General features: G+C 60.2%; 51 protein-coding genes and 1 tRNA gene (1 of these 52 running past the window's edge). 42 read left to right on the top strand and 10 right to left on the bottom strand.

What is annotated here, in order from left to right:
- The 8 genes from PQU96_RS13710 to PQU96_RS13675 all read left to right on the top strand — a co-directional run.
- Positions 1–1,142: the 3' portion of a nitrate/nitrite transporter gene (locus PQU96_RS13710; RefSeq protein WP_272772967.1), read on the top strand. It extends 70 nt beyond the left edge of the window; 1,142 of the gene's 1,212 nt are visible here — the last part of the coding sequence; its start codon lies beyond the left edge, outside the window; it ends in the stop codon at positions 1,140–1,142.
- Between the two features lie 93 nt (positions 1,143–1,235).
- Complete coding sequence (locus tag PQU96_RS13705; protein ID WP_272772966.1) at positions 1,236–2,900, top strand: bifunctional protein-serine/threonine kinase/phosphatase; 1,665 nt, start codon at positions 1,236–1,238, stop codon at positions 2,898–2,900.
- 303 nt (positions 2,901–3,203) lie between these two features.
- Positions 3,204–5,651, top strand: a complete 2,448-nt coding sequence (gene nirB / locus PQU96_RS13700; protein ID WP_272772965.1) for a nitrite reductase large subunit NirB — start codon at positions 3,204–3,206, stop codon at positions 5,649–5,651.
- A 67-nt stretch (positions 5,652–5,718) separates the two neighbouring features.
- Positions 5,719–6,036 (top strand): nitrite reductase small subunit NirD, encoded by a 318-nt coding sequence (gene nirD / locus PQU96_RS13695; RefSeq protein WP_272772964.1) that lies wholly within the window; start codon positions 5,719–5,721, stop codon positions 6,034–6,036.
- A gap of 39 nt (positions 6,037–6,075) precedes the next feature.
- Positions 6,076–8,760, top strand: a complete 2,685-nt coding sequence (locus PQU96_RS13690; protein WP_272772963.1) for a nitrate reductase — start codon at positions 6,076–6,078, stop codon at positions 8,758–8,760.
- Between the two features lie 109 nt (positions 8,761–8,869).
- Complete coding sequence (gene cobA / locus PQU96_RS13685; protein ID WP_272772962.1) at positions 8,870–9,622, top strand: uroporphyrinogen-III C-methyltransferase; 753 nt, start codon at positions 8,870–8,872, stop codon at positions 9,620–9,622.
- A gap of 165 nt (positions 9,623–9,787) precedes the next feature.
- Positions 9,788–10,984 (top strand): amino acid aminotransferase, encoded by a 1,197-nt coding sequence (locus PQU96_RS13680; protein WP_272772961.1) that lies wholly within the window; start codon positions 9,788–9,790, stop codon positions 10,982–10,984.
- Between the two features lie 201 nt (positions 10,985–11,185).
- Complete coding sequence (locus PQU96_RS13675; RefSeq protein ID WP_272772960.1) at positions 11,186–11,521, top strand: YegP family protein; 336 nt, start codon at positions 11,186–11,188, stop codon at positions 11,519–11,521.
- Between the two features lie 89 nt (positions 11,522–11,610).
- On the opposite strand, the gene PQU96_RS13670 is transcribed toward PQU96_RS13675, so the two are convergent.
- The 6 genes from PQU96_RS13670 to PQU96_RS13645 all read right to left on the bottom strand — a co-directional run bounded on the left by PQU96_RS13670 (position 11,611) and on the right by PQU96_RS13645 (position 20,589).
- Entirely contained in the window at positions 11,611–12,804 is a 1,194-nt protein-coding gene (locus PQU96_RS13670; protein WP_272772959.1) for a branched-chain amino acid ABC transporter substrate-binding protein, read from the bottom strand.
- Between the two features lie 281 nt (positions 12,805–13,085).
- Positions 13,086–14,279: a branched-chain amino acid ABC transporter substrate-binding protein gene (locus PQU96_RS13665; RefSeq protein ID WP_272772958.1), complete on the bottom strand. Its 1,194-nt coding sequence runs from the start codon at positions 14,277–14,279 to the stop codon at positions 13,086–13,088.
- 261 nt (positions 14,280–14,540) lie between these two features.
- Positions 14,541–15,626 carry a ferrochelatase gene (gene hemH, locus PQU96_RS13660; RefSeq protein ID WP_272772957.1) on the bottom strand — a complete coding sequence of 362 codons (1,086 nt, stop codon included), beginning with the start codon at positions 15,624–15,626 and terminating at the stop codon, positions 14,541–14,543.
- Positions 15,627–15,728: 102 nt separating this feature from the next.
- Positions 15,729–18,026 carry a DNA translocase FtsK gene (locus tag PQU96_RS13655; protein WP_272772956.1) on the bottom strand — a complete coding sequence of 766 codons (2,298 nt, stop codon included), beginning with the start codon at positions 18,024–18,026 and terminating at the stop codon, positions 15,729–15,731.
- Between the two features lie 79 nt (positions 18,027–18,105).
- Positions 18,106–19,206 (bottom strand): anhydro-N-acetylmuramic acid kinase, encoded by a 1,101-nt coding sequence (locus PQU96_RS13650; RefSeq protein ID WP_272772955.1) that lies wholly within the window; start codon positions 19,204–19,206, stop codon positions 18,106–18,108.
- Positions 19,207–19,257: 51 nt separating this feature from the next.
- Complete coding sequence (locus PQU96_RS13645; RefSeq protein WP_272772954.1) at positions 19,258–20,589, bottom strand: M23 family metallopeptidase; 1,332 nt, start codon at positions 20,587–20,589, stop codon at positions 19,258–19,260.
- A gap of 340 nt (positions 20,590–20,929) precedes the next feature.
- Here PQU96_RS13645 and PQU96_RS13640 point away from each other — a divergent pair, with 340 nt between their 5' ends.
- The 3 genes from PQU96_RS13640 to PQU96_RS13630 are packed head-to-tail and all read left to right on the top strand — an operon-like array spanning position 20,930 to position 25,230.
- Positions 20,930–21,934 carry a hypothetical protein gene (locus PQU96_RS13640; protein ID WP_272772953.1) on the top strand — a complete coding sequence of 335 codons (1,005 nt, stop codon included), beginning with the start codon at positions 20,930–20,932 and terminating at the stop codon, positions 21,932–21,934.
- Positions 21,931–23,622: a single-stranded-DNA-specific exonuclease RecJ gene (gene recJ, locus PQU96_RS13635; RefSeq protein WP_272772952.1), complete on the top strand. Its 1,692-nt coding sequence runs from the start codon at positions 21,931–21,933 to the stop codon at positions 23,620–23,622. Before PQU96_RS13640 ends, recJ begins: the two co-directional genes overlap by 4 nt.
- A 30-nt stretch (positions 23,623–23,652) precedes the next feature.
- Positions 23,653–25,230 carry a DNA recombination protein RmuC gene (locus PQU96_RS13630; RefSeq protein ID WP_272772951.1) on the top strand — a complete coding sequence of 526 codons (1,578 nt, stop codon included), beginning with the start codon at positions 23,653–23,655 and terminating at the stop codon, positions 25,228–25,230.
- A 661-nt stretch (positions 25,231–25,891) separates the two neighbouring features.
- Here the strand turns inward: PQU96_RS13630 and PQU96_RS13625 are convergent.
- Positions 25,892–26,275: a hypothetical protein gene (locus tag PQU96_RS13625; protein WP_272772950.1), complete on the bottom strand. Its 384-nt coding sequence runs from the start codon at positions 26,273–26,275 to the stop codon at positions 25,892–25,894.
- 149 nt (positions 26,276–26,424) lie between these two features.
- Between PQU96_RS13625 and PQU96_RS13620 the strand changes: the two genes are divergently transcribed.
- The 10 genes from PQU96_RS13620 (at position 26,425) to PQU96_RS13575 (ending at position 33,152) form a co-directional block, all read left to right on the top strand.
- Positions 26,425–26,667, top strand: a complete 243-nt coding sequence (locus tag PQU96_RS13620; protein ID WP_272772949.1) for a hypothetical protein — start codon at positions 26,425–26,427, stop codon at positions 26,665–26,667.
- A gap of 119 nt (positions 26,668–26,786) precedes the next feature.
- Positions 26,787–27,110 (top strand): single-stranded DNA-binding protein, encoded by a 324-nt coding sequence (locus tag PQU96_RS13615; protein ID WP_272772948.1) that lies wholly within the window; start codon positions 26,787–26,789, stop codon positions 27,108–27,110.
- Positions 27,111–27,112: 2 nt separating this feature from the next.
- The gene (locus tag PQU96_RS13610) at positions 27,113–27,328 is read left to right on the top strand and encodes a hypothetical protein (protein WP_272772947.1); all 216 of its coding nucleotides are present in this window, start codon (positions 27,113–27,115) and stop codon (positions 27,326–27,328) included.
- The gene (locus tag PQU96_RS13605) at positions 27,325–29,154 is read left to right on the top strand and encodes a replication endonuclease (RefSeq protein ID WP_272772946.1); all 1,830 of its coding nucleotides are present in this window, start codon (positions 27,325–27,327) and stop codon (positions 29,152–29,154) included. Before PQU96_RS13610 ends, PQU96_RS13605 begins: the two co-directional genes overlap by 4 nt.
- Positions 29,155–29,221: 67 nt before the next feature.
- The gene (locus PQU96_RS13600) at positions 29,222–29,437 is read left to right on the top strand and encodes a major capsid protein (protein ID WP_272772945.1); all 216 of its coding nucleotides are present in this window, start codon (positions 29,222–29,224) and stop codon (positions 29,435–29,437) included.
- Positions 29,437–29,754, top strand: coding sequence for a hypothetical protein (locus PQU96_RS13595; protein WP_272772944.1), 318 nt, complete (start codon positions 29,437–29,439; stop codon positions 29,752–29,754). The genes PQU96_RS13600 and PQU96_RS13595 overlap by 1 nt, the downstream gene beginning before the upstream one ends.
- A 64-nt stretch (positions 29,755–29,818) precedes the next feature.
- Positions 29,819–31,252, top strand: coding sequence for a virulence factor TspB C-terminal domain-related protein (locus PQU96_RS13590; RefSeq protein WP_272772943.1), 1,434 nt, complete (start codon positions 29,819–29,821; stop codon positions 31,250–31,252).
- A complete protein-coding gene (locus tag PQU96_RS13585) occupies positions 31,249–31,518 on the top strand; it encodes a DUF2523 domain-containing protein (RefSeq protein WP_272772942.1) in 270 nt (89 codons plus the stop codon). Before PQU96_RS13590 ends, PQU96_RS13585 begins: the two co-directional genes overlap by 4 nt.
- Complete coding sequence (locus PQU96_RS13580; RefSeq protein WP_272772941.1) at positions 31,515–32,654, top strand: zonular occludens toxin domain-containing protein; 1,140 nt, start codon at positions 31,515–31,517, stop codon at positions 32,652–32,654. Before PQU96_RS13585 ends, PQU96_RS13580 begins: the two co-directional genes overlap by 4 nt.
- Positions 32,655–32,711: 57 nt before the next feature.
- On the top strand, positions 32,712–33,152 hold the full coding sequence (locus PQU96_RS13575) for a hypothetical protein (RefSeq protein WP_272772940.1): 441 nt from the start codon (positions 32,712–32,714) through the stop codon (positions 33,150–33,152).
- A 259-nt stretch (positions 33,153–33,411) separates the two neighbouring features.
- Here PQU96_RS13575 and PQU96_RS13570 read toward each other — a convergent pair whose 3' ends face one another.
- Positions 33,412–33,864, bottom strand: a complete 453-nt coding sequence (locus PQU96_RS13570) for a hypothetical protein (protein WP_272772939.1) — start codon at positions 33,862–33,864, stop codon at positions 33,412–33,414.
- A 639-nt stretch (positions 33,865–34,503) separates the two neighbouring features.
- On the bottom strand, positions 34,504–35,457 hold the full coding sequence (locus PQU96_RS13565; protein ID WP_272772938.1) for a tRNA dihydrouridine synthase: 954 nt from the start codon (positions 35,455–35,457) through the stop codon (positions 34,504–34,506).
- 107 nt (positions 35,458–35,564) lie between these two features.
- Between PQU96_RS13565 and PQU96_RS13560 the strand changes: the two genes are divergently transcribed.
- From PQU96_RS13560 to PQU96_RS13460, 21 genes are all read left to right on the top strand, one after another.
- Positions 35,565–36,506 (top strand): nucleoside hydrolase, encoded by a 942-nt coding sequence (locus PQU96_RS13560; RefSeq protein ID WP_272772937.1) that lies wholly within the window; start codon positions 35,565–35,567, stop codon positions 36,504–36,506.
- A gap of 38 nt (positions 36,507–36,544) precedes the next feature.
- The gene (gene msrA / locus PQU96_RS13555; protein ID WP_272772935.1) at positions 36,545–37,090 is read left to right on the top strand and encodes a peptide-methionine (S)-S-oxide reductase MsrA; all 546 of its coding nucleotides are present in this window, start codon (positions 36,545–36,547) and stop codon (positions 37,088–37,090) included.
- Positions 37,009–39,285: an ATP-binding protein gene (locus tag PQU96_RS13550; RefSeq protein ID WP_272772934.1), complete on the top strand. Its 2,277-nt coding sequence runs from the start codon at positions 37,009–37,011 to the stop codon at positions 39,283–39,285. Before msrA ends, PQU96_RS13550 begins: the two co-directional genes overlap by 82 nt.
- On the top strand, positions 39,285–39,929 hold the full coding sequence (locus PQU96_RS13545) for a response regulator transcription factor (RefSeq protein WP_272772933.1): 645 nt from the start codon (positions 39,285–39,287) through the stop codon (positions 39,927–39,929). The genes PQU96_RS13550 and PQU96_RS13545 overlap by 1 nt, the downstream gene beginning before the upstream one ends.
- A complete protein-coding gene (locus tag PQU96_RS13540) occupies positions 39,926–40,810 on the top strand; it encodes an NAD kinase (RefSeq protein ID WP_272772932.1) in 885 nt (294 codons plus the stop codon). Before PQU96_RS13545 ends, PQU96_RS13540 begins: the two co-directional genes overlap by 4 nt.
- Before the next feature lie 14 nt (positions 40,811–40,824).
- Positions 40,825–42,489 carry a DNA repair protein RecN gene (gene recN, locus PQU96_RS13535; protein ID WP_272772931.1) on the top strand — a complete coding sequence of 555 codons (1,665 nt, stop codon included), beginning with the start codon at positions 40,825–40,827 and terminating at the stop codon, positions 42,487–42,489.
- A gap of 598 nt (positions 42,490–43,087) precedes the next feature.
- Positions 43,088–43,276 (top strand): Flp family type IVb pilin, encoded by a 189-nt coding sequence (locus PQU96_RS13530; protein ID WP_272772930.1) that lies wholly within the window; start codon positions 43,088–43,090, stop codon positions 43,274–43,276.
- 277 nt (positions 43,277–43,553) lie between these two features.
- Complete coding sequence (locus tag PQU96_RS13525) at positions 43,554–43,781, top strand: Flp family type IVb pilin (RefSeq protein ID WP_272772929.1); 228 nt, start codon at positions 43,554–43,556, stop codon at positions 43,779–43,781.
- A gap of 135 nt (positions 43,782–43,916) precedes the next feature.
- Positions 43,917–44,432, top strand: a complete 516-nt coding sequence (locus tag PQU96_RS13520) for an A24 family peptidase (protein ID WP_272772928.1) — start codon at positions 43,917–43,919, stop codon at positions 44,430–44,432.
- 186 nt (positions 44,433–44,618) lie between these two features.
- Positions 44,619–45,929: a DUF8689 domain-containing protein gene (locus PQU96_RS13515; RefSeq protein WP_272772927.1), complete on the top strand. Its 1,311-nt coding sequence runs from the start codon at positions 44,619–44,621 to the stop codon at positions 45,927–45,929.
- A 75-nt stretch (positions 45,930–46,004) separates the two neighbouring features.
- The gene (gene cpaB / locus PQU96_RS13510; protein ID WP_272772926.1) at positions 46,005–46,868 is read left to right on the top strand and encodes a Flp pilus assembly protein CpaB; all 864 of its coding nucleotides are present in this window, start codon (positions 46,005–46,007) and stop codon (positions 46,866–46,868) included.
- A 42-nt stretch (positions 46,869–46,910) separates the two neighbouring features.
- Entirely contained in the window at positions 46,911–48,479 is a 1,569-nt protein-coding gene (locus tag PQU96_RS13505) for a type II and III secretion system protein family protein (protein WP_272772925.1), read from the top strand.
- Positions 48,480–48,491: 12 nt separating this feature from the next.
- The gene (locus PQU96_RS13500) at positions 48,492–48,776 is read left to right on the top strand and encodes a hypothetical protein (RefSeq protein ID WP_272772924.1); all 285 of its coding nucleotides are present in this window, start codon (positions 48,492–48,494) and stop codon (positions 48,774–48,776) included.
- A 52-nt stretch (positions 48,777–48,828) separates the two neighbouring features.
- Positions 48,829–50,112, top strand: a complete 1,284-nt coding sequence (locus PQU96_RS13495) for a pilus assembly protein TadG-related protein (protein ID WP_272772923.1) — start codon at positions 48,829–48,831, stop codon at positions 50,110–50,112.
- Between the two features lie 9 nt (positions 50,113–50,121).
- The gene (locus PQU96_RS13490; RefSeq protein ID WP_272772922.1) at positions 50,122–50,571 is read left to right on the top strand and encodes a TadE/TadG family type IV pilus assembly protein; all 450 of its coding nucleotides are present in this window, start codon (positions 50,122–50,124) and stop codon (positions 50,569–50,571) included.
- Complete coding sequence (locus tag PQU96_RS13485) at positions 50,568–51,032, top strand: TadE/TadG family type IV pilus assembly protein (protein WP_272772921.1); 465 nt, start codon at positions 50,568–50,570, stop codon at positions 51,030–51,032. The genes PQU96_RS13490 and PQU96_RS13485 overlap by 4 nt, the downstream gene beginning before the upstream one ends.
- A gap of 51 nt (positions 51,033–51,083) precedes the next feature.
- The gene (locus tag PQU96_RS13480) at positions 51,084–52,319 is read left to right on the top strand and encodes a CpaE/TadZ family protein (RefSeq protein WP_272772920.1); all 1,236 of its coding nucleotides are present in this window, start codon (positions 51,084–51,086) and stop codon (positions 52,317–52,319) included.
- A gap of 126 nt (positions 52,320–52,445) precedes the next feature.
- Complete coding sequence (locus tag PQU96_RS13475) at positions 52,446–53,804, top strand: TadA family conjugal transfer-associated ATPase (RefSeq protein WP_272772919.1); 1,359 nt, start codon at positions 52,446–52,448, stop codon at positions 53,802–53,804.
- A gap of 8 nt (positions 53,805–53,812) precedes the next feature.
- Positions 53,813–54,787, top strand: a complete 975-nt coding sequence (locus tag PQU96_RS13470; protein WP_272772918.1) for a type II secretion system F family protein — start codon at positions 53,813–53,815, stop codon at positions 54,785–54,787.
- Between the two features lie 33 nt (positions 54,788–54,820).
- Positions 54,821–55,765, top strand: coding sequence for a type II secretion system F family protein (locus PQU96_RS13465; protein WP_272772917.1), 945 nt, complete (start codon positions 54,821–54,823; stop codon positions 55,763–55,765).
- Positions 55,766–55,795: 30 nt separating this feature from the next.
- Complete coding sequence (locus tag PQU96_RS13460) at positions 55,796–56,962, top strand: LytR C-terminal domain-containing protein (RefSeq protein WP_272772916.1); 1,167 nt, start codon at positions 55,796–55,798, stop codon at positions 56,960–56,962.
- A 97-nt stretch (positions 56,963–57,059) separates the two neighbouring features.
- Here the strand turns inward: PQU96_RS13460 and PQU96_RS13455 are convergent.
- Positions 57,060–57,149 (bottom strand) — tRNA-Ser (locus tag PQU96_RS13455).
- Positions 57,150–57,671: the final 522 nt, after the last annotated feature.

The raw sequence follows: 57,671 nt of genomic DNA, 5'->3' as shown, positions 1-57,671 counted from the left end.
GCTTCATGGTGTGGTATCTCCTCGGGCCGCTGGCGATCCAGATCGCCGAGGCATTGCAACTGTCGGCACAGCAGCGCGGGCTGATGGTGGCGACACCGATCCTGGCCGGCGCCATCCTGCGTCTGGGCATGGGGCTGATCGTCGATCGCGTGTCACCGAAATTCGCCGGCATCCTCGGCCAGGTGGTGGTGATGCTGGCACTGGGCTTTGCCTGGCTGCACGGCATCCAGTCGCTGACGCAGGCGCTGCTGCTGGGGGTGTTCCTCGGCGTGGCCGGCGCCGCCTTTGCTGTGTCGCTGCCGCTGGCGTCGCAGTGGTACCCGCCCGAGCACCAGGGCAAGGCGATGGGCATCGCCGGCGCCGGTAACTCCGGTACCGTGTTTGCCGCGCTGCTGGCGCCAACGTTGGCCGCAATCTATGGCTGGGAGAACGTGTTCGGCCTCGCGGTACTGCCGCTTGGCGTGGTATTCGTGCTGTTCTGCCTGTTTGCCAAGAACGCACCGCAACGCCCCAAGCCCAAGGCGATGGCCGACTACCTGCGCGTGCTGGGCGACAAGGACAGCTGGTGGTTCATGTTCTTCTACTGTGTGACCTTCGGCGGCTTTGCCGGCCTCGCCAGCGCGCTGCCTGGCTACTTCCATGACCAGTATGGTCTGGGCGCCGTCACCGCCGGCTACTACACCGCCGCCTGTGTGTTTGCCGGTTCGCTGATGCGGCCGCTGGGCGGCGCGCTGGCCGACCGTATCGGCGGCATCCGCACCCTGCTGGTGATGTATACCGTGGCTGCGCTGCTGATCGCGGTGGTCGGCTTCAACCTGCCACAGGTCAATGTGGCGCTGGCGCTGTTTGTCGGCGCGATGCTGGCACTGGGTAGCGGTAACGGCGCGGTGTTCCAGCTGGTGCCACAACGCTTCCGCAAGGAAATCGGGGTGATGACCGGGCTGATCGGCATGGCCGGCGGTATCGGTGGCTTCCTGCTTGCGGCCGGTCTCGGTCTCGTCAAGCAGCACACCGGCAACTACCAGCTCGGGCTGTGGCTGTTCGCCAGTCTCGGCGTGGTGGCCTGGATCGGTCTGCACGGCGTGAAGCTGCGCTGGCGTACCACCTGGGGCGCCAGCAATGTGACCGCGGCGCGGGTATAAGCGGCTGCGACTGCCCATCTGCGGGGCGGGATCGGTGATCCCGCACCGTTACGCCGTGGTGGCGTATCACCTCATCTTTAGCGGGAGCGCAGCATGAGCTTGCAACTTGCCGTCGGCCACGCCAGCGATGCCGGCCGCCGTGAACGCAACGAGGACGCGCTGGGCTGGAGCGTGCCGCAGGACGGGCTGTTGACCAGCAAGGGCGCGCTGTTCGCGCTGGCAGACGGCGTGTCCGGCTGTGCCGACGGCCGCCTGGCGGCGCAGTCCACCGTGCGCGCGGTATGCGCCGACTACTACGCCACGCCGGAAACGTGGGCGGTGTCGTCGGCGCTGGACCGGCTGCTGGCGGCGCACAACCGCTGGCTGCGTTCGCAGGGCAAGCCGCTGGTGGCGACGCTGTCGGCGCTGGTGTTGCGCGGTCACCGCTACACCGTCGCCCACGTCGGCGACTGCCGCGTCTACCGCCTGCGGGACGGGCGGCTGACGCAGCTGACCGTCGATCACGTGTGGGAGGAAGCGTCGCTGTCGCATGTGCTCAAGCGCGGCATGGGCCTGGACGAGCACGTGATGCCGGATTTCTGCGATGGCGACCTGCATGCCGGCGACGTGTTTGCGCTGCTGTGCGACGGCGTGTGGCAGGCGCTGGGCGACAAGCGCATCGACGAGATTCTGCACCTGCACCTCGACGTGCAGCGCGCTGCCAGCGTGCTGTGCGAGTCGGCATTGGCGGCCGGGGCGCAGGACAATCTGTCGGCGCTGGTGTTGCGGGTGGAGGCGCTGCCGGCGGGGGCGCTGGGCGACGAGCTGGCGCGTGGCGCCAGTCTGCCGTTGCCGCCACGCTTGCGCGACGGCCAGGTGTTCGAGGGGCTGACCGTGGTGGCGAACCTGCACGCCTCGCCCGGCGGGCTGGCCTATCGTGTCGCCGATGCCGCCGGCCGCCACTGGGTGCTGAAGACGCTGCCGCCGCTGCTGGCCGGCGACCAGGGGGCGGAGCAGGCGCTGCTGGTGGAGGAGTGGCTGCAGAAACGCATCAGCTCGCCGTATTTCGCCGAGGTCGCCACCGGCATGACGCGGCAGCACCTGTACTACCTGCAGCGCTGGCATGACGGCGAAACGTTGGCCGCAAGGATGGCGCAGCAGCGCTTCGGCATCAGCGAGGTGGTCGCCTGCGGCCTCGCGCTGTGTCGCGCGATGTCGGCCTTGCACCGCCTCGGCATCGTGCACCGCGACATCAAGCCGGACAACGTGCATCTGGGCCGCGACGGCCAGCTGCGCCTGCTTGATCTCGGCGTCGCCTATTGCGCCGGGCTGACGCCGGAACATGACGGCCCCGGGCCAGGCACTGCCAGCTACATGGCGCCGGAGCGTTTCGCCGGCGCCAGGGCCAGTAACAGCAGCGACCTGTACGCCGCCGGCGTCACCCTCTACCAGTTGCTGACCGGGCGCTACCCCTACGGCGAGATCGAGGCGTTCCAGACGCCGCATTTCGACGCGCCGCAGCCGGCGTCGCGCCAGCGCCCGGACGTGCCGCTGTGGCTGGACAACCTGCTGCTGAAAGCGGTGGCGCGCGAGCCGGCACAGCGCTTCGAGACCGCCGAGGAAATGCTGCTGGCGCTGGCGCGGGGCGACAGCGTACCGCAGCGCCGCCTGCAGCGCGTGCCGTGGACGGAGCGGGCGCCGCTGCGGCTGTGGCGCACGCTGGCGCTGGTTTCGCTGCTGCTGAATCTGCTGTTGCTGTACGCGCTGCTGCTGCGCTGAGCGCACGCTGCCTGTTTTTGGTGCTGCCTTGCACCATAGGCAGGCAGAAGCGGGTGGTAACCGCCGGGGTTGGCCGCAATAAAGGGGTTTTCCGGCTGGCACGGCCTTTGCATTAAGACAGGCACAATCAGATTGTCCGGGTCGCCAATGGCGGTGACCGGGACAGGGACAATGAGGTCCGTTCGGCGTGGCGCAAGCCACACCGGCGGACCTTTTTTCGTTTCGGCACCGCTACGGCAATGACGACGGGCGGCGCAGGTAGGACACCGCGCAATGCGTCGCAAATCAGACAAAGGAAACACCATGAAGAAGCTCAAATTGGTAATGGTCGGCAACGGCATGGCCGGGGTGCGCACGCTGGAAGAGCTGCTCAAGCTGACCCCGGAGCTGTACGACATCACCGTGTTCGGTGCCGAACCGCACGCCAACTACAACCGCATCCTGCTGTCGCCGGTGCTGACCGGCGAACAGACGCTGCCGGAGATCATGCTCAACGATGTCGACTGGTACGCCGAGCACGGCATCACCCTGCACCTGGGTAAGGAAGTGGTGGAGATCGACCGCGGCCGCCGCATCGTGCGTGCCGCCGATGGCACCGAGGCCGAATATGACCGCCTGCTGCTGGCCACCGGCTCCAACCCGTTCATCCTGCCGGTGCCGGGCAAGGAGCTGGACGGCGTGGTCACCTTCCGCGACATCCATGACGTCAACACCATGATTGACGCTGCGGCCAACCATCGTCACGCGGTGGTGATCGGTGGCGGCCTGCTGGGGCTGGAAGCCGCCAACGGCCTGTCGGTGCGCGGCATGAAGGTGACCGTGGTGCATCTGGGCGAATGGCTGCTTGACCGCCAGCTGGATCGCACCGCCGCCGCCATGCTGCAGGACACGCTGCAGGAGCGCGGCCTGAGCTTCCTGCTGCAGAAGCAGACCGCCGAGCTGGTGGCCGGCAGTAACGGCCGCGTCGCCAGCGTCCGTTTCAAGGACGGCGACGAGGTGCCGGCCGATCTGGTGGTGATGGCAGTCGGCATCCGCCCCAATTTCAACCTGGCGGAACAGAGTGGCATTTATTGCGACCGCGGCATCGTGGTCAACGATTTCATGCAGACCTTCGACCCGCGCGTCTATGCGGTGGGCGAATGCGTCAGCCATCGTGGCGTCAGCTACGGCCTGGTGGCGCCGCTGTTCGACATGGCGAAAGTGGTCGCCAACCACCTGGCCAACTTCGGCATCGCCCGCTACGTGCCGGCGGCGACCAGCACCAAGCTGAAAGTGACCGGGGTCGACCTGTTTTCGGCCGGCAACTTCATGGGTGGCGACGGCCACGAAGAAATCACGCTGTCCGATCCGGTCGGCGGCATCTACAAGAAGCTGATCGTCAAGGACGACAAGCTGGTCGGCGCCTGCCTGTACGGCGACACCGCCGACGGCGGCTGGTACTTCCGCCTGATCCGCGAAGGTCACGCCATCCACGAGATGCGCGAACAGCTGATGCTGGGCGAAGGCGCCATCGGCGACACCGGTCACCAAGGCCAGAACCGCGCGATGGGCATGAGCGACGATGCCGAGGTGTGCGGCTGCAACGGCGTGTGCAAGGGCAGCATCGTCAAGGCGATCCAGGAGAAGGGCCTGTTCACCGTCGACGAAGTGAAGAAGCACACCAAGGCGGCCAGCTCCTGCGGCTCCTGCACCGGCCTCGTGGAGCAGATCCTGATCAACTGCGTCGGCGGCGCCGCCGACGTGAAGCCGAAATCGGAAAAGGCGATCTGCGGCTGTACCGACCTCAACCACGGCCAGGTGCGCCAGGCAATCCGCGAGCGGCACCTGACCTCGCTGGCAGACACCTTCACCGCGCTGGACTGGCGCTCGGTGGACGGCTGCAGCAGCTGCCGTCCGGCCATCAACTACTACCTGATCTCCAGCTGGCCGGGCGAGGCGAAGGACGATCCGCAGTCGCGCTTCATCAACGAACGGGTACACGCCAACATCCAGAAGGACGGCACCTACTCGGTGATCCCGCGCATGTGGGGCGGCGTCACCAACCCGTCCGAGCTGCGCCGCATCGCCGACGTCGCCGACAAGTACGACATCCCGATGGTGAAGGTCACCGGCGGCCAGCGTATCGACCTGCTGGGCGTGAAGAAGGAAGACCTGCCGAAAGTGTGGGCCGACCTCAACATGCCGTCCGGCCACGCCTACGGCAAGAGCCTGCGCACGGTGAAAACCTGCGTCGGCAGCGAATTCTGCCGCTTCGGCACCCAGGACTCGACGCAGATGGGCATCGACCTGGAAAAAGACCTGTTCGGCATGTGGAGCCCGGCCAAGGTCAAACTGGCGGTGTCCGGCTGCCCGCGCAACTGCGCCGAATCCGGCATCAAGGACGTGGGCATCATCGGCGTCGATTCCGGCTGGGAGCTGTACATCGGCGGCAACGGCGGCATCAAGACCGAGGTGGCCGAGTTTCTGTGCAAGGTGAAGACGCACGACGAGGTGATGGTGTACAGCGGCGCCTTCCTGCAGCTGTACCGCGAGGAAGCGTTCTATCTGGAGCGCACCGTGCACTACCTGCACCGCGTCGGCATGGAGTACATCAAGCAGCGGGTGCTGGAAGACGAGGTTGGCCGCAACGAGCTGTACGCGCGGCTGAAGTTCGCGCTGTCCTTCGAGCAGGACCCGTGGGCGGAGCGCACCAAGGGCGGCGTCGCCCGTCACGAGTTCGCGCCATTGAGCATTGAAACGGTCACCGCCTGAGCCGGCGACTTGTCCATCGGCCACGGCAGCAGCGCGCCGCCGTGGCCACCACCGAAAGGATCACATCATGAGCCGCAACTGGAAAACCATCTGCCAGCTGAACGACATCCCGGCGCAGGGCGCCCGCGTGCTGAAGCGCGAGGACGGCGACGACATCGCCATCTTCCGCACCATCGACGACCAGGTGTTCGCGCTGGTCGACAAGTGCCCGCACAAGGGTGGGCCGCTGTCGCAGGGCATCGTCTCCGGCCGCACCGTGACCTGCCCGCTGCACAACTGGAACATCGACCTCGCCACCGGCGAGGCCTGCGCGCCGGACGAGGGCTGCAGCGGCCACATTCCGGTGAAGCTGGAAGCGGGCGCCATTTTTCTGGCGCTGGACTGAACATTGCATCAACAAGGTTGGCCGCAAGGAGACTAGAACATGACTGAAACAACGGGACACCACCACACCGTCTCCTCCATCTGCTGCTATTGCGGCACCGGCTGCGGCGTCGAGATCACCACCGACGGCAGCCGCGTGCTGGCGGTGACCGGCGACGGCGCCCATCCGGCCAACTTCGGCCGCCTGTGCAGCAAGGGCCGCACGCTGGGCGACACCACCGGCCGGCCGTCGGCGCGGCTGTTGCGGCCAACCTTGCGGCTGTCCAAGGATGAGCCGGCGCAGGAAGTCGGCTGGGATAGTGCACTGGACGCGGTCAGCGGCAAGCTGGCCGACGCCATCCGCCAGCACGGCCCGGATTCGGTCGGCTTTTATCTGTCCGGCCAGCTGCTGACCGAGGACTACTACCTGTTCAACAAGCTGGCGCGCGGCCTGGTCGGCACCAACAACGTCGATACCAACTCGCGGCTGTGCATGTCCAGCGCCGTCACCGGCTACAAGCTGACGCTGGGCGCCGATGCGCCGCCGGCCTGCTACGACGACTTCGATCACGCCGAGTGCGTGCTGATCGCCGGCTCCAACATGGCGTTCGCCCACCCGGTGCTGTTCCGCCGCCTGGAAGACGCCAAGGCCGCCAACCCGGCGATGAAGATCATCGTCGTCGATCCGCGCCGCACCGACACCGCCAGCATCGCCGACCTGTACCTGCCGGTGCTGCCCGGCACCGACGTGGCGCTGTTCCACGGCATGCTCAACGTGATGATTTGGGAAGAGCTGATCGACCGCGACTACATCGCGCAGCACACCGAAGGCTTTGCCGTGCTCAAGCGGCAGCTGCAGGAATTCACCCCGCGCGCCGCCGCCGAGCTGTGCGGCATCAGCGAGCAGGATCTGGTCACCGCCGCGCGCTGGTTTGCCAAAAGCGCGGCGACGCTGTCCTGTTACACCATGGGGCTGAACCAGTACAGCAATGGCAGCGACAAGAACGCGGCGTTGATCCACCTGCATCTGGCCACCGGCCACATTGGCCGTCCCGGCTGCGGCCCGTTTTCGCTGACCGGCCAGCCCAACGCGATGGGCGGGCGCGAGGTCGGCGGCCTCGCTACCGCGCTACCAGGCCACCGCGAGCCGGGCAATGCCGCGCACCGCGCCGAAGTGGCCGCGCTGTGGGGCGTGCCGGCACTGCCGGCCACGCCGGGGCTGGCGGCGGTGGAACTGTTCGAGGCCGCCGCGGCCGGCAAGATCAAGGTGCTGTGGATCGTGTGCACCAACCCGGCGCAGTCGATGCCGGAGCAGGCACTGGTGCGCGCCGCGCTGGAAAAGGTGGACTGCGTGATCGTGCAGGAAGCGTTCAGCAGCAGCGAGACGCTGGCCTACGCCGACATCGTGCTGCCGGCCGCCACCTGGCCGGAGAAGGACGGCACCGTCACCAACAGCGAACGCCGCATCAGCCGTGTGCGCGCCGCGCTGCCGGCACCGGGGCAGGCGCGCGAAGACTGGCGCATCGCTGACGACGTGGCGCAAAGGTTGGCTGCAAGCCTGGCGCCGGAGCGGCTGCCGGCGTTCGGTTTTGTCGATGCCGCCGCGGTGTTCGCCGAGCACGCCACCACCACCGCCGGCCGCGATCTGGACTACAGCGCGCTCAGCTACGCGCTGCTGGACGAGCGCGGGCCGCAGCAGTGGCCGTTCCGCGACGGCCACGGCACCGCCCGGCTGTACGGCGACGGCGTGTTCGCCACCGCATCTGGCCGCGCGCAGTTTGTCGATGTCGCCTGGCGCACGGTCAGCGACAAGGTGTCGGCGCATTTTCCGCTGCGCCTGACCACCGGCCGCCTGCGCGACCACTGGCACACCATGAGCCGCACCGCGCTGGTGCCGGCGCTGACCCGCCACGTGGAAGAGCCGCAGCTGGCGATGCACCCGCGCGACCTGCAGCGGCAGCGCCTGAACAGCGGCGACCTGGTCAAGATGCGCAACAAGCGCGGCGCGATCTACCTGCCGGTGGTGGCCGACGACAGCCTGCGCCCCGGCGTGGCTTTCATCGCTATGCACTGGGGTGGCGCCGCGCTGGGCGGGCAGGGTATCAACGCGCTGACCACCCGTGTCAGCGATCCGCTGTCGCGGCAGCCGGAGCTGAAACACGCCGCGGTGGCGGTGGAGCCGGCCAGGCTGCCGTGGCGCGCCACGCTGCTGCTCAAGGGCGATGCACTGGCGGCGCGGGCGCGGCTGGACGCATTGCGCGCACTGTTCCCGTACGCGGTGGCGGTGCCGGTGATGCTGGGCGGCGTGGAAGCGCTGCGGCTGCGGCTGGCAGCGGCTACTGCACCGGACGCCGCCGTGTTGCAACAGCTGGCCAGTGTGCTGGAGCCGGCCGGCAGCCTGTCGGCGGCGCTGGACGATCCGGCGCGCGGCATCCTGCGCCGGGTGTGGCTGCAGTCGAAACAGCCGCTGGGCTTCGTGCTGGCCGGCGACGTGCGCGCCGACGAGGCACTGAGCAGCTGGCTGGACGGCGGCGCGGCACCGGACAGCCTGTCGGCGCTGCTGACCGGGCAGGCGCGCGGCGCGGCGCGTTCACGCGTGGTGTGCTCCTGCGAAGGCGTGCGCGAGGACGCGATCTGTGCCGGCATCGCCAGAGGGCTGGACGTGGACGGGCTCAAGCGCGAGCTGCGCTGCGGCACCGGCTGTGGCTCCTGCGTGCCGGAGCTGGTGCGCATGGTGGCGGTGTAATCCCGCTGGTTTTGCGATATTTAGTTATAAAACATCGTTCTAATCGAACTTTTTGTTTCAGGTATGGTGGCCGGCAGGGCCAACAGGCCGCACACGCAAAGGAAATATCATGAACGGCAAGGTATGGTTGATCGGCGCAGGTCCCGGCGATGCGGAATTGCTGACCCTGAAGGCGCTGCGCGTGCTGCAGTCCTGTGACACCTGGCTAGTGGATGATCTGGTTGGCCGCGACATTCTCGATTTCGCCCGCCCCGGTACCCGCATCGTGCACGTCGGTAAGCGCGGCGGCTGCAAGTCGACGCCGCAGGCCTTCATCCTGCGCCTGATGGCGCGTTACGCGCGCCAGGGCAAGACCGTGGCGCGGGTGAAGGGCGGCGACCCGTTCATCTTCGGGCGCGGCGGCGAGGAGTGGGCGTGGCTGGCGGAGCGCGGCGTGGACGTAGAGGCAGTCGGCGGCATCACCGCCGGTCTCGCCGTCGGCCCGGCGCTGGGCTTGCCGCTGACGCACCGCAGCGTCGCCCGCGGCGTGGCGCTGGTCACCGCGCACACCGTTGACGGCTCGCGCCCGGACTGGCAGGCGCTGGCGGCCTCGCAATTGACCGTGGTCTGCTACATGGGCATGAGCGATGTCGAGGCGCTGACCGGCGAGCTGATGGCCGCCGGCTTTGCCGCCAGCCTGCCGGTGGCGGTGGTGCACCGTGCGGGCTGTGCCGAGCAGCGCCACATCGTCACCCGCTTGCAAACCTTGGCCGCCGATGTGGCGCAGAGCGGCCTGGCCAGCCCTGCGGTGATCGTGCTGGGCGAGGTGGCGGCGCTGGCGCAGGTAGAGGCAGCCGGGCAGGCGTGGCCCATTGCGGTGTAAGACTGCGCAAGTGGCGGGCAATTTAGTGGCGGGTAAATGTGGTTTTTGGCAATGTTGCTGCGGATTTGGCGGCTTGTCGGTGTCGATGCTGTGAAAAAGTAGGCTTTATGTTAGGTTTATCGCTTGTTTGCCACCCGATCCAGACAAGAGAGAAACAGGAAAACTATGTTCCAGCATGTCGAAGCCTACGCCGGCGACCCGATCCTGACCCTGGTTGAAACCTTCAACAAGGACACCCGCAATCCGAAAGTCAACCTCGGCATCGGCCTGTACTACGACGAGGAAGGCCGCATTCCGTTGCTGCCGTCGGTGCAGAAAGCCGAAGCCGCGCGCGTGGCCAGCGCCGGCGCGCGTTCCTACCAGCCGATGGAAGGTGCGGCCAACTATCGTGCCGCCGTGCAGGCCCTGCTGTGGGGCGCCGACCACGAGGCGGTGACCGCCGGCCGCATCGCCACCATCCAGACCATCGGGGGTTCCGGTGCGCTGAAGATCGGCGGCGACCTGCTCAAGCGCTACTTCCCGCAGAGCGAAGTGTGGGTCAGCGCGCCGACCTGGGACAACCACCGCGCGATGTTCGAAGGGGCCGGCTTCGTGGTGCACGACTACCCGTACTACGACGCCGCCACCGGCGGGGTGAAGTTCGACGAGATGATCGCCTGCTTCAAGGGGCTGCCGGCCAAGACCATCGTGTTGCTGCACCCGTGCTGCCACAACCCGACCGGCGTCGATCTCTCCAATGCGCAGTGGGAGCAGGTAATCGAGGTGGTGAAGCAGCGTGACCTGTTGCCGTTCATGGACATCGCCTACCAGGGCTTCGGCGACAGCCTGGAGGACGACGCTTTTGCTATCCGCGCGATGACCGCCGCCGGCGTCAGCTTCTTCGTCAGCAACTCCTTCTCCAAGAACCTGTCGTTCTACGGCGAGCGCTGCGGCGGCCTGTCGGTGGTGTGCCACGACGCCGAAGAGGCCGGCCGCGTGCTGGGCCAGCTGAAGGCCACCGTGCGTCGCAACTATTCCAGCCCGCCAACCCACGGCGGCCAGGTGACCGCGATGGTGATGACCGAGCCGGCACTACGCGCCGAGTGGGAGGACGAAGTGACCGAGATGCGCGAGCGCATCAAGGCGATGCGCCAGAAGTTGTACGCGGTGCTGTCGGCCAAGGTGCCGGGCCGCGATTTCAGCTACTTTATCAAGCAACGTGGCATGTTCAGCTACACCGGTCTGACGCCGGAGCAGGTGGATCGTTTACGTGAGGAGTTCGCGGTGTACCTGGTGCGCTCCGGCCGCATGTGCGTGGCCGGTCTCAACAGCCGCAACGTGGAATACGTCGCCGACGCGATGGCGGAAGTGCTGAAAGCCTGATTGCGGCCAACCCTGGTCTGCCGAAATGCCCCGTGCCGTCACGGGGCGTTTTTCATGTGGCATCCGGTTTGGTAACAAGGTTTCCTCCCTGCTAAGCTGTCCGGTAGGCACTATCGCCAAGTGGCAGTGTCGGGCGTGGTAGCCAATGGGTGTTTTGAGGTGTTTGCAAACGTTACAACTTCACAACCAAGGAGTCGTCACATGGCAGGCTGGTTCGAATTGAGCAAAAGCAGCGACGGGCAGTTCCGTTTCGTGCTGAAGGCGGGAAATGCGGAAACCATACTCGGCAGCGAGCTGTACCACACCCGCGCCGCCGCGGAAAACGGCATCGCCTCGGTGCAGGCCAACAGCCCGCTGGAGGAGCGCTACGAGCGCAAGACTGCGGCCAACGGCAAGGCGTATTTCAACCTCAAGGCCGGCAATCACCAGATCATCGGCAGCAGCCAGATGTACGGCACCGAAGCAGCGCGCGATAACGGCATCGAGAGTGTCAAGAGCAATGGCGCCTCGACCACGATCAAGGATCTGACCGGCTAAAGAAAATAGTGGTCAGCTGCTGCGCAGCGTGCATGAAAAAACGCCGTTCCCGCCACAGCGGGAACGGCGTTGTTGCGTCACGGTCAGGCTTATTGCGCGGCGGAGGCGTCACCGGCCGGCTTGGCCACACCGGCCCACTTGCCGCCTTCCAGGCGGTACAGGGTCACGGTGCCGTTCTTGATGTCGCCGTTGCTTTCAAAGGCGATCGGGCCGGTTACGCCCTGCAGCGAGGTCTTGCCGACTTCGGCCAGGTATTTCTTCGGGTCGGCAGAGTTGGCGCGTTTCATCGCGTCGATCACCACGCGGGTGGCGTCGTAGGTGTACGGGGCGTAGGCCTGGATCTCGCCGTTGAAGCGTGCCTTGTACTTGGTGTTGAACGCGGCATAGCCCGGCATCAGCTCTTTCGAGGCGCCGGCGCTGGACGCGTAGGCGCCTTCGCCATCCTTGCCCGACAGCTTGGCGAACTCGGCGGTGTTGACCCCGTCGGCACCCATGAATACCGCCTGGATGCCCAGCTTGCGCATCTGTTTCACCATCGGGCCGGCCTGTGCATCCATGCCGCCGTAGAAGATCAGTTCCGGCTTCTCGGCCTTGATCGAGGTTAGGATCGCCATAAAGTCGGTGGCGCTGTTGGTGGTGTATTCACGCTTGACGATGGTGCCGCCGGCTGCTTCGGTAGCCTTGGCAAAATCGTCGGCCAGACCCTGGCCGTAGGTGGTGCGGTCGTCGATGACGGCGATGCGCTTCGACTTCAGCTCGGTCACGGCGTACTTCGCCAGCGCCTGACCCTGTTGCAGGTCATTGGCGATGATGCGGAAGGTGTTGTTATAGCCTTGCTGGGTAAATTTCGGGCTGGTTACCGAGCCGGCGATCATGGCGATGCCGGCATCGTTGTACAGACGCGAGGCCGGAATGGCGGCGCCGGAGGTCAGGTGACCGATCACGGCGGCAACACCGGCGTCGACAAAGCGCTGGGCAACTTGGGTAGCGACTTTCGGGTCGGCCTGGTCGTCTTCGGAAACGACCTCAAAGCGAACCGGCTTGCCGTCCAGAGTCAGCTTTTCCGCGTTGGCTTCTTCGGCGGCCAGTTGTACGCCATTGTCGGCGTCACGGCCCCAGTGGGCGAACGGGCCGGTCAGCGGGTTGGCGGAACCGATCTTGACGACGTGCTCCTGCGCGGAAGCGGGGGCGCTGGCGGCGGCGTCTTTTTGTGGTTCGGCATTGTTGCAGGCGGCCAGCGTCAGTGCGGCCGCGGCGATGGCGGTGATGCGATATGGATTCATGGTGAAAACGGGTCCCTGTTCCTCATGGCGGGAACATTTTGTTTGTAAAATGCAGGTGGTTTTATGGTCAGCCGAACACGGCCCGGTCGGGCGCCTGTTGTCGTGACATTGTGTCCGGACCGCGCGGGGTGGTGGCAGTCGTGGAGACAAGGGGGAGCGGCGACTGGATACAATCGACGCGTACTGGATCGATCATAAATGGTGCACTGCGATATGGCAAGCATAAAAAATGGCGCCCCTTAGGGCGCCATTTTCACAGGCAGAAGCCTTGTCAGATCAGCTTACTTGGCTGGGCCGCCAACGGTGGAAACCACTTCCCACTTGCCGCCTTTAACCTGGTAAACAGTCACTGCGCCGTCCTTGATGTCGCCTTTTTCGTCAAAGGCGATCACGCCAGTCACGCCGGTCATCTTGGTTTTGCCCACTTCAGGCAGGTAGGCTTTAGGATCGGTCGAACCGGCACGCTTCATGGAGTCAACCAGTACTTTCACGGCATCGTACTCGTACGGAGCGTAGATCTGTACATCAGTGTTGAACTTGGCCTTGAAGCGGTCGTTGAACGCTGCGAAGCCTGGCATCTTGTCACGTGGCACGCCGCAGCTGGAGGAGTACTGACCTTCGGATGCTTCGCCTGCCAGCTTGATGAACTCCGGAGTCTGCCAGCCGTCGCCGCCCATCAGCTTGGCCTTGATGCCCAGACGCTGCATCTGCTTGGCCAGAGGTGCTGCCTGTGCGTCCATGCCGCCGTAGAAGATCACGTCCGGCTGTGCCGACTTGATCGAGGTCAGGATGGCGTTGAAGTCGGTGGCGGTGTTGGTGGTGAATTCGCGCTTGGCGATTTCGCCGCCCTTGGCCTTGATGGCTTTTTCGAATTCGTCAGCCAGACCCTGGCCGTAAGCGGTACGGTCGTCGATGATGGCGACTTTTTTCGCTTTCAGGGTGTCAACGGCAAACTCGCCCAGTGCCTTGCCTTGCTGTACGTCGTTGGCAATCACGCGGAAAGTGGTCTTGTAACCTTGCTTGGTGTAGTCAGGGTTGGTCGCGGAAGGGGAGATCTGCGGGATGCCGGCATCGGAGTAGATCTTGGATGCAGGGATGGTGGTGCCGGAGTTCAGGTGGCCCACAACACCGACTACGCCTGCGTCAACCAGACGCTGTGCAACCTGGGTACCGATTTTCGGGTCACCTTGGTCGTCTTCGGAGACCAGTTCAAATTTGACTTTCTTGCCACCGATCTCGACGCCTTCGGCGTTCAGGTCTTCAATGGCCAGGCGCGCGCCGAATTCGTTGTCTTTGCCCAGGTGAGCAATCGGGCCGGTCATTGGCGATACTTGACCGATCTTGACTACCACATCACCGCCGGCATCGGCAGCAGCAGCGGAAGCTTCGGCAGCTGGTTTTTCTTCTTTGTTGCCGCAGGCAGTCAGAGCAATGGCGGCTGCTGCAAAGAGGCTAAGGCGTGCGAATTTATTCATCTTGTGTTTCCCCTGATCTTAGTCATGTGACTTGTAAGATCTGCCCGGTTCTTTTGGAAAGAGCAGATGCGGACTGATTATGCGTAGCACCCTATGCAGTGTCAACGAAGTTTGATTTGGCCGATTTGGAGATTGTCAGACACGTCAAAGGCTATGACATATTTGTTGCACCGCACTGGTCAGATTGCCAGAGGGATAAAGTATAAAATGAACAATGGCGCACCATGATGGTGCGCCATTGGGGTGAAAAAATCGCTTTTGCTAGCGGTTTGCGCCTGAATCTTGCGCACGCTGAAAACGCTGCACCGGATCTTCCGGTGTTGTTATCCAGCCACCAAGATGCTGCTGTACCAGTGCTGACAGCGCATTCAGCCAGTTTGGATCTTCATTCAGGCAGGGAATGTAGTGGTATTCGCCACCGCCATTGGTCAGGAAAATTTCCTTCCCTTCCATCGCGATTTCTTCCAGCGTCTCCAGACAGTCGCCGACAAAGCCGGGGCACATTACGTCCAGTTTTTGCGTACCGGCTTTGGCCAGTGCCGTCAGGGTGTCGACGGTATAGGGCTTGATCCATTCCGCCTTGCCGAAGCGGCTCTGGAATGCCACCACATACTGGTCCTTGTCCAGCTGCAGGCGCTCCGCCAGCAGGCGGCCGGTCTTCAGGCATTCGCAGTGATAGGGGTCACCCTTGTCCAGCGTGAAACGCGGCACGCCGTGAAAGGACATCAGCAGCTTGTCGCCACGGCCGTTTGCCTGCCAGTGCGCCTCTACCTGTCGCGCCAGCGCCTCGATATAGGGTGGGAAATCGTGGAAATGCCGCACGGTGCGGATTTCCGGCATATTGCGCATGCGCAGCAGGCTGCGGAACACCTCGTCCAGCGCGGTCGCTACCGAAGAGCCGGCATACTGCGGGTACAGCGGCACCACCAGCAGGCGCTCGACACCCTGTTCGCGCATGCTGCGCAGCACGCTGTCGACCGACGGGTTGCCGTAGCGCATCGCGAAGTCGACCACCAGGTTTTCCAGTCCTGCCGCAGCCAGCTGCTCGGCCAGCAGTTGGCTCTGCTTGCGGGTGTGGATCAGCAGCGGCGAGCCTTCGCTGCTCCAGATGCTGGCGTACTTCTCGGCACTCTTACGCGGGCGCAGATTGAGGATGATGCCGTTGAGGATCAGCCACCACAGCGCCTTCGGGATTTCGATCACGCGTTGGTCGGACAGGAACTGCTTGAGGTAAGGGCGCAAGGCCTTGGCGGTGGGAGCGTCCGGAGTGCCGAGGTTGATCAGCAGCACGCCGGTCTTGGGGGTGTAGCTGTGGCGGAAAGCCGGTTCTGCGTGTGGTACGGCCATGTTTTGTCCAGTACAAATAATAAGGATGAAGCTTACCTTGCGCGCCTGAAAAAGCAATGGCCGCATTGCTGCGGCCAACCTTGCTCAATGAAATGGCACGGCTTATTCCTCTCGCGCCGGCACCAGCACGCTGCGGTTGCCGTTGGTTTCCATCGCCGAGACGATGCCGCTGGCTTCCATCTGTTCGATCAGTCGCGCGGCACGGTTGTAGCCGATGCGCAGATGACGTTGCACCGACGAAATCGACGCCTTGCGCGTTTTCAGCACAATGGCGACGGCATCGTCGTACAGCGGGTCGGCTTCGCTATCGCCGCTGCCGGACAGGCCGTCGCCGCCGTCACCTGCCTCGGTTTCGGTGCCGCCGGTGAGGATGCCCTCGATGTAGTCCGGCTCGCCGGTGGTCTTGAGGAATTCCACCACCTGATGCACCTCGTCGTCGGCGACGAAGGCGCCGTGCACGCGCAGCGGGTAGCCGGTGCCAGGCGGCAGGTACAGCATGTCGCCCTGGCCCAGCAGCGTCTCGGCGCCCATCTGGTCGAGGATGGTGCGGCTGTCGATCTTGCTGGATACCTGGAAGGCGATGCGGGTCGGGATATTGGCCTTGATCAGGCCGGTGATCACGTCCACCGACGGCCGCTGCGTGGCCAGAATCAGATGAATGCCGGCGGCGCGCGCCTTCTGCGCCAGGCGGGCGATTAGCTCCTCGATCTTCTTGCCGGCCACCATCATCAGGTCGGCCAGCTCGTCGATCACCACCACGATCATCGGCATGGTCTCCAGCGGCTCCGGCGTTTCCGGGGTCAGGCTGAACGGATTGGGCAGCTTTTCACCGGCCTTTTCCGCGTCGCGGATCTTCTGGTTGTAGCCGGCGAGGTTGCGCACGCCGAGCTTGGACATCAGTCGGTAGCGTTTTTCCATCTCGCCGACACACCAGTTCAGTGCGTTGGCGGCCTGCTTCATGTCGGTGACCACTGGTGCCAGTAGGTGCGGGATGCCTTCATATACCGACAATTCAAGCATTTTCGGATCGACCATGATCAGGCGGGCTTCTTTGGGCGTTGCCTTGTACAGCACCGACAGGATCATGGCGTTGATGGCCACCGATTTGCCGGAGCCGGTGGTGCCGGCCACCAGTACGTGCGGCATCTTGGCGAGGTCGGCGGACACCGGCTGGCCGGCAATGTCCTTGCCCAGCGCCATCGCCAGGCGCGAGCTCATGTTCTGGTAGCTGTCGGAGCCGACGATCTCGGACAGACGCACGATCTGGCGCTTCGGGTTAGGAAGCTCCAGGCCCATATAGGTCTTGCCGGGGATGGTTTCCACCACGCGGATCGACACCAGGGAGAGAGCGCGCGCGAGGTCGCGCATCAGGTTGACGATCTGCGCGCCCTTGACGCCGATGGCCGGCTCGATCTCGTAACGGGTGATTACCGGGCCGGGGTAGGCGGCGACCACTTTCACGTCGACGCCAAAGTCGGCCAGCTTGCGTTCGATCAGGCGCGAGGTGTATTCCACCGTCTCGGCGGACACCGGCTCGCCCTGTTCCTTCGGTGCGGCCAACAGTGGCAGGCCGGGCAGGGTGTCGTCGCCGGGCGCGGCAAACAGCGACTGTTGTACCGGCTTGGTCACCTTGGGCGACAGCGGGATGTCCAGCACCGGCGCCTCGATGCGTACCGGCGGCTTGTCTTCGATTTTCTTTTTCTCGGTGACGACTTTTTCCTCGCGCTGCTGTGCGACTTCGCGACCGATCTCGCGGTCCTGGCGTGCCTGCCACGCCTGCCAGATCTTCAGTACGCCATCCTCGATGCCGCCGCCGATGCGCTCCATCAGGTTCAGCCACGACAGGCCGGTAAACAGCGAGAAACCGATGGCGCCGCTCACCAGCAACAGCAGGCCGCCGCCGGTCAGACCGAATACGCGCGCGGCGATATCCCCGAGGAACTGGCCGAACAGGCCGCCGGCGACCAGCGGCAGGCTCAGCGTCTCGCCACGCCAGATCAGCGCTTCGAGGCTGGCAGAGCAAAGAATGAACAACAGGAAACCGAAGCTGGCCGCCCACGCCATCGGCCCTGGGCGGCGGATGCCTTCGCCCAGCTGGCGATAGCCCCAGGCGATGGCGGCGAGACAGAATGCCACGCTCAGCCACGCCGAGTAGCCGAACAGGTACAGCAGGATGTCGGACAGCCAGGCGCCAAAGGCGCCGCCATAGTTGCGCACCTGCGCATCGGCCGAGCTGTGCGACCAGGAAGAATCTGCGGGAGAAAACGACGCCAGCGTCAGAACGAGGTAAACGGCGGTCACGGCCATCAGCAACCACCACGCTTCGCGCAGCAGGCTGGAGAGCCGTGGCGGCAGCGGGTCGGTGTTGCGAACGGCGGCTTTACGCTTGAAGAGGCGCATTGATTATTCTGTTTGATTAGGGTGGTGGCTGATTATATCGGCAAACCGCACAAAATCCGCGTACCGGCACGTGAATTTGTCAGGCCGGATACAGCGCTCCCAGCACGCGCCGGCCGCTGGCGCCGGTCACCGCCGGCAGGTTGGCGCCCTGGCGCCGGCTGAAGCAATAGCCCAGCCAGGCAAAGGCGGTGGCTTCCACCTGGTGCAAGGGCAGTCCCAACTCGTCGGTCAGGTGCCAGCCGACCTGCGGCCAACGTTGCTGCAGCCGCTGGCGCAGGTCGCGGTTGCGCGCGCCGCCGCCGCACAGGTAGACCGCGCTGACGGCGGGCAGGAAACGCTGCGCGGCGTTGACGATGCTGTGTGCGACCAGTTCGGCCAGGGTAGCCTGCACGTCGGCCGGGCGCAGCACTTCGCCCAGCGCGTGCAGCTGCGCCTGCAGCCAGGCGAGATCGAACAGGTCGCGGCCGGTGCTCTTGGGGGGCGGCGCGTCAAAGTAGCTGGTGGCCAGCAGCTGCTGCAGCAGGCGTGGATGCACGTTGCCGGAGGCCGACCACGCGCCGTCGGCGTCATAAGGTTGGCCGCAATGCAGCTTGACCCAGGCGTCGAGCAGCATGTTGCCAGGGCCGCTGTCGAAGCCGGAGACCGCGCCGTCATGGCCGAGGTAAGTCAGGTTGGCGATGCCGCCGATGTTGACGATCAGGCGGTTCACGTTCTCGTCATGGAAAGCGTGCGCGTGGAAGGCGGGTACCAGTGGCGCCCCCTGGCCGCCGGCGGCAACGTCACGGCTGCGCAGGTCGCCGATCACGTCGATGCCGGTCAGCTCGGCCAGCAGTGCGAGGTTGCCCAGCTGCAGCGTGTAGCCGCGCTCCGGTGCGTGGCGGATAGTCTGGCCGTGGCAGGCGATGGCGCTCACGGCGCCGGCGTCGAGCCGGCAGCTGGCCAGCAGCTGCTGCACCACTTGCGCGTAGCGCTGAGCCAGCTGGTTGGCCAGCTGGGCGCTGCGGTCCAGCTCGTTGTGTGCCGGGGTCTGTAGCGCAAGGATGTCCTCGCGCAGCGTCGCCGGATAGTCAACGAAGGCCTCGCCGCAAACGCGGAAACGCGGGCCGGAAAAATCCACCAGAACCGCATCCACGCCGTCGAGGCTGGTGCCGGACATCAAACCGATAAAATACGCAGACATGAAAAAACCCTGACAGTAGTGCTGTCAGGGTTGAGGATTGCACGGGGGCGTTTACTCCAGCTGGGCAACGCTGACCGGAATCTCCCTGAGCAGCTTCAAATTAGCCGCCAGCTTAACGCTCTGCTGGCGGAAGGCCAAGCGTTGCTGCGTGCTCAGGCCCGGCACCGGCAGTGCGGTGGTCGACGGATCGACCGCCTGGCCGTTGACGCGCACCTCCATGTGCAGGTGCGGGCCGGTGGAGCGTCCGGTGCTGCCGACATAGCCGATTACCTGGCCGGCGGACACCTTGCTGCCACGTTTCAGCTTCGGCTCGAAGCGGCTCATGTGCGCGTACAGCGTCGACAGCTTGGCGTTGTGCTTGATGATCACCACGTTGCCGTAGCCGCTCTGGCTGGCGATGGTGTCGATCACGCCGTCGGAGGTGGCCATGATCGGTGTGCCGCTGCCGGCGGCATAGTCGATGCCCTCGTGCATGCGCAGGCTGCGCAGTATCGGGTGGAAGCGCATGCCGAAGCCGGAGCTGATGCGGGCATTGCTGACAGGTTGGTTGCTGAAGCCCTTGCGCAGCGACTGGCCAGCGGCGTCGTAGTAGGCGCCGGATTCACTGTCGTGGGCAAAGTAGAACGCCTGCCAGGTCTTGCCGCCGGACTGGATCTCGGCGGCCAGCACATTGCCGTTGGCAATCGGCGAGCCCTTGTACAGCAGCGTCTCGTACACCAGGTTGACACGATCGCCCGGCTGCAGGCGAGTGGTATCCAGCTGGTCGGAGAAAATCTCGCCCAGCTGGGTGCGGATTTCCACCGGTACGCCGGCCTGGGCCAGCGCGCCGCTAAGACTGGTGCGGACCTCGACGGAGCGTACCGCCTGGATCGTCTCGGTGCGCGGCGGTTCGGCGCTGGCTTGCCACTGTTCGCCGTGCTTCTCGATCACGACCAGCACTTTTTCGCCGTTCTCGTCGTCGTTGAGGAAGCGCAGGCCGAACAGCTCGCCCTGGTCGTTGATCTGTACCGACAGCGTCGCGCCGGCGTGCAGTTTCAGCAGGTCGCGCGACACCGGCGCGGTATGAATGAAGCGGTTGGCTTCGTCGCTGCCGACGCCGAGGCGGTTCAGCAGGCGGGCAATGGTATCGCCGCGCTGGATGCGCTCTTCGCGCCAGTAGCGCGAGCCGTCGGACTGGCCGGCCGGCAGTGCCGGCAGCGCCAGCAACTGGCTGACTTCGCGTACTTCGAGTGGTGCCGGCTCGGCCGCGCCGGGGGCGACGGCAACGGCGGTCAGCACGCCGAGAAAGGGCAGGGTGGCGGCGCCGATCAGCCAGCTGAAGCGATGTTTCATCAGGCGCTGGAGGCCTTGGAGACGGGATGGCAGCAGTGTCTGGTAGCTCATGGATCTCTATGGTCTTGTATGGCCCGGAGGGTGCCCGGGACAAGTACGTTTATCGAACAAGCTGCTTAATCAACAGCTATTGATAAAAATACAAAGGGGGCAGGTTAGCAAAAAAACGGAGACAGGCAAACAAATAATGTTTAATAATCAACAAACTAACTCAATGTCATCGTCCGTTTTACGACAGTTCCCGCTTTCACCGGCATTGGTGTCAAGCGGAGCCGACTGCAAAGACTGTTTTGTCTCTAAATAAGTTCAACGCCTGCCGCAATTGGTCAGCGCCGCTCGCAAACCGCTACAATGCCGGCCTGTCATCGCACCCACCGACGCCACACCCGCCATGAAATACACCCTGTTTGTTCCCGGCCTGACCTGGCTGGACAGCGCCGACGGCCCCGAGCTGTGCAAGGACCTGTCGCTGCCGGCGCTGTCGACGCTGCTGGGCCGCGGCCAGTGGCGCAGTGCGCCGCTGAGCGCGAGCGAGATGCTGTGCCGCACTTTCGGCCTGCCGCAGCCGGCTCTTGCGGCCAACCTTGCCCGCGCTGCCGGCCTGCCGCCGGCGACCAGCTGGCTGATTGCCGACCCGGTCAACCTGCGCGTCGATCGCGACCGCGCGCTGCTGGGCGACATTGGTATCATGAATCTCTCGCAGGACGAGGCCGCGGCGCTGCTGGCCAGCCTGAACGCCTTCTTCGCCGAGGACGGCCTGCTGTTTCACGCGCCGACACCAGCGCGCTGGTTCGTCGCCCTGCCGGAGGCGAGCGGTGCCGAGTTCTCTGCGCTGCCGGATGTGATCGGCGAGGACATCAACCACCACCTGCCCAAGGGCGCAAAAGGCATGCGCTGGAGCCGCTTTCTCAACGAGCTGCAGATGTTGCTATATACCCACCCGGTCAACGAGGCGCGCGAGGCGCGCGGCGAGCCGACGGTGAACAGCCTGTGGTTCTGGGGCGAGGCCAGCCAGCCGCAGTCACTGGCCAGCGCCTATCCGGCGGTGCACAGCCATGACCTGCTGTGGCAGCAGCTGGCGCAGCAGGCCGGTGTCGCCGGCGACAGCCCGGGCTATGCCTTTGCACTGGCGGAAGGGGGTGACGACGTGCTGATCCACCTCGACGCCGCCGAGGGCGCCGCGCAGTTCCGTGACGTGTGGGGCTGGCGCGAAGGGCTGCTGCGGCTGGAGCGCGACTGGTTTGCGCCAACGTTGGCCGCACTGCAGCAGGGCAAGCTCAGCGAAGTAGAGCTGTGCTGTCATGGCAGCGCCGGCCTGCACAGCCGCACCACGCGGCTGGATCTCTGGAAACTGTGGCGTCGTCCCTTGCCACTCAGCAAACTGTATCCGCAATGACCCGTATCGTTACCCGTCAAGTCCCGGCCGATCCCGCCCGGCAACTGCATCAACAGGGCATCGCGCCGCTGATGGCGCGCCTGTACGCCGCGCGCGGCATCGCCGACGCCGCCGAAGTGGATTACGGCCTCAAGGGCCTATTGCCCTATCACAGTCTGAAAAACATCCAGCCGATGGCCGCGCGACTGGCCGACGCCATCGCCGCCCGGCAACGGCTGCTGGTGGTCGCCGACTACGACGCCGACGGCGCCACCGCCTGCGCGGTGGCGGTGAAGGGGCTGGCGGCGCTGGGCGCGGTGATCGACTTCATCGTGCCCAACCGCTTCGAGTACGGCTACGGCCTGACGCCGGAAATCGTAGAACTGGCGGCGCAGAGCCGGCCGGACATCATCGTCACCGTCGATAACGGCATCGCCAGCGTCGCCGGGGTCGAGGCCGCCAACGCGCGCGGCATCGAGGTGCTGGTTACCGATCACCACCTGCCCGGCGACACCTTGCCCGCGGCGCTGATCGTCAACCCCAACCAGCCCGGCTGCGAGTTTCCGTCCAAGAACCTGGCCGGCGTCGGCGTGATGTTCTACGTGCTGATGGCGCTGCGCGCCGAGCTGCGTGCCCGTGGCGCGTTCCGGCAGCAGCCGGAGCCGAACCTGGGCGAGCTGCTGGATCTGGTAGCGCTGGGCACCGTGGCCGACGTGGTCAAGCTGGATCGCAACAACCGCATCCTGGTCGACAACGGCCTGCGCCGCATGCGAGCCGGGCGCATGGCGCCGGGCATCGCCGCACTGTTTCGTGTTGCCGGCCGCGCCGCGCACAAGGCCAACGCCTTCGACCTCGGTTTCACCGTCGGGCCGCGGCTGAACGCCGCCGGCCGGCTGGACGACATGAGCCTCGGCATCGCCTGCCTGCTGGCGGGCGACGAAGTGCAGGCGCTGACGCTGGCGCAGGAGCTGGACAGGCTCAACCGCGAGCGGCGCAGCATCGAGCACGGCATGCAGGATGAGGCATTGGCGGTGCTGTCCGGTATCGACGCCGAGCAGCGCTACACCTTGTCACTGTATCGCGACGACTGGCACCAGGGCGTGGTCGGCATCGTCGCGTCGCGGCTGAAGGAAAAGTATCACCGCCCGGCCATCGTGTTCGCGCCGGGTGACGAGGGCGAGATCAAGGGCTCCGGCCGTTCCATTCCCGGCTTCCACCTGCGCGACGCGCTGGATCTGGTGTACAAGCGCCACCCGCAGCTGATCCTCAAGTTCGGCGGCCACGCGATGGCGGCGGGGCTGACCATTGCCGAGGCCCGTTTCGACGAATTCGCCGCCGCCTTCGAGAGCGTGGCGCGCCAGCTGCTGGACAGCAACACGCTGACCCGCACGCTGGAAACCGACGGCCCGCTCAGCGGCCGCGAGCTGTCGCTGGCGGTGGCGGAAACGTTGGCCGCAGAAGTGTGGGGGCAGGGCTTTGCCGCGCCGACCTTCCATGACGACTTCCACATCGTCAGCCAGCGCGTGGTCGGCGACAAGCACCTGAAACTGCGCCTGGAAAAGGACGGCGTGCAGTGCGACGGCATGCTGTTCAACCAGGTGGAGTGGCTGCCGCAGACCATCAACGCGGTGTACCAGCTGGCGGCCAACGAGTGGCAGGGGCGCAAGGAGCTGCAGATCTACATCCAGCACTGGCGCCAGCCCGGCTGACAAAAGGTTGGCCGCAATCCGGAGGACACCATGATCGAACTACTGATGGGGCTGCTGACCGGTGCCGGCGCGGGCATCGCCGCTACCTGGCTGGTCGGCAAGCACCGTGCCGAGGCTGCCTACCAGCGCGGGCTAGGCGAGACGGCGGCGCAGCTGGCCGCGGCGCAGGCGCGGGGCGAATCCTTGCAGTGGCAGCTCGACGACAGCCAGGCGCGTGCGACCGCGCAGCAGCAACAGCTGGATAGCCTGCGCCAGCTGCTGTCCGAGGCACAGCAAAAACTGGCGGTGCTCGCCAATCGTGCACAGCGCCTGCCGGAGCTGGAAGGCCAGCTGCAACAGCAACAGCTGCAGCTGCGCGAGCAGGGCGAAAGGTTGGCCGCACGCGAAGAGCAGGGCAGGCAGCTGCCGTTGCTGCAGCAGGAGTTGCAGCAGCTGCGCGCCGCATGGCAGGCGCAGCAAAACGACCTGGCCCGGCTGGGCGCGCGCGAACAGGAGCTGTTGACCTTGCTGCAACAGGAACAGCGTCAGTCGGCGGAAAAGCTGCAGCTGCTACAGGAGGCACGGGAGGCGCTGTCCAACCAGTTCAAGGCGCTGGCTACCGACATCCTGGAAGAAAAGTCCAAGCGCTTCACCGAGCAGAACCGCGAAAACCTCGGCCTGTTGCTGGGCCCGCTGGGCGAGCGCATCCAGCATTTCGGCAAGCTGGTGCAGGACACCTACGACAAGGATTCCAAGGAGCGGCTGACACTGGAGCAGGAATTGCGCCGGCTGCAGGAGCTGAATACCCGGCTCAATCACGACGCGGTGGCGCTGACCCAGGCGCTGACCGGCAGCAACAACAAGACGCAGGGCAACTGGGGCGAGATGATTCTGGAGCGGGTGCTGGAAACCTCCGGCCTGACCCGCGACCGCGAATACCGTGTGCAGGTGTCGGATACGGTGGAAACAGGCGAGGGCGGCCAGAAACGCTACCAGCCGGACGTGGTGATCGACCTGCCGGAAGGCAAGCAGCTGGTGATCGACTCCAAGGTATCGCTCAATGCCTATGTCCGTTACAGCGCCAGCAGCGACGAAGCGGTGCGCGACAGCGAGCTGAAGGCGCACATCGCCGCCTTGCGGGCGCACATCCGCAGCCTGTCCGAGAAGCGCTACCAGGATCTGTACAAGCTCAACACCCTCGACTTCGTGTTCATGTTCGTGCCGGTGGAGCCGGCCTATCTGCTGGCGGTACAGCACGACATGGGCCTGTTCAACGAGGCCTTCGAGCGTCGCATCATGATCGTCGGCCCCAGCACCTTGCTGGCAACACTGCGCACCGTGGCCAGCATCTGGCGTTACGAACACCAGAACCAGAATGCGCAGGAAATCGCACGACAATCCGGCGCCATGTTCGACAAGCTGGCGGGGCTGGTGGATACACTGGAGAAGCTGGGCAAGCAGATCGGCACCGTGCAGGACAGCTACGGCACTGCGATGAAACAGCTCAGCACTGGCAGCGGCAATCTGCTGGGGCGCGCCGAGAAACTGCGCAAGCTGGGCGCCAAGACCAGCAAGCAGTTGCCGTCACATTTGCTGCTCGATTCGGATATCGCGGAAGAGGCCGAATAATTTCTTGGCGATTACCGCGCGATGAACTATAAAACAGTCAGACACTGGGAAGGAGGAGGGCTAGATGGTATCGCTGATAACCTTGTTGATGTTAGTACTGATCTTTGTTAAAGCGTTTTCCTCCAACCGTAAACGTGATGTTGTACGTGTTAAAGCTCCGGCATCGAGCCGGCAACGCTCTCACCTTCGTTAGTGTCTGGTGCAGTGAAAGGTAGTTATGTTGTAGCAGTAAAGCGACGTTGTACCATTCAACCACCCCCAGAAGCCGGCAGAAATGTCGGCTTCTTTCATTTTGTCGTTGGGTTCTTCAGCCTTGTTGGCATGGCCGGCTTGGCTAGCCAGTTCCTTGAAAGTGACTTGGGATGGTGAGCGGGCGCCACGGTTTGAACCGGCTCGTTAAAAATATTTGGTTATCACCAGCCGAGAGCCAAGGATGGCATATGTAGCTCAGCAAGACGTGGCTCCCCAGACTACAGCTAATTGCCTTCTGCAGGTGTACCTTGCATCGGTGTTTGCCTGTCGACTGATTGTTGCCGGCCAGACTGACGACGCACAGGCTCCGCGGTGCTGGCTTTTCGCCAGCCTACATGGAACGTATTTGTAAAAACTCCATAGTCAGGGCGTGAGGGGAGGATCTCTTGTGACAGATTCGTGTAGTTTATTAGACATAATAAACATTTGTCATAGGCGGTTTTAGCGGGTTGTTGCTACTCGCTTTTGCCTCCGGTGCCGCTGTCATTGTCATTGCTCCCAACGTCAGGCTTGCCACTACTTGAACGCCTAACGTTTTCCGAAAATCCTTCCAGAACTCCCGTCGTTCCTCGCTTTTCTCTCGTTCTTCTTGGCAGGCCGCGATGATCTCCATTGGGTCAAGACCGAGCACGCGCGCCACCATGATGCACGCGAAATCGTCCATTTTTCGTTCACCTGATCGGTAAAAGCTCATTGCTTGGGGGCTGAATTTCATTTGTCTGGCCTTCTCGGCATCAGAGCAGTCCCCAATTTTTGATAGTGCTTCTTCTAGGTAGTCCCTAGACGCCTTCATGACGTTCTCCTTGCCGCATACACGGCCGTGTACATATGATTCAGGCCATACACGGATGTGTACGTTTGTAATCACCTAATTCTAGCAGGGGGCAGGCCATGACGCGCAACGGACAACGCCACCCGCAGCCACGCAAAGGAACTGCCGTCATGCAACAACCGATGACTTTCAACGAGTGGGCCGAGGGCTTTGAACGCCTCAATGAGGCATGCAAGGACGCTCTTTTAAATCGAAATTTGGATGCGGGTGTTTTCGCTGATTTCTCGCTTGATCCGGATTGCCCGCCGCATCAGCTCCAGTTCGCTCTGGAGAAGTATGCCAAATCCCGTGAAGCCCACAGGGCCGCTTACGCTGCTTTTCGTGCTTATCCAGCTGCTCCGGCGCGGGACTGACCCATGACCCCCTTCTTGCTTGACCTCATTTCCCGCCTTTTTGTTTTTGTTTCGGCACTCGCTTTTGCGTCCGGTGCCGCCTTTTGCCTTGCTTACTACCACCTCCAAGGAGTCGCATCATGATCGTTATCGAAGTCGAAGATAAGCCAGTCACAGAAAAGCCGTGGCAGCGTGACGGCCGCTCCGGTATCAGCCGTTCGCAAACCGCCTACGCCGCCACCTACGACACTGAAACCGGCAAGCTCAAGCGCTACCCGGTTGAAACCCGCATTCGCCTTGGTCAAGATCAAGCGCCTTACGCTCCCGGCGTTTACATCCTGTCGCCAACCTCGATCTATGTCGGCGAGTTCGACGCTCTTGCTGTTTCGCCCAAGCTCATCGGCTTTGATGACTTCATGACGATGGTCGCTCCCGTGATCCAGCAGCAGAAAAAGGCTGGCTAATCATGTTCACCCCCAATCTGCCAGAACTCATCCCGCAGGATTTCAAGGGCTACCAGCGCGTCGCCTTTGATGACCTGACGCTGTCGGAACGCCATCACCTGCAACGGTTGGGGGCTGAACACCTGCCGCAGTACAGCCTGGACGAACTCGCCATCTATCGTTGTCCTGAAGGCATCACCTTTTTCGGGCCACTTGAATTCGTCCGGGGTGCCGCATGAAACGCCGCAACCTCACGCCGCCAACCCCTGAGCAGACCAAGCGCCAGCTCGTTGCCATGTCTGATCCGGCATGGGCAAAGCACACTATCGCTGCTGCTGGGTTGGCCGGTGATGTGGTTGCCCCCATTTTCAACAGCTGGTCACGAAAATATGGCAAAGGCTCCAATGAACAGCGCTCCGCTGCCAACGTCTGGCTGCGACGCTTCCTTAGCTCTAAAACTGTGGCCGGGTTGCCCCGTCGAGTACGCCTTGACGCTAGAGCAGACAGCGTCCTGCTTGATGAAGGCACAATCGACACGACCGCAAAAAAACTTGCTGCGCTTGCGCTGCATAGCGGCTGGCCCCGCAGCCAATGTCCTGAGCTTCAGGCGCTGGCCCGGCAGCTACTGGTTCATCTCCCCGAAGTCAAAAAAGACCGATCAAACCTCGAACCCTGCCGACTCCGCGCCGTCGATCCGGACTTCTGGAAACGTCAGATTCGGTCTGTTCATGGTCGTGCTTTCGAGTCTGTCGCTATCGCTGCCGGACTCGTTAACCGTCGTCGAGCGCTCTATGTCTCCGACGCCACCCAGTCCCGCGTAAACGGTCGCCGGCGCAAAAACCGCGACATCCTGTCCAGCCTCGTTGCCACCAATGAATTTGGTGACAGCTTCACCCTTCAAGAACTGGCCGACAAAGGCCCGTCCAACCCCGTTATCAAGCGCGCCGAACTCATGGTTCGCACGCGTGGCCTTGAGGACTACGCGAAAGAGCAGGGCGACATTGGCGTTTTCCTGACGCTGACCGCACCTGGACGAATGCACGCACGCCAAAGCAAGACCGGTGAGGAGAATCCGAACTTCTGCCACGTCACCCCGCGCCATGTTCACGATTACCTGAACACCGTCTGGGCGCGCACCCGCGCACAGTGGGCGCGTGACGGCATTCGCTGCTACGGCGTCCGCACCGTCGAGCCACACCACGACGGCACCCCGCACTGGCACCTGCTGCTGTTCGTCGCACCGGCAGACCGCAAGGCCATGCTCAAGACCTTCCGCGACTACGCCTTGCAGGACTCGCCAAGCGAGAAGGGCGCATGGCTGCGTCGTTTCACCTTCAAGACCATTGACCCGGAGAAGGGCAGTGCCGTCGGCTATCTCGCCAAATACATCAGCAAAAACATCGACGGCTTCAAGGCTGATGGCGCCCCGGTCGAGGATTACGACTTTGAAAGCTCCGACACCAAGCTGGCCAAGATTCACGAATCCGCCGTTCGTGTTGGCGCATGGGCGTCCAGTCACGGAATCCGCCAGTTCCAGTTCATCGGCACCACCAGCGTCACCGTCTGGCGAGAGCTGCGTCGCCTCAAGGCCGATCAGGTCGAGGAGGGCTTGCGCGCTTACGTGGAAGCCGCTGATGCCTCCAACTGGGGCGACTTCGTGCGCCTCTGCGGTGGACCTGCCGCACCGCGCAAAGACATCCCGGTGTGCACGCACCGCGAGGCACGCCAGAACCGCTACGCCGAATTCGTCAAGGTCACGAAAGGCATCACCTTCCGGCCAACCGGAGAAATCGTGGAAACCCGCATTCACGTGTGGACGGTCGGAAGCGCGAAGCACGGCGATATGCCGAGCGCAGCGAGGCAAGCGCCGCGCGTAGCGCCTTGGACCCGTGTAAATAACTGTACGGGCATCGCTCCCTCACTCGCTAAAACCCTGTCAGCAGAAATCATCCTGCATCAGCCCCCATTGCCAACCCTGCCTCCGTTAACAGTACCGCCTGGACGATTCTTCCCGGACTGGATTGGCATGCTCACGAATCAGGCTTCACCGCCGCTTACAAGTTAATTCCCTGCGGGGTGATTGCGGCCACCAGTCGCCCTGCATTTCATAGTCGTGGTCAGGAGAAATACTCATGAAATTCCGTTCCGTTGCTCTGCGCTTTGGCGCCAAAGTTTCCGCTGCTACTGCCGCCACCTTCGGTCTGATGGCTTCCGCTCAAGCTGCTGTGCCGGCTGCTGTGACCACCGCCATTACCGATGCCGGCACCGATGCCGCCACCGTTGGCGGCCTTGTTCTGGTCGTCATCGTGGGTATCGCCAGCTTCAAGTACCTGCGCAAGGCACTGTAATGGGCTTCGCCGTTGGTTCCCGCTGTCTGGAATCAGCGGCCGAGGCAGCAGACCTGTACTACAGCACTGTCCCGCCTCGGCTCACTGAAACCGGCTTTCAGACCTTCGAAAAGTCTGGGAATCAATGGCTACTCAACGCCTACAACTCGGAGCCAGCTGGCTCCGTTTTGGTTTCTAGCGTTGCAGTCAGCCAGCAGTTCCCGTTCTGTGACAACGCGCAAAACGCCATTGATGGTATTGCCCTTGGCTGGTTGACCATTACCCCGGCCATCCTCCTGTGGTGCGTTTTGTATCTGCGAAAGGCCTTTTTCACATGACCGAAAACATTTACTTCATCGCGGCATTCATCAGCGTTTTGTTGCTTGCATTGGGGCTACCAAAATGAGGAATCTCCGAAACCTGATTTACTTTGTCCTGGGCTTTTTTATTGCCTCTGCCTTTTTTGCCCCTGCCTATGCTGGGGCGGTCAAGGTGCAGCCAAAAGCTTGGTATGGTTCAAACTCCGGTGTCACCAAGGGTTTTACAGGGTCGAGTTCGCCCCCTGTTTGGTCGGCAAATGATGGTGTTTGGAATCCGCCAACATTTAAAAGTAATGGTTCATTTAAAAAGAATGGTTTTAATGTTCCATTTTCTGCCAATCAGGATTTTTATGCGCCAGACCTTTACCCTGCTCTGAAGCAAGGCCTGACATCTGGTTTTAAGGGACTCGCCAAGGGTGGTTTTGGCCTCGGTCCGATACTTGGCGGCTTGGCTTTGACCTGGGCTATACAGCAAGGTTATGTTTGGATGGATGAATTGAAGTGTCAAGCTCAGGTTTCTTGTTGGGGCAAGAGCTTATTTGGCGATGTTCCGTACGACCCGTTAAAAGATTATGTTCTTTATACCTTTTATTGTCCTGTTACTGCCTATTATTGTTATGACCCGCCGATGTTTTTAGAAAGGTGGTCAAATGTTTCTTCTTGTTGTACGGCATCGCAAAAAGACAGGATCAAGGAAATTTGTGCGCGTTTGGGTTTGGGGGTTATGTATTACGGCACCGCTTGTGCTTCTCCTGGAGGCAATGATCGAACTTTTTACATTAAAATTGAACCTTCTTTAAATGCCAATCAGCCAAGGCCTTCTACTCCAGTCTCCGATTCTGAAATTCAGCCTAAGCTTGAGCAAGCTGCTACCGCCAACTTCGGAACTTGGTTTAAAGCTGCTGTTGATGACGATACTATTATTGAGATTCCGCAAGATCGTCCTATAACGCTTGTCCCTGCTGCTCCTGTTGTTGCCCCTGCGACAGTTACTACCTCTATGCAAACGAATGCCGATGGTTCAACACAGGCTGTTACTCAAACGTCTGCTGAGACCTATTCCGTTCGGTGCATCCCCAATGGCATTCTTGGTTGTGACAATCTCGCCCCATACAGCATTTCCACCGGCACTACGACCACCACCCAGACCACGAATTGCACTCAGGGCGGCACTTGCACCACTGACGTTAAGACTGCCGAACAAACGCCGCCACAGCCCGAAAAGACTCCTAAGCAAGAGCTTTGCGAGGCCAATCCGAAGGCGCTGGAATGTCTCGATGTCGGTGATATTCCTAACGAAGAAATTCCGACTCAAACCAAAAACCTGAATTTCACCTGGACACCGTTTTCCGTGTCCGCCACCTGCCCTGCGCCTTACTCCATGACCATCAAGGGCAAAACCTACTTGTACCAGTGGACGTATTACTGCGACTTCGCCACCAAAACAAAGCCGTTCATCCTGATTCTGGCTTTCATCGGTGCTTACTTCATCATCATGGGGGCGCGTAAAGAATGAACTTGATTTCTGTCCTTCTTGACCTCGTTAAGCCTTTGCTGTCGCGTATTTTGGTGGCGCTGGGGATTTCGATTGTCAGTTACACCGGCATGACTGCCGTGCTTTCTGGCCTCAATACCGCCATTCAAAACAATTTTTCTGCTATGCCCTCCGTGGCCATGAATCTGGTTGGCCTCTCCGGCTTCGGCGAAGCCCTCGGCATTCTGGTCGGCGCCTTTGCCTTCCGCCTTTCGATGAACACGTTCAAGAGGTTCGAATTCAAATGATCACCGTCATTACCGGTCAACCAGGTGCAGGCAAAACCGCCTTGGCGGTTTCCATGCTGCTTGAGGAACAGGGCTCACGGCCGCTGTTTGTGATGGGCATTCCCGACTTGCTCATCCCCCATGAAAAAACGCCGCCCATTGCCGAATGGACGACGCATGTTGCATCCGAAGAAGACCCCACTATCACCCGACCGGTTTTTACCTTTCCGGATAACGCGATCATCCTTATTGATGAAGCGCAGAACGTCTACCGGCCTCGTGGCGCGACTTCCAAGGTTCCCGACCATGTTGCCGCCTTCGAGACCCACCGACACACTGGCGTCGATTTCTGGCTGATTACGCAGAACCCGTCCTTGCTCGACAACAACATCCGCAAGTTGGCCGGTCGCCACGTCGATATCAAGACCAACGCCTTGGGTATCCAGACTCTGTTCGAGTGGACCCAGTGTGTTGACCCGGATTCGTCGTCTGCGCTTCGTGTGGCGGTCACCCGCTCGTACAAGCCCCCCAAGAAGGTGTTCGGCCTCTACAAGTCCGCCACGCGCCATCTCAAGCACAAGCGCCGTATACCGAAGCAAATCTATGTGGTCGCGGCGGTCATCCTGACTTTGGTGGGTGGTGGCTGGTATCTCTACCGTAACGTCACCTCCCGTATTGATCCGCCGGTGTCTTCTGATGCTTCACAGCCATTGGCTCAAACTTCATTGAACTCTGCTCGATTTAAGGAGGGTGGGGGGCTTCAGCCGGTCGAAGGCTTCGCCACCCTTGTGCAGCCCTCGCTGCCGCGCATCGTGAATCAGCCGGAAACGGCGCCGATGTACGATGGCATGCGCTCAGTCACGAATGTGCCCCGTATTGCCGGTTGCATCGTCAATTCGACCAAGTGCACCTGCTTCACTGATCAGGCCACGGTCTACCCTGCTGACGACAAGACTTGCCGCGACTACATCAAGAACCCGCCGTTTGACCCGTACACTGTTCGCAGCGCCTCGCCGCCGCCAGTCGCTGCTGCTCTTGCACCTGATCGCAATCGTCCAGACCCTGCCGACGATGCGACCGCTGAAGTCGATAGCTACTCGGTGCCCGACACTACCGGCAAGCCGAATCTGATGGTGACGCCGGAGCGCATTTTTTAGCGCATCTGCATTTATCGCATTATCATGGGCGGATCATTGCTCGTGTGACGCTACGCTATGTTCAAGGTTTTCGGTGTTGCTGTATCCATCCTTATTTTTGTTGCCATGTATGCGGTTACGAATGACAACCTGATCGCCTTGTTGGCTGCACTTTGCTTCCTTGCCCTGGAACATTGGCAGCGGAAGACGAAAGAGTTCTATCGACGTTCAGCTGATGACAAGCCGTTTGTTTCTCGTGCGCTGCCCAATGTCGCGCGTAAGCCGCAGCAAGATCAGCAGTCGGAATTTACTGGTGGCTCAAAGGAGGGCGCACAAGCTGGCGGTGATTATCGCAGCACGCCAAGCTATCGGAAGCTCCTGACAGCTTGTGGTGGTGATCGCAGAACTGTTGAGCGACTGATTGATTACGAAATCAAGCAAGACCCGCGACTGACCCGTTCAGCGGCAACGGTGTCAGCGCTTGATCGTTTGTATGTTGATCGTCGTCATTTCACGTAGTTGAAGTAGGGCGCCTAAGCTTGCAACCCTCCTGCTGTCGGTGACTGGCGCAGGAGGTTTTTTTTTTCATGAGGGCACGCTTCGTGCGGTCAAGGGTCGTGGAATAAATCCGCACAGCTTTACCGTGCGGGTTTTATGCCGCGAAAGCCCTTGAGCCGCTGCCCACTCAAAGACGCTTCCGCCTGCTGGGCAGGTGGGGCTTTTTACACCTGCCCGGCTGGCCCTCGCCGAGAGCGGGGGTGGGGCAGCGCCCCACGGTCTATCCAAATAGCCTATTTAACATAAGCCCGAACCGCGCCTGCCGGTGGCAGTTTTCGCGGTAGAAGTCGCGTTCCATCATCAGTTTTTCCACCAAATCGGTCTGCATGGCATGCAAGTGGTATAGGCGGCGGTACTGGCTGAGGCGTTCGACCTCGGCATAGTCGAAGGTCAGTTCAGTGCCGTATGGGATTACCAGCTTTGAGCCTTCGGCGCGGGTGCCGTGCCAAACGCCAGGACAACGCAGCACGTTGTCGGCGTCCAGCAGCTCAAGGTGTTTGACGCACAGCAGCGGTACGGCCAAGGTGCCGGACTTCCAGCGCCGAATCGTTGCCACGTCGGTGTGTAGCACACTGGCAAGCTCGGTCTCGGTGCGGCCGAAATGAAAAAGCCGGATCAGGTGATCCGGCCTAATGTCTGGCGACGTGCAGTAGATTTTGAACTCTTTACGCATTTTGCAAATTTTTAGTGTATCTGAATTGCAACACTGAAAAACAGCTGCAAGCCACGCGAGAGGAGTGCAAAAAGTGGCGGAATCGGGTGCGTAATTTGACATAATAAACATTATGCGACACGAACGGCTAAACCCCTTGGGGGGCTTTTTCAGCATTAACTGGGCTCGCCAGCGTCGTCAGAATCACAAGACCGGCCACGGCCAATTGGCCGATCTTTTTGCGAAAATCCGCCCAAAAATCCCGTCTGGCTTGGGTTTTCTCGCATCATGCATGATCTTGGGTGGCTGGAATCAATCCTGGCGTACTCATTCCTGGATGAACGTTCATTTGCATGCAAGCTTGTGCACAAGCGTTAGTTCGTGTCGGGCTGGTTTTGACCGTGAGTAAGTCCAGGTTCGATCAGCCATGGACGGTTTGGCATTGCTGGGCTTGTCTAAGCGATGCCCGTCAGCAAACCAAACACCGAACGGCGGGCAAAAAAAGAACCTCCAGCATCAGTCACCGATGGCAGGAGGTTTTGGAAGCACGGATTTGATCTCCGTTACGCTTCAGATGAGGAACGCCATTCCATATCAGAAAGCATGGTTAATGATAAGGCTACCATCGGTGTAATGGCTATTCGTAAAAATACCTAGTCTTTAATGGGCTGCGTCTAGCTTGCTTTTTAGCTGCTCAGGTTCGCGTATTGACCTGATTTCATTGAAGAAATCGCCGGCTTCGATATAGGTCCGTTTCAGCTGGTTGAGCCATTGTTTGACCCTGCTGACGGCATAGCTGCTGTCACCGGCACGCAGCTGACATTGCGTGAACAAGTTGTCGACATGCGCCAGCACCTCGGGCCATGGCTTCGGTGGCAGTTTGGTGCCGGTTTGCTGCAGGTGTTTGATGCGCTTGGCAAAATCGGGGGCGGCAATCAGGCCGCGGCCGATCATGATCGTTTCGCACTGGCTGACCTCTCGAATGTTGCAATAGTCTTCCAGGGTCCAGACTTCGCCATTGGCAATCAGCGGGATGTCGATCACTTCCTTGATCCGGGCAAACCACTCCCAGTGTGCCGGCGGTTTGTAGCCTTCCACCTTGGTGCGGGCATGGACAGTCAGTTCCGCCGCGCCGGCGGCGTTGATGGCGCGGGCGCAATCCAGCGTCAGGCTGGTATCTTCATAGCCCAGTCGCATCTTCGCGGTGACCGGGATGTCGGCGGGTACCGCAGCGCGGACTGCGGTGACGATCTCGTAGAGCGTTTGCGGTTCTTTGAGCAACACGGCGCCGCCGCGATGGCGGTTAACGGTCGGCGCCGGGCAGCCAAAATTCAGGTCGATGACCGGCGCGCCCAGTTCCGCCGCCCTTGCCGCGTTATCGGCCAGGCAGGCCGGATCGGAGCCAAGCAATTGCAAGCGTACCGGTGTGCCCGCTCGTGTTTTTGACTGCTGCTGCAGTTCGGGTGCCAGGCGGTGAAAAGTCTTTACCGGCAGCAAGGCATTGGTGACGCGAATGAACTCGGTAACACACCAATCGATGCCGCCAATCTCGGTCAGCACATCCCGCATCACGTCATCTACAAGCCCTTCCATCGGGGCCAATACGATCTTCATACTATTTTCACCAAAACTGAGAAAGCTCCGCCTTGCGGCCAACGCTTGACTTTTAAACGGGGCATGGTAAATCTTGGCGCCTTTGCATCAAAGGCAAGCCATTCATCATGAGCAAGACCGCGATAATTATTGATACCGATCCGGGCCAGGACGATGCGGTCGCTATTTTGACAGCTTTAGGCTCGCCCCAGCTCGAAGTTGTCGGAATTTCGGTGGTGGCAGGCAATGTGCCGCTGGAGTTGACGGCAAAGAATGCTCGAATCATTTGCGAGTGGGCCGGGCGGCCGGAGGTGCCGGTTTATGCCGGCTGCGGGCGCCCTCTTCTGCGTCCGCTGGTCACCGCCGAGCACGTACACGGCAAGACCGGGCTGGATGGCGTGCCGCTGCATGAGCCAGTGATGCCGTTGCAGCAGGAGCACGCTGTCGATTTCATCATCCGTACCCTGCGCGAGCGCGAGGCCGGCACGGTCACGCTGTGCATGTTGGGGCCGTTGACCAACCTGGCGATGGCGATCGTACGGGCGCCGGACATCGTTGGCCGCATCCGCGAAATCGTGCTGATGGGTGGCGCCTACTTTGAAGGCGGCAACATCACGCCGTCGGCGGAGTTCAATATCTATGTCGACCCGGACGCAGCGGCTACGGTGCTGGCGTGCAGTGCCAGCATCACCATGCTGCCGCTGGATGTTACGCACAAGGCGACCGCGTCGCCGGCGCGCATCGGCTTGCTGCGCGCCCTGCCCAACCGCGCCGGCAATCTGGCGGCCGATATCCTGACCACGCTGGAGCGTTTCGATGTGCAGCGTTATGGCGCCGATGGCGCGCCGCTGCATGATCCGACCGTGATCGCCTACGTGCTGCAGCCGGGACTGTTTTCCGGACGCAGGGTGCATGTGGCGGTGGAGCAGAACAGCGAGCTGACGCTGGGCGCTACACCGGTAGACTGGTGGGGCGTTACCGGGAAACCCGCAAATGTGAACTATCTTACAACTGTTGATAGTGATGGCTTTTTCCGTTTGCTGGCAGATAATTTATCTACACTCCCCTGAAACGACAGCACGGGTCATGCCGGAACGAGGACTACATCATGTTGAACAAGGCAACATTCGCCGGAGGCTGCTTCTGGTGTACCGAGGCGGTTTTTCGCCAGGTGCCGGGCGTCAAGTCGGTAACACCCGGTTATACCGGTGGCGTGACCGCCAATCCCGCCTACGAACAGGTGTGTAGCGGCCGCACCGGCCATGCCGAAGCGGTCGAAATCGAATTCGATGATGAAGTTGTCAGCTACGAAAACCTGCTGCGGCTTTTTTTCGCCACTCACGACCCGACAACGCCAAACAGGCAAGGCCACGATGTCGGCACGCAATACCGCTCGGCGGTGTTCTGGCATTTTCCGGAGCAGGAAGCCGCGCTGGCGCGCATCATTGACGAGTTGCGGCCAACCTTGCCGCCTGACGTGCAGATCGTGACGCAGTCGCAGCCGGCCGCCACCTTTTACCCTGCCGAAACCGAGCATCACCGTTATTATGAGCTGAATCCTTATGCACCCTATTGCCGCGCGGTCATCGCCGGCAAGGTAATGAAAGGCGAGCAGGTATTGACCGCGCTGCAGCAGCGAGGCCTGACCGATTAGCCATTGAAAGTCCGGACTTGATCACAATAAAAACATTTCTGCAGGCGGTACGACAACACGGGGGGGCTAAGTGGCTGTCGGGTCTGCTTTGCCTGTTGTTGTGCTACGCGTTGGCGGTGCAGCTGGAGCGTGATAGGCAGCAAGCATTTGAGCAGGCCGTACGACTGAACCAGGCGCTGCTGCAGCGGCAACTGGATTACAGCGCACTAATGCTGCAGCAGCTGGCATCCGTGAATGCCGTCACCTCACAAAGTGGCACTGGAATACCCTCTTTCGTGGTGGCCGCAGGCTTCCAGCAGAAGGTCGATACCGGCAGTCGCGACGCTTTCGAGTTGCAGCAGAGCTACCGACGGCGCGCCCTGTTCATGATCCGGGAATATCGTGACCCGGGAAGCAATACCTGGGCGGAAAGCAGCGCCTGGTTCCCTGCTCCCGCGCGCAGCCATTACCTACCGTTGACCACCCTGCTCCCAGGCCCCACCAGCGGCCGTCTCGAGTATCTGCACGGACTGGATCTGGCGACTGACAGCTTTTTCGCAGCGGCGGTGACGGACGCCATCGACAGTGGCGAAATGAAGGTCAGCGAGCCGTTCACCTATCGTGACGGTGCTCCGGGTGTCGCCCTCGTCAAGGCGGCCTATGCCGGTGGCCTGTTGCCAGTTACGCCGGCGCAGCGACTGGAAAAGCTGAGTGGCGTGGCGGTCGTCTTTATCGACGTGCGCCAGCTGTTGCCGCAGCCTGGCAACAGTCCGTTGCAGCTGTCGATTCGTGCCGTAGCGGGAGGGGCACCGTTGGCCGGCAATGCCGCCGCGGACTGGTCCTTGCCGGCCTTGCCGGGGCCGCTGCAGCAAACGCTTGTCGTGCCGGGGCAGGCACTGCCGTATGTGCTGCAACTGAGTCAGCCAGCACCGGGCTGGCTGCCATGGCTGCTGCTTGCTGGCTGTGGTCTGCTGGGCGTCGGTATCTTGTCGCACAGCCTCTTCCGGCGCTCTGCCCCGCTGCCGGTACTGCCGTCACCGGTTGCCGCACCGCAGCCTCTGGCCACGCTGGAACATATCGCCTTGCAGGCGACGGATGATGCCGTGCTGTTACTGTCGACGCGCAACCAGGTGTTGTACGCCAATACCCGCGCCATGGTATTGACCGGGGATGCGGCCTTGCAGGGCAAACAGCTGGATGGAGCCCGCTTCAGCATCTGCTATCCGCGCAACCAGCGCCGTGTGCATGTCCTGCCCCGCCTGATTGAGAAAAAAGTACGAGCGATGCTGCCGCCAGGCAGCATCCTGATCGACGCCCAAGGGCAGGAGTGCGAGATCGAGGGCGAGTTCATTCCGCTGAACGATGCGGCCAACGTTGCGGTGCGTTATCTGCTCAGCTTCCGCCACGTCGGCAAGCTGCGCCAGGACATGGTCGCCGCCCTGAAAGCCAGCGAAATGCAGCTGAAAAAACACCAGGACGAACTGGCGCGCGTCGCCCGCATCAATACGCTGGGCGAAATGTCGTCCGGCGTGGCACACGAGATCAACCAGCCGCTGTCGGCGATCATGAGCTACAACGAGGCTTGCCTTGCGATGATGGACGACGCCAATCCTGATCCGGTATTGCTGCGTATCTCGCTGGTCTCCTCTGTACGACAGGCCAATCGAGCCGGCCAGATCATCCGCCGCCTGCGCGAGCTGGCCAGCCGCAAGCAGCCGGAGGTGGCGCCGCTCAATATCAACGACGCGCTGCGCAGCGCGCTGGACCTGACCAAGAGTGAACTGGCCGCGCGCGGGGTGATCGTCACCACCGATCTGGCTGAAGGTTTGCCGCAGGTGATGGCGGACAGCATCCAGCTGGAACAGGTGATCATCAACCTGATCAAGAATGCCGTCGATGCCATGACCGAGAAAAACCGCAGCGACGAAGCGATGCGGATCTTCGCCTACAGCGAACGCCGCGGTCGACATGTCCGGCTGGGCATCCGTGACAACGGCACCGGTATACCGGAAAATATCCTGCCACACGTCTTTGACCCGTTTTACAGTTCAAAGAGCGAGGGCATGGGGTTGGGGCTGACCATCAGCCAGACCATCATCGAAAGCATTGGCGGCCGTCTTGCCGCCCGTAATCTCGAGACCGGCGGCGCGGAGTTTTCGCTGACCTTGCCGGCACTCAAAAACAGCCATCCCGACGCAAAAGAGGAGCAGCAATAATGGCATCGATGACACCATCCGTGTATGTGGTGGACGACGACCCCGGGGTGCGCGACGCGCTTGCCATCCAGATCGGCACCCAGGGGCTGCACGTGTTGACCTTTGACAGTGCCACCTCTTTCCTGCAGGCCTACACGCCGGGCGATATCGGCTGCCTGGTGCTGGATATCCGCATGCCAGACATCAACGGGCTGGCGCTACAGGATATCCTCAGCATCAAGGAAAACAGGCTGCCGATCATCTTCATTACCGGCCATGGCGACCTGGAACAATGTACCCGTGCCTTCCGCGGCGGGGCGGTGGACTTCATCACCAAGCCGATCGATCGCAACCGGCTGCTGGAAAGCCTGCGCAAGGCGATCCGTAGCAGCATCCAGCTGCAGCAGCACGAGGCGGAAACCGCCGAGGTCAAGCAGCAGCTGGAAAAGGTGACCGAACGCGAGATGGTGATCCTGCGGCTGGTGGCCGACGGCCTGTCCAGCAAGGAAATCGCCAAGGAACTGGACGTGTCGCCGCGTACTATCGAGGCGCACCGCGCCAACCTGTTCAACAAGCTGGGCGTCAATTCGCTGGCGGAATTGATCCGCTTCTACCTGAAAGCCTTGCCGATTACCGGCAACGAAAGCATCACGCATCCATCATGACCAAAAACCTGTTCAGTGTGATCGGCCTGGTTGCCCGACACAGCAAACCGCACATTATCGAATCGCTGCTGACGTTGGCCGCACACCTGACCCAGCGCGGTGTTCGCGTGCTGATCGACGCGGAGAGCATGCCGCCGGCGGGTGACAATACTCCGGCCTACCCCGCCGTCGAGCGTGAGGACCTAGGCAAGCTCGCCGATCTGGTGATCGTGCTCGGTGGCGACGGCACCATGCTGTCGATCGCCCGAGTGCTGGCTGCCTATCGCGTGCCGCTGGTCGGCATCAATCAGGGCCGACTCGGCTTCATGACCGACATCCCGTTGCACGAAATGCTGGGGGCCATCGACCAGATCCTGGAAGGCCAGTTCGTGCCGGAAGAGCGCATCCTGCTGCAGGCGTCGGTGATCCGCGAAGAAGCGGAGATCACCAGCGCGTTGGCGCTCAACGACGTGGTGATCAGCCGCGGCGCCCTCGGCTCGATGATCGAGTTTGAAGTGTTCGTCGATAACCAGTTTGTCTACAGCCAGCGCTCCGACGGCCTGATCATCAGCACCCCGACCGGCTCTACCGCCTACTCGCTGGCCTCCGGCGGGCCGATCCTGCACCCTACCCTGCGCGCGATGGCGCTGGTGCCGATCTGCCCGCAGTCGCTCAGCAACCGCCCGATTGCGGTCAGCGACAATTGCGAAGTGGCCTTCATGCTTACCCGCGGGCTGGACACGCGCGTACACTTTGACGGCCAGTCGCACTGCGACCTGATGGAGATGGACCGGGTCATCGTGCGCAGCTACCGCAATACGCTGAAAATCCTGCATCCGATTGGCTACAACTACTACGACATGCTGCGCCACAAACTGCACTGGGGCGAGCGCCTGCTCTGAGAAATCAAAAGACCATGCTGTTGTCACTTAATGTCCGCGACTTTGTCATCGTCGATCAACTCGATCTCGATTTTCACGCCGGCTTTACCGTGCTCACCGGTGAGACCGGTGCCGGCAAGTCCATCATCCTCGATGCGCTTGGCCTGCTAATGGGTGACCGTGCCGATGTCGGCCAGATCCGTGACGGGGCCGAGCGTGCCGAAATCGCCGCGCAGTTCTCCATCCATAACAGCCCCGATCTGCGTGCCTGGCTGCAGGACAACGAGTTGAGCGGCGACGATGACGATCTGCTGATCCGCCGCTTGGTCGATCGCAATGGCCGCTCGCGCAGTTTCATCAACGGCCAGCAGGCAACCCAAAGCCAGCTCAAGGCCATCGGCGAGTATCTGGTCGACATCCACGGCCAGCACGCGCACCAGTCGCTGATGCGCGCCGACACCCAGCGCGCGCTGCTCGACGCCTACGCCGGCAGCACACAGCTGGCGCGCGACGTGCGCGAGGCATGGCAGGACTGGCAACAAGCGCGGCGCCAGCGCGAGGACGCCGAGCGGCTGTCGCGCGAATCGGAAGTCGAGCGCGAACGCCTGACCTGGCAGATCAACGAGTTGAGCGAGCTGAACCTGCAGGCTGACGAGTGGCCGCAGCTCAACCAGCAGCACTCGCGACTGGCCAATGCCGCCGAGCTGGCGCAAACCGCGCAGCTGGCGGTGGACGTGCTGTCCGACATGGACGGCAACTGTCTGTCACTGCTGTCGCAGGTGCAGAACCGCCTCGGCCGGCTGTCGGCGCTGGATACGCGGCTGGCGGAGTCGCTGGCACTGCTGGATTCGGTCGATGCCGAATTGCGCGAGGTGGTGTACAGCCTGCGCAGCTACGGCAGCGACTTTGACGACGACCCCAAACAGTTGCTGGATGTCGAGGCACGCCTCGACGTGCTGATGCGTATCGCCCGCAAGTACCGCTGCACGCCGGAAGAGCTGCCGAAAAAACTTGGCGACTGGCAGCAACAGTTGGCCGCACTGGAGGCGTCGACCGATCAGGAGGCGCTGGCCGTTGCCGAATCGGCGGCGCTGGCACGCTACCGTGCCCACGCTGAGGCACTGTCCGGCAAACGCCGCCAGGCCGCCAACGAGCTGTCGTCCCGCATCAGTACCGAGATGCAGCGGCTGGCGATGGAGGGCGCGCGTTTTGCCATCGAGCTGTCCGCGGCGGCGGAACCGACCGCCAACGGGCTGGAAGCCGTCGAGTATCTGGTGGCGGCCAATCAGGGCAGTACCCTGCGGCCGCTGGCCAAGGTGGCATCCGGTGGCGAGCTGTCGCGTATCAGCCTGGCGATGCAGGTGGTGATCAGCCAGGTCGCCAGCGTGCCGACGCTGATTTTCGACGAAGTGGACGTCGGCATTGGCGGTCGCGTCGCCGAGGTGGTCGGCAAGCTACTGCGGCAGCTGGGCGAACGCTACCAGGTGCTGTGCGTCACGCACCTGCCGCAGGTGGCGTCCTGCGCCAGCCAGCACTGGCAGGTCAGCAAGTCCGGTGTTGACGGCCGCACCGTCAGCCGCATCCAGCCACTGGACCAGATGCAGCGCATCGACGAACTGGCGCGGATGCTGGGTGGCGAGGACATCACCAGCACCACGCGGCAACACGCCAGCGAAATGCTGCTGGCGAACGCGGAATAAGGTTGGCCGCAAGACAAAGCCCTGATCGAATCGATCAGGGCTTTTTACCGACTTGTCGCATACATTACGTTTCCAGACATCAAGCAGACTCATCAGGACATGCCGTTTTCTGGGTACCTAGATGCATGAAGTGACTCTGGATTGCCAAGCAAATCAGAACACATCTATCTGCTGATCAAAGTCACTCCTCACGAGGTGGTTCACACATAAATTGAAGCAAGGCATCTTCAGTTCCGGCTGTGTGTTGTCGATGATATTCATTCCCCTTCTCACATAGATCTCGCCCGTAGAGAGCCCAAGTATATCTGCTTATTACGAACCTAACGGTCAGCATGTGCTATGAGCCAGCACTGCGTTGCAGGATTGTGGATGGAGAAAGATGCACAATGCGTACTCATGTAAATATTTGGTTGAGCGTGACAAAGTACACCTATCTAATTCGGCTTTGTGATTAATTTTTATATGCTGTTTTAAGGTTTTTATTGATAATTCTGATGGGTGATTTTTGACTTTATGCTGTTGGTGATCTAAAGCCATATGGATGGTGTTGTTGATCTGTTCTATTTTAAACAAAATCAGTGTTTATTTGGAGGTCATCATGAAGCGTTTAATTGGTTGTTTGCGTATGTTTTTTTCTGAAGAATGTGGTGTGACTGCAATTGAATATGCATTGTTAGGCGGCCTTATTGCCGTTGTCATTGTGTCGGCTGTTACAGGGGTTGGTGCAAGTGTTTTGACACTCTTCCTGAATGTAGCTGACCAAGTTGGAGCTGCAGTTGCTACTTAGTTGTAATTTGGTCAATTTTTTAGAACGCAGAATCACGTTTATGTTGTTTTTCAAAATAGCTCTTTGGTAGATAGTCTTTGGGAGCGGTGGGTGGCGTATGCTCAAGTGGAATGAAATTTTTCTTGCACCTTGCGTATGCTGTGCTAACGTGATGTTTAAGGTGTCATGTTTTGTTGTTTAATCCGTGGCATCAGAATTTGTTTTGAGCACTCGGATAAATTCTTACTATTCAAGTGCCTGAACAAATTATGTGCCAGATGTTGCTGGCGCACAATGAATGGTAACTGTTGTTGCCATGGATTCAATTTCAATGGAGGCGTTGAAAATGGACAATATTAGTGTTGTGTTCAAGAAATTTTTTAAAGAAGAAGATGGCGTTACTGCTATCGAGTATGGATTGATTGCAGCCCTTATTGCCGTTGTAATTATCGCCGCCGTTAGAACGGTTGGCACAAATCTGGTTACTGTATTTAATCAAATTGCCAGCGCCTTGGCCTCGGCTTAAAAATTAAGTTGTGGCAGCTTGTGGCTTGTGTTGAGTTTGGTTTTGTTTTTAATAAAAAACTTAAATTACATGTATATATATAAATTTTTTATTATAATTGCCACTGTCTTGGTTGCGTTTTTTTTCGGCGCGAGGTTGGGTCTTCTGACAGGCTTACTCCTCGCTGCCGTTTTTGCCGATATGGCGAGCAGAAAAATTCCAAACAGGCTGGTTTTTACCGGCATGATTATCGGTGTTTTGGTACAAGCCTTCTTGCCAAGTGGTGACGGTTTCATGCCCGCGTTCAAAGGGTTTTTGTTCGGTTTCGGTTTATTCTTTCCGCTTTATCTGTTACGCGTCATGGGGGCGGGGGATGTCAAGTTGATGGCCATGGTTGGCTGTTTTACAGGATCGCCCGCAATCTTTGGTGTGATGCTGTGTACTTTGCTAGCTGGTGGCGTACTCTCTCTGATCTTTTCCATAAAGATCAAGGCATTTCGCCAGATGCTGGATAACGTGAAGTTCATGATCTTTATGAAGTCTATCAAGACGATCGGTGGTGGACTTACTTCCTCTCATGACATGGCTGCTTCGGTGGGATCCCTGCCTTATGCCGTGGCAATTGCCATCGGCACGGCAGGTTATCTTGTTTGGCAAAGTATCAGATTTTAACAGTCGTTATTATTGAGATGTATTTTCATTAAAAATTCAATGCGCCAGTTGGCACTAGCGCTGTTTTTTTGTGCGCGTTTTTGTTAATTGGCGGTCAGAAATTATTCTTGGTTAATGGTTTTTGCTGGGCTATATCTCATTGCATAAATACCCGTTTCGGTTTTTGTGTGGGAGAGGAGGATGAAAATGTTCAATCCCGATGGCTTGGAATTGCAGGGCAGTACTCCTCCTCGTGACCTTTTGCCCCGTGCTCCACAAAATGTAAAAGAAACTGGTCTCGATTTCCTGTTTCTGGTGGAGCTGCTCTGCAAGACCCTCTTCTTTCACGGTCAGACCCGCCTAGTCGATTTGGTCAACCATACCAAGCTCCCCGTAAGCGTGTTGGAGCCGCTGCTAGCCTTCATGCGCAGCGAACAGCTGTGTGAAGTGTCCGGCCGTAACGAAACAGAAGCCACCATCGCCTACACGCTGACCGACGTTGGCCGCAACCGTACGCAGACCTTCCTTCAGAAAAGCCATTACGCTGGCCCTGCCCCGGTGACCTTGCAAGCGTATATCGATGCGGTGCACCGCCAGTCAGTCGCCAGCATGAAGGTCACCAAAGAGCTGGTAGCCGAAGGCTTCAAAGGGTTTGTCCTTCGCCAGAGCACCATGAACCAGCTTGGTGCTGCGATGAACTCTGGTCGCGCCATCCTGGTATACGGTCCTCCCGGGAGCGGCAAGACTTATGTCTCCGAGCACTTGGCTACTTTGCTGACCGGTAACTGTGCCATTCCTTATGCCGTACTGGTTGATAGTGAGGTAATCCAGCTGTTTGATCCGCTGGTGCATCGGCCAGTGGCCAGCAGTCACAGTGGCAGCTCACTGGACAAAGGGCCACTGCATGATGCGCGCTGGGTTGAGTGCCAGCGGCCGGTGGTGATGACCGGTGGGGAGTTGACACTGTCGATGCTGGATCTAGATTTCGACGAGAGCACCCGTTTTTACCAGGCACCACCACAAGTCAAGGCCAACAATGGCTTGCTGATCATTGATGATCTGGGGCGGCAGCTGGTTTCTCCCCAAATGCTGATGAATCGCTGGATTGTGCCGCTGGATCGTCGGGTGGACTATCTGGCGCTGCATACCGGTACCAAGTTCATGGTGCCATTCGACGTGATCGTGATTTTCTCCAGCAACATTCCACCAAGCACGCTGGCCGACGAGGCATTTCTACGCCGGCTTGGTTACAAGATCTACATCGGCAAGCTTGAGGAAGAAGACTACCGCGCGATTTTCGAGCAGAACTGCACCCGTTTGGGCATTCCTTTTACCGAACAAGGGCTCCGGTTTGTGATTGATGAGTTGCACGGCAAACACGACAAACCCCTCCTCGCCTGTATTCCACGCGATTTGCTGGAACAGATCCGCGATTTCACCTTTTACCAAGGGATTAAGCCGGAGCTGAGTGAGGAGTTGCTGACGTGGGCATGGGAAAACTACTACACCAAGGGATAGGTTGCGGTTGCGACCTGGCTTGAGCTGTTAATCAAGTGTGGGGAGAAGGCAGTGAAAAACCCAAGAGCCATAGCAATGATCGTGGTGTCCATCATCGTCGGCCTGGTGGCTGTGGTGATGGCGTCGCAATGGATCAACAAGCAGACAAGTGTTTCCGCCCAGAAAGTAGTCATCGCGGCGGTGGATGTCGACCTCGGTTCCAAGTTGACGCCAGAGATGTTGCGGCTGGTTGACTGGCCCAGTGGCAGCATTCCCGATGGCGCGATTGTAGATCCGCAGGCGCTGGACGGGCGGGTGCTGAAAACCAGCGTGCTACGCGGCGAGGCTATTCTGGAGTCGAAACTGGCGCCACTCGGCACCAAGGGTGGCCTGTCGGCGGTGGTGATGGAAGGCAAGCGTGCGATGACGGTGCGGGTTAACGACGTGATCGGCGTAGCGGGCTTTGCCTTGCCTGGCAACTATGTCGATATCCTCGTCAACACCACAGATGATGCCAAGGCGAATACCAAGGAAAAGGTCGATCTGAGCATCTCCAAGATCGTGCTGGAGCACATTCTGGTGCTGGCGGTGGCGCAGGAAGCCAGTCGCGACGATACCAAGCCCAAGGTGGTCAATGCCGTGACACTGGAGGTTACCCCGGAGCAGGCAGAGAAGCTGGATTTGGCGCGCAGTGTCGGTACTTTGTCTCTGGTGCTGCGTAATCAGGTTGACCCTAAACCGGTAGAAACCTCCGGCATTACCAAGCAGATTCTCCTGCGGGGCGAGGAAGAGCCGGCCCCGGTAGCCAAACCGGTGGTGGCCAGCAAACCGGTGGCCAAGCGGGTGGTGAAAAAGGTTGCCGCGAAACGGCCAGCTCCAGCCAAGTCTGCCTCAGTCGCAGCAACCCCGAACTGTGTAGAAATCGTCAGCGGCACGTCTCGACATATCGAGTGTTTCTAACTGTCAGACATCCAGCCCAATTCGTTAGGGAGTAAAGTCATAATGAAAAAGAAACCTGTCGAAGCACGCTTGCCCCGCCTGAATCTTGCTGCGATGGCAATTGCTACCTGCATGATGATGACCGCACAGGTCCAGGCGGCCACGCTTGCACCGAAAGCGGCAACCATTGCCCCGAAACCGGCGGCCACGACACCGTGTAATACCATCGAATCGGCACCGATGGTCAATGTCACCGTTGGCAAGTCATTCCGCCTGAAGACGACCTCTCCGGTCAGCCGCATCCTGCTTGGCAATCCGGCAGGTACGCAAGCGGCACAGCCGAAGGAAGGGGCGGAAGGCGACAGCAAGAAAGCACCAGAAGGCAAGGCTAACGCGGGGGTGGCCGGGCTGGACGTGATTCTGCTGAGCCCAAGCGAAATCTACCTGCTGGGCAAGAGTGTCGGGTCAACCAACATCATCCTGCTGAGCCGTACCGGGCAGTGCATGCTGGTCGATGTCACCGTCGGAGTGGATACAGCCTCGCTGCAAAGCTCACTCAACGACATGCTGGCCGGAGATGGCAGCCGTATCAAGGTCAGCGCCGCCTCTGATTCTTTGGTGCTGACGGGGAGCGTGGCAGACTCAACTCGGGTCGACAAGGCTCTAACGTTGGCCGCAGCCTATGCAGGCCAATCCAAAGTCATCAACATGCTGTCGGTGGATGCACCACAGCAGGTGATGCTGGAAGTCAAGGTTGCAGAAATCTCGAAGAAACTGCTGGATCAGGTTGGTATCAACCTGGCCGGGATACTAAACCATGGAGGCTGGAGCTATAACTGGAATACTAATTTCTCCGGTAGTACCTCCAATGCACTCGGACTGTTGTTAGGTGGTTCTAATAGCAGCACCTCCAATCCGCGCAGCTTCAAGATTGATGGCCAGCATGATGACGGTTTGGTCAAGGTTCTGGCCGAGCCAACCGTGATGGCGATCAGTGGCCAGGAAGGGAGCTTCCTCGCCGGTGGCAAGATATTTATCCCGGTGGCGCAGAACAGCAACAATGGCGGCCAAACCATTACCTTGGAAGAGAAAGAATTCGGTGTTGCCCTGCGCTTCACCCCGACCGTACTCGATGGAGGCCGGATCAACCTGAAAGTATCGCCGGAGGTATCCGAGCTGAACGCCAGTGGTGTCAATATCACCGGTCTCAACGGTACGGCCATCCTGCCGTCGTTCACCACCCGCCGCGCCGCGACAACCGTGCAACTGCGTGATGGCCAGAGCTTCGCCATCGGCGGCCTGATCAAGAACAATGTCACCACCAATATCAGCGCCTTCCCATTGCTGGGAGAAATCCCGATTCTGGGTGCCTTGTTCCGTAGCAGCAGTTTCCAAACCGACAAGAGTGAGCTGATCTTCGTGGTCACCCCGCGCCTGGTGAAACCGCTGCCACCAAACTATGCGTTGCCAACCGATAACTACACTCCACCAAACCGAGGTGAGTTCTTCCTCGGCGGGAAGATGGAAGGCAAACCACCCGCAGCCGAAGGTCCCACCAGCGCTGGCAGCAATGTGGCACAGCCAGCCCCGCCACAAGCCCCTCAAGCGCCATCCGGCTTTGAAGTGAAATAAGGAGGCCAAGTCATGCAAACTTACAAACAGGTGATGATTTTCCGCGCCATATTACTGGCGTCCCTGCTGACGGCCTGCTCTTCGACGCCGTATCTGGATAGCCGCTTCGGCGAGGCCGTCAACATGGCCAAGGCACAGCAAACCATCAATCCGGAGGCATCCCAGAATATGGACCCGGTTACCGGTATCGACGGTGTGGCAGCCAAAGACGGGATAGACCGCTACCACGAATCGTTCCAGAAACCGCCTTCCACGGCTGACATTCTCACCATTGATGTGTTGGGCGGCGACAAATAGCTCCGGCTTGTTTCCCCGCCTTGTTTCAGGGATAGATGCATGAGGTGGCGTTATGAAACGCACAGGCAAGCTACCGGGCCGGCAATACCAAAAAGGCGCGGTAGCCATCATCGTTGGGCTATGTATCGTTGTGCTGGTCGGTTTTCTGGGGCTGGTCGCTGACCTTGGGCGGCTGTTCATTACCAAGACCGAACTGAGCAACGCAGCAGACGCCTGCGCCCTGGCGGCGGCGGCAGAGCTGAAAGGCGATGCCGAATCGCTGGAGCGGGCGGAAAGTGCCGGCATTACCGTAGGGCAGCGAAACAATGTCAACTTCCAGGATAATGCCGTTTCGATTTTGGTTAATAGCGACGTCACTTTCAGTGATCACTTGGCCGGCACCTATTTCACCAAGAATGCGGTAGCGGCAGCCAGCATCCCAAACATGAAGTATGCCAAGTGCACCTTGCCGCAAACGGGCATTGTGCCTTGGTTCATGGGGATAATGGGCCAAGGTGCGCAGAGTGTTACGGCGCATGCGGTGGCTTCGTTGTCGCCGTCGCAGACCAACTGTGCTATTCCGGTGGGGATGTGCTCACAAACCCCGCCTTTTGTATCCCCCGCCCCGACTACTTGCCCCGATGGCGCTACGCCGGACAGCCACGGCTTTTGTATCGGCAAGTGGTACGGTAGCCGTTTCACTGCCGGTGGCGGTTTTACCGGTAACTTCAATCTGATCGACTACTCTCCACCGGCAGGTGGCGCCAGCGAGCTGTCTGCGCTGCTGACAGGTGCGGGACAGTGCAATTTGAATGTCACCACCCCTGTTGGACAAACAGGTATGCAGCAGTCCATTGCCCAGGCATGGAATACCCGATTGGGTCTGTATCAGGGTAGTGATAACGTTAACAATGCACCGCCGGATTTCACCGGCTTTGCTTATACCGATACATCCTGGGTAAGCCAGTTCAACGCCTACAACGGCACTTCTGGGGCAACCCCCAATTTTCTGGCCTCGCGCATTGCCCACACCATTTACCAGGGGGATGCGGCCGCAGGTCTTAACCTGAACGGCAACCCGCGCAGCGCTACTGCGGCACAACTGGCAGCCAATGGCGCAGACCGGCGCTTGGCACTGATGCCGATTGTTAACTGTGACGGTTGGAGCAGCTCGCAGACCGTTCCCATTCAGAAGTTTGCCTGTGTACTGTTGTTGCAGCCGATGCAGGGGCCTGGGGATGAGACCTTTGTCGAGTATCGTGGACAGGCAGATTTGCCGGGCAACCCGTGTGCCACGCTGGGTCTGCCCGGTGCCGGTGGCGGTGTCGGCCCCAAAGTGCCGGCGTTGGTGAGATAGGAGACGGCCATGCAACTGCGCTCTCGCCAACAAGGTGTTGCCGCCGTCGAAATGGCGATCTTGTTGATGCCGCTGATCTTCATCGTGTTCGGTATCACCGAGTTCGGCCGGGCGTTTTACCAATACAACACAGTGGTCAAGGCCACGCGCGATGCGGCCCGTTATCTTTCGGCACAACAGCCGGGCACAAAAGATACCGAGGCAATTTGTCTTGTACGTTATGGCAACACGACATGCTCTGGCCCGTTACTGGCGCCATACTTGGGAAGTGCCACGGTGGCGATTTGTGACTGGCAGCGTTGTGCTAATCATCTTGCGCAGGGTGCGGCTCCGGTTGTGAATTTGGTGTCGGTGACAGTCAGTAATTACCAGTTTGTCTCAGTGGTACCGTTTGTTACCGCGAATCTGTCGACTATTACTTTTGATCCGATTCGCACTGTAATGAAGGCAAACCTATGAAAACCTCACTTCGACATCTCCTGCCATCCAGCAGGCAGGCGCAGCATGGTGCCGCTGCGGTGGAGTTTGCTCTGGTCGCCATGATCCTGTTTTCCCTGTTACTTGGCATCATGGAGTTTGGGCGGCTAATGTTTACCTGGAATTCGGCGGTGGAGGCAACGCGACGCGGAGCCCGTTTGGCGGTGGTTTGTGACATGAATGTCGCCAAGATAAGAACCTCGATGCAAAAATTTGTGCCTATGATTAGCACTAATGACATCACAGTTAACTATGCACCGAGTGGCTGCACTGGTGCTGCAAACTGCCAGAGCGTAACCGTCTCCATCTCATCTAATGCGCCGGCATTTCGTTACGCTTTACCGTTTATTAATCAGTCGTGGCGAATACCCGCATTCAGCACTACTTTGACACGTGAAAGCCTTACGACCGGCATCGGTACAGACGCCAATCCAGATTGTTAGCCGTTATTTCTTCAGGCTCGATCATTAAATTATTTTAGTTGGGGCGCAATCATGAGAATCTCGATTATTTCGCACAACACCAAGAACCTGGACGAACTGCGCCGCTTCGTCGAGACGGACAACAGTCGCGATGTTAAGGTGTTTACTGGTGGGGCGGAGATGCTTGCACCGGTTGCCGACCAGTTGCGGCCGGACATCATCATTCTTGAGTGTGCGACCGACGAAGCATTGGCGGACTTTTCTCCATTGGCGCAGCTGAACCTGCGCCATCCGGACATCACCCTGATTCTGCTATCGAGCAACCAGACGCCGGAAGTGTTGTTGCGGGCGATGCGTGCCGGTGTGCGTGAGGTACTGCCCTCCCCCGTTGGCCGTGATGCGCTGCATGTGGCACTGGTACGGGTCGAGGAAAAACGCAATCTGCAGAATACCTCGCGCCAGAAAGGCAAGGTATTTGCCTTTATCCCGTGCAAGGGAGGCAGCGGTTCGACCTTCCTGTCGACCAATCTTGCTTACAACCTGGCGTCGCAGGAAGGCAAGAACGTGATCGTAATCGATGTCAACCTGCAGTTTGGTGATGCCTCGCTGTTCATCTCCGATCACAAGCCGTCGACCAATCTGGCCGAGGTGGCACGCCAGATCATGCGCATGGATGCGTCGTTTCTTGCTGCCAGCCTGCTGAACGTGCTGCCCAACCTGGGCATCCTGTCGGCTCCGGAAGACCCGGTGCAGGCGATGGAGGTCAGCCCTAGCCACATCGACACCCTGATCAACCTGGCGCGCAATCACTATGACGTGATTATCTTGGATGTTGGCCGCGCGCTGGATCCGGTCAGCATCAAGGCACTGGATCACGCTGATGTGGTGTTCCCTGTGCTACAGATCACGTTGCCGTTCATTCGAGATGCCCGCCGGTTGCTGGATGTGCTGCGCTCACTGGGCTACTCGCAAGAGAAGATCAAGCTTCTGGTCAATCGCTACGAAAAAGGAGGTGACATCCGGTTGGAGGATGTCGAACGCACGCTGGGGATGACGGTGTACAAGACCATCCCCAACAGTTTCAAAGCGGTGGCGACATCAGTGAACCAGGGGATCCCGATCAGCAAGCTGTCGCCCAACAACCCGGTGGCGCGCACGTTGCAGGAGCTGGGGCGTGAGTTGGTGCAGGGTGGCAATGGAGAAACATCTTGGTGGGGTAACTTGCTGCAGCACATTCAAGGCGGAGTGCAGCCCACTCGAACTGGTGGAGTGCTGGGGAATGCCTCTGCACCACAAACGCCCGATTAACGGTTGGCACATGTAACTGAATGGAATGCTTGTTAACGATAAATCTCTCGGCAACTAACGCATCAGCCTGATAACCCGCCACTTCGGGGCCCGAGCAGACTGATCATCGGCAAAGGGGTAGCTATCATGTCATTGCGCGATCGGCTCGAATCAATCCAGCCCAGCACCGAAACCCTGCAGGCTATAGTCAAGTCGGCTACGTCGACCAACTACGAGTCTTACCACGACCTGAAGTCTCGTATTCACCAGAAACTGCTAGAGCGGGTTGATTTGGCAGTGATGGAAAGCCTCACTCCCGACCGTTTGAAAGACGAGCTCAAGATCCTGGTGGAGCGGCTGCTGGCCGAAGAAAACGCAGCCCTCAACGATAACGAACGGCGTAGCCTGGTCAAGGACATCCAGCATGAAATGCTGGGTCTTGGCCCGCTGGAGCCATTGCTGGCAGATTCGACCATCTCCGATATTCTGGTCAACACTTTCCAGCAGGTCTATGTTGAACGCCGAGGCAAGCTGGAACAGACCGATGTGCGTTTTACCGACGACGCGCACCTGATGAAGATCATCGACAAGATCGTGTCGCGTGTCGGGCGACGTGTCGATGAGTCCAGCCCGATGGTCGATGCCCGCCTGCCGGACGGTTCTCGCGTCAACGCCATCATCCCGCCACTGGCGATTGACGGGCCGATGCTGTCGATCCGCCGTTTTGCCGCGACCCCGCTGCGTCTGAACGACATCATCGAGTTGAAAAGCCTGACGCCGGACATGGGCATCGTGGTTCGTGGCTTGGCCAAGGCTAAGGTCAACATGCTGATTTCCGGCGGTACCGGTAGCGGCAAGACTACCTTGCTTAACATCTTGTCCGGTTTCATTCCCGATACAGAGCGAATCATCACCATTGAAGATGCAGCCGAACTGCAACTGCAGCAGCCGCATGTCATCCGGCTGGAGACCAGACCGCCCAATATCGAAGGTCGCGGAGAAGTGTCGCAACGGGCCCTGGTGCGCAACAGTCTGCGTATGCGGCCGGATCGCATCATTCTTGGCGAGGTGCGCGGCGCGGAGGCGGTCGACATGCTGCAGGCAATGAACACCGGTCACGAAGGTTCGATGGCGACCATCCACGCCAACACTCCGCGCGACGCTATTACGCGTATGGAAAATATGGTGGGTATGGCCGGGATGAACCTGCCACCCAAGGTGATCCGCCAACAGATCAGTTCCGCACTGAGTGTGGTGATCCAGGTGGCGCGTTTGACTGATGGCAAGCGCAAAGTTACCAGCATCATGGAAATCACCGGTACCGAAGGCGATGTGATCACCATGCAGGAAATTTTCCATTTTGTACAAACCGGCATTGGTGTGGATGGTGCGGTACAGGGCTACTTCTGTGCCACCGGTGTGCGGCCGAAGTTCATCGAGCGTCTGAAAACCCACGGCGTGGAGATTCCGGATGCGCTGTTCGACCCCAGCAAAAGATTCGAGTAGGTGCCATCATGGACACGACCTATGTCATTCTCATTCTGCTGATCTTTGTCGCGGTGGTCTTCCTGCTCGAAGGCGCGTTCTTGACCTGGAATTCGTACAAAGGTCCGGAAGCCAGTCGCATCGAGCGGCGCTTGCAGGCGATGTCTGCCGGCGCCCACCACGGCGAAGCCATGCAGCTGATGAAAGAACGCCTGCTTAGCGAAACCCGGGTAGTACAGCGCTTGCTGCTGGCGTTCCCGCGTGTGCACGCATTGGATCGCATCCTGCTGCAGTCCGGGTTGAAGCTGAATGTCGGGGCGTTTCTCGGCTTCAGTGTGGCGCTAGGATTGGCCACATTTGTTGTCAGCCGGTTTTTTCCGCTGCCACTGCTGCTATCGCTGTTGATTGGGTCGGCAGCAGCCTGTATCCCGTGGATGCTCGTCATGAGAGCCCGCCACAAGCGACTAGTGCTGTTCGAGGCACAATTGCCTGATGCGCTGGATCTGATGTGCCGGGCTTTGCGTTCTGGTCATGCCTTGCCGCAATCGCTGAAGATGATTGGTGATGAAATGCAGGATCCGATCGCGGGGGAATTTCGTATTGCCTTCGACGAGGTCAACTACGGCTTCTCGATGCAGGAAGCGCTGATGAACCTGGCTACGCGCATCCCCAGTACCGACCTGCGCTATATGGTGATCGCGGTGCTGATCCAGCGCGAAACAGGGGGCAATCTGGCCGAGCTGCTTGGCAATATCAGCGCGTTGATCCGGGCTCGGCTGAAACTGTACGGCACCATCCGGGTGCTGTCGGCCGAGGGCAAGCTGTCGGCGTGGATCCTGACCCTGCTGCCTTTTGCGGTGGGGGTAGTGATTCAGCTGATTAATCCGGGCTTCATGACAGTGCTATGGGAAGACCCCAGCGGCTTCATTATGGTCGCCCTGATAGGCTGTATGATGATCATCGGTATTTTCTGGATGCGGCAGATCATCAAGATCAAGGTCTGACTGCTGCCTACTTGTCATGGCGAGGAAACAGTCATGAATACCTCTCAATGGATCTACTTGGCGATTATCTTCCTGGTGGTGTTTGGCGTTGCGCTGACCATCTCGATGCAGGTTGCCCCCAACCGGGTAAAGGCACGTCTGGAAAAGGTGGTGCAGGCGGATACACCACTGGATAGCGACAATGCCTCTGCTTGGGTGGCCAAGGCCATCAAGATCGCGACGCCTTTGGCTAAACTATCGGTGCCGACCGATGGCTGGGAAAGCTCGCCGATCCGTATTCGCTTTATGAATGCGGGTTACCGTGGCACTTCGGCGATACCACTGTACTTCGGAGCCAAGACCCTTTTGGCACTGGCATTCCCGGGTGTGCTATTTCTGTATATCGGCCTGACTGGCGAACATATGGAGGGCAATAATTTACTGATATCGATGCTGTTTGCCGCTGCTGTAGGCTACTACCTACCCAACATCATCCTGGCTCGGCGCATCGAGCAGCGGCAACAGGAAATATTCAACAACTTCCCCGATGCCATTGATCTGCTGCTGGTCTGTGTCGAAGCTGGGTTGGGGCTGGATGCCGCGTTGCTGAAAGTTGGTGAGGAAATTCGCATCAAGAGCACCATCCTGGCCGACGAACTTCATCTGGTGAACCTGGAGTTGCGTGCCGGCAGCACCAAGGAGCGTGCGCTGCGTAATCTGGCGATGCGTACCGGTGTGCAAGAGGTGGATACCTTGGTAGCGATGCTGATTCAGGCTGATCGCTTCGGTACCAGTATCGGTGAATCTTTAAGAGTGCATGCTGATGATCTGCGTACCAAGCGTCGCTTGCGTGCGGAAGAAGCTGCCGCCAAGATTCCGCTTAAGCTGCTATTTCCGCTGATCTTCTGCATCTTTCCTGCCCTATTGCTGGTGCTGCTGGGACCTGCCTTCATCCAGATCTACCGCGTACTGTTGCCAACGCTTAGTGGTGGCATCTAGTCGGCTTTAAGCGTCATGGGAGAAAACGCCATGAAAAACACCCCGCTACTATTGTCGTTGCTGTGCTGTGTTCCTATGCTGCAAAGCTGCGAGTCGGTACCTCCATCGAAGCAGGCATGGGGCCTCCAGCCACTACTGAAAGTGCAGCATGCCAATGCAAGCCCGGCGGCGTACTATCAGCTGGGTCGCTACTACCAAGGTCAGAACCGGAGCGATCTCGCCATACCCGCATTCCAGCAGGCTCTTGTGCTGGACAAGAACTACGCCGAAGCCCATAACGCGCTCGGCAGCCTCTATGCTGGTCAGCGCCAGTTCGATCTGGCGATCATGGAGTTTCAGCTTGCACTGGAGGCCGCGCCGGAGACCGCACATTTCTACAACAACCTTGGCTATGCCTACTATCTGCAAGGCCGCCCGGTTGAGGCCGCCTCTGCATTGGAGAAAGCTGCCGCGCTGAAGCCCGGTGATGCCAAGATCACAACCAACCTCAATCTGGCATTGGTACAGAAGTCAAAGGCTGAACTGGTGCAGCATGCGTTTGCTCCGGCTCCGGTCAAATCGCCGACAGCTGTCGCTGGCAATGTTGCGGCATCGCCGGTGATTGAAACCACAGTGGCTGCACCTGTGGTGGCACCAGCCAAGCAGCCGGCTACAGTCGAAGCGGTCGCACCCTCGCCGACCTTGGCAGTTCCTGTCCCGCTAGTGGCAAAGCCGGCTCCCGTTATAGTCCCGCCACAGCCTACCCCTGCACCAGTCGAACCACAGCAAGTGGTAGAGCCGGTAGCCCCTACCATGTTGGCCGCAGCCCCGTCTTTCTTGCCGAAAGAGGAGCCGTCATCGGTGCGCCCTGCCCGTTATGAAGTGTCCAATGGAAACGGCGTTACCGGCATGGCCAAGCGCGTAAACCGTGGCTTGCTCGCTCAAGGCTACCCGGCGGCACACCTCACTAATAGCAAACCGTTCCGTCAGCCGGTGACCGTGGTGGAGTATCGCCCAGGTTATGCCGGCGTGGCGGCCAGACTGAGTGCCAGCTTGCCTTTGAAACCTGCCATTGCGGAAACGGTTGGCCTGCGCCAGAGTATCGATGTCCGATTGGTGCTAGGCCGCGACGTGATGACTCACCTTACACTGGTTATGCCAAGGGCGCGCGAAACCCAGCTGGCGCTCGGCATGCCGCAGCGGCTGGTGAAGCCTTGAATATGAAGTTTCGGCTGATTGTTTGTCGACAATGAGGGAAGGCTCTTCATACAGGCAACAAAAAAGCCCTGAGAATTCAGGGCTTTTTTACATGTACTGGCGGAAGCGGTGAGATTCGAACTCACGGAAGGCTCACACCTTCGGCGGTTTTCAAGACCGCTGCCTTAAACCACTCGGCCACGCTTCCTTTGTGCTGCGCGCTAGCAACAACAGGCGGCGATTATATTGATGCCGATGCGTTTTGCCAAGATTTTCCTGTGTGCAATGGTGTTCTGCACTGTTTACGGTGACGGCTTGCTTCTGACAAGCATAGACGTGCTTCGTTACTCTGAGGCGGGTGTCGGTCAGTGCCGGAAGTGCGTTCTCCTCGGTCGAGGTTTCACTGCGCTACGATGCCGAGGTCGATGCTTGTGGTGGTTTGCTCGTGCTGGTAGAACTGCAGGCGGGCCGGACTACCCAGCCACAAACAATTGTTTGGGGTTTGCGCTCCATGCAGTTGTGTCCCATTTGTCACGAGCGAATTGTCATGCTGCTTCCCTTCTTCAATGCTTTGCGTGCAGCCGGCTTGCCGGTGTCACTTAAAGAGCACCCGAGGTCCCCCCATTCTTAGGAGCACTGAGCTTTAGAGTCCGAGGTTAATTTACCTGATTTCGCCGCGAGTGATTTGGCGTAGGCCGCTGGCGTCAAACCACCCAGCGCTTTCTTGGGC

Origin of the sequence: Vogesella margarita (assembly GCF_028548475.1) — a bacterium.
In the GTDB taxonomy this organism is placed as follows: Bacteria; Pseudomonadota; Gammaproteobacteria; order Burkholderiales; family Chromobacteriaceae; genus Vogesella; species Vogesella margarita.
This window is presented reverse-complemented; position numbering and strand designations above follow the sequence as displayed.

Coding starts and splice junctions, on each gene's coding strand:
- PQU96_RS13705 (WP_272772966.1), top strand. CDS start 1,236: ATGAGCTTGCAACTTGCCGTCGGCCACGCCAGCGATGCCGGCCGCCGT.
- nirB (WP_272772965.1), top strand. CDS start 3,204: ATGAAGAAGCTCAAATTGGTAATGGTCGGCAACGGCATGGCCGGGGTG.
- nirD (WP_272772964.1), top strand. CDS start 5,719: ATGAGCCGCAACTGGAAAACCATCTGCCAGCTGAACGACATCCCGGCG.
- PQU96_RS13690 (WP_272772963.1), top strand. CDS start 6,076: ATGACTGAAACAACGGGACACCACCACACCGTCTCCTCCATCTGCTGC.
- cobA (WP_272772962.1), top strand. CDS start 8,870: ATGAACGGCAAGGTATGGTTGATCGGCGCAGGTCCCGGCGATGCGGAA.
- PQU96_RS13680 (WP_272772961.1), top strand. CDS start 9,788: ATGTTCCAGCATGTCGAAGCCTACGCCGGCGACCCGATCCTGACCCTG.
- PQU96_RS13675 (WP_272772960.1), top strand. CDS start 11,186: ATGGCAGGCTGGTTCGAATTGAGCAAAAGCAGCGACGGGCAGTTCCGT.
- PQU96_RS13670 (WP_272772959.1), bottom strand. CDS start 12,804: ATGAATCCATATCGCATCACCGCCATCGCCGCGGCCGCACTGACGCTG.
- PQU96_RS13665 (WP_272772958.1), bottom strand. CDS start 14,279: ATGAATAAATTCGCACGCCTTAGCCTCTTTGCAGCAGCCGCCATTGCT.
- hemH (WP_272772957.1), bottom strand. CDS start 15,626: ATGGCCGTACCACACGCAGAACCGGCTTTCCGCCACAGCTACACCCCC.
- PQU96_RS13655 (WP_272772956.1), bottom strand. CDS start 18,026: ATGCGCCTCTTCAAGCGTAAAGCCGCCGTTCGCAACACCGACCCGCTG.
- PQU96_RS13650 (WP_272772955.1), bottom strand. CDS start 19,206: ATGTCTGCGTATTTTATCGGTTTGATGTCCGGCACCAGCCTCGACGGC.
- PQU96_RS13645 (WP_272772954.1), bottom strand. CDS start 20,589: ATGAGCTACCAGACACTGCTGCCATCCCGTCTCCAAGGCCTCCAGCGC.
- PQU96_RS13640 (WP_272772953.1), top strand. CDS start 20,930: ATGAAATACACCCTGTTTGTTCCCGGCCTGACCTGGCTGGACAGCGCC.
- recJ (WP_272772952.1), top strand. CDS start 21,931: ATGACCCGTATCGTTACCCGTCAAGTCCCGGCCGATCCCGCCCGGCAA.
- PQU96_RS13630 (WP_272772951.1), top strand. CDS start 23,653: ATGATCGAACTACTGATGGGGCTGCTGACCGGTGCCGGCGCGGGCATC.
- PQU96_RS13625 (WP_272772950.1), bottom strand. CDS start 26,275: ATGAAGGCGTCTAGGGACTACCTAGAAGAAGCACTATCAAAAATTGGG.
- PQU96_RS13620 (WP_272772949.1), top strand. CDS start 26,425: ATGCAACAACCGATGACTTTCAACGAGTGGGCCGAGGGCTTTGAACGC.
- PQU96_RS13615 (WP_272772948.1), top strand. CDS start 26,787: ATGATCGTTATCGAAGTCGAAGATAAGCCAGTCACAGAAAAGCCGTGG.
- PQU96_RS13610 (WP_272772947.1), top strand. CDS start 27,113: ATGTTCACCCCCAATCTGCCAGAACTCATCCCGCAGGATTTCAAGGGC.
- PQU96_RS13605 (WP_272772946.1), top strand. CDS start 27,325: ATGAAACGCCGCAACCTCACGCCGCCAACCCCTGAGCAGACCAAGCGC.
- PQU96_RS13600 (WP_272772945.1), top strand. CDS start 29,222: ATGAAATTCCGTTCCGTTGCTCTGCGCTTTGGCGCCAAAGTTTCCGCT.
- PQU96_RS13595 (WP_272772944.1), top strand. CDS start 29,437: ATGGGCTTCGCCGTTGGTTCCCGCTGTCTGGAATCAGCGGCCGAGGCA.
- PQU96_RS13590 (WP_272772943.1), top strand. CDS start 29,819: ATGAGGAATCTCCGAAACCTGATTTACTTTGTCCTGGGCTTTTTTATT.
- PQU96_RS13585 (WP_272772942.1), top strand. CDS start 31,249: ATGAACTTGATTTCTGTCCTTCTTGACCTCGTTAAGCCTTTGCTGTCG.
- PQU96_RS13580 (WP_272772941.1), top strand. CDS start 31,515: ATGATCACCGTCATTACCGGTCAACCAGGTGCAGGCAAAACCGCCTTG.
- PQU96_RS13575 (WP_272772940.1), top strand. CDS start 32,712: ATGTTCAAGGTTTTCGGTGTTGCTGTATCCATCCTTATTTTTGTTGCC.
- PQU96_RS13570 (WP_272772939.1), bottom strand. CDS start 33,864: ATGCGTAAAGAGTTCAAAATCTACTGCACGTCGCCAGACATTAGGCCG.
- PQU96_RS13565 (WP_272772938.1), bottom strand. CDS start 35,457: ATGAAGATCGTATTGGCCCCGATGGAAGGGCTTGTAGATGACGTGATG.
- PQU96_RS13560 (WP_272772937.1), top strand. CDS start 35,565: ATGAGCAAGACCGCGATAATTATTGATACCGATCCGGGCCAGGACGAT.
- msrA (WP_272772935.1), top strand. CDS start 36,545: ATGTTGAACAAGGCAACATTCGCCGGAGGCTGCTTCTGGTGTACCGAG.
- PQU96_RS13545 (WP_272772933.1), top strand. CDS start 39,285: ATGGCATCGATGACACCATCCGTGTATGTGGTGGACGACGACCCCGGG.
- PQU96_RS13540 (WP_272772932.1), top strand. CDS start 39,926: ATGACCAAAAACCTGTTCAGTGTGATCGGCCTGGTTGCCCGACACAGC.
- recN (WP_272772931.1), top strand. CDS start 40,825: ATGCTGTTGTCACTTAATGTCCGCGACTTTGTCATCGTCGATCAACTC.
- PQU96_RS13530 (WP_272772930.1), top strand. CDS start 43,088: ATGAAGCGTTTAATTGGTTGTTTGCGTATGTTTTTTTCTGAAGAATGT.
- PQU96_RS13525 (WP_272772929.1), top strand. CDS start 43,554: ATGGTAACTGTTGTTGCCATGGATTCAATTTCAATGGAGGCGTTGAAA.
- PQU96_RS13515 (WP_272772927.1), top strand. CDS start 44,619: ATGTTCAATCCCGATGGCTTGGAATTGCAGGGCAGTACTCCTCCTCGT.
- cpaB (WP_272772926.1), top strand. CDS start 46,005: ATGATCGTGGTGTCCATCATCGTCGGCCTGGTGGCTGTGGTGATGGCG.
- PQU96_RS13505 (WP_272772925.1), top strand. CDS start 46,911: ATGAAAAAGAAACCTGTCGAAGCACGCTTGCCCCGCCTGAATCTTGCT.
- PQU96_RS13500 (WP_272772924.1), top strand. CDS start 48,492: ATGCAAACTTACAAACAGGTGATGATTTTCCGCGCCATATTACTGGCG.
- PQU96_RS13495 (WP_272772923.1), top strand. CDS start 48,829: ATGAAACGCACAGGCAAGCTACCGGGCCGGCAATACCAAAAAGGCGCG.
- PQU96_RS13490 (WP_272772922.1), top strand. CDS start 50,122: ATGCAACTGCGCTCTCGCCAACAAGGTGTTGCCGCCGTCGAAATGGCG.
- PQU96_RS13485 (WP_272772921.1), top strand. CDS start 50,568: ATGAAAACCTCACTTCGACATCTCCTGCCATCCAGCAGGCAGGCGCAG.
- PQU96_RS13480 (WP_272772920.1), top strand. CDS start 51,084: ATGAGAATCTCGATTATTTCGCACAACACCAAGAACCTGGACGAACTG.
- PQU96_RS13475 (WP_272772919.1), top strand. CDS start 52,446: ATGTCATTGCGCGATCGGCTCGAATCAATCCAGCCCAGCACCGAAACC.
- PQU96_RS13470 (WP_272772918.1), top strand. CDS start 53,813: ATGGACACGACCTATGTCATTCTCATTCTGCTGATCTTTGTCGCGGTG.
- PQU96_RS13465 (WP_272772917.1), top strand. CDS start 54,821: ATGAATACCTCTCAATGGATCTACTTGGCGATTATCTTCCTGGTGGTG.
- PQU96_RS13460 (WP_272772916.1), top strand. CDS start 55,796: ATGAAAAACACCCCGCTACTATTGTCGTTGCTGTGCTGTGTTCCTATG.